The following is a 57,671-nucleotide window of genomic DNA, read 5'->3' as shown; positions in this document are numbered from 1 at the left end:
TATCTTCCAACCAGCCCGTTTTAATGCCAGAGTAAATGCCATTTCAAAATGTACCTGCGCTCCAGTACCGCGCATCCGTTCGTCAAAGCGCAGTTGCCCGATTGCCTCTTTACGAAAACTCATGTTTACGCCTTTGAGAATATCGACTTCGCGGGGTTCTCCCACTCCCAGGTGATGGTTGCCAATCACTCGCCCAAACCACTGCAACTGTCCCACTACTGGACGGGATTCGTCTTCTAATTTGCTGCCGTGGTGTATCCAATCACGCCCTCCCAAACCGCCGAGACGACTATCTGAGGTAAAGTAAGCGGCGATGCGCTCTAACCAATCTGGGTGAGGTGCGGCATCATCATCAGTGATGGAGACAATATCGCCCTCCACTGCTGCTAGTCCGGCATTGAGGGCTGCTACTACCCCCGGTTGTGTCACTTTCACAGTATGCAGTGGCAGATTGGGCGCGTTTAATTGCGCCAAAAATTGCCAAGTTTCTGCATCCGTATCGCGGACAACCACTATCACCTGACCGACGGGTTTAATTTGCTCCTGTAGCGCCAAAAGGCAGCGTGATAGGTCTTGTGGACGGCGATAAGTTGGTATCAGAACGGTGTTCCGCATTCTTGCTTAACTCCTCGAATAGATCCACATAAGTTTGTGCCATAGTACTCCAGCTATGTTGTTCTGCCACAGAACGAGCAGCTTTGCCCATTTGCTGTATGAGAGCGGGACTGCTCACCAAAGTCATCAACGCCACAGTCAAAGCATCAACATCATCTGAGTCGGATAAGACGATGCCACATTCTGGTGTCACCAACTCTCCGCCCCCGGTGGCTGTGGCAGTAATTACTGGCAGTGCTGAAGAAAGTGCTTCTAACAATACGAGGCTGCAAGCTTCGTATCGGGAAGGAAAAACAAATAAATCTACTCCTTGCATAATTTGGGGGATATCACGGCGAAATCCCACAAAATGCACCCGTTCATTTAACCCTAACGATGCTGCTAGCTGCGGAAAAGGGCTATTTTGGGTGTGTCCCACTACCACCAAATGTAAATCGGGAACTTTCACCAAGGCGTGCAGTACTGTATCTAAGTTCTTTCTGGGTGTGCGGATGTCTCCGGCGAACAATGCTAGGGTTACATTCTCCGGTAAACCCAACTTTTGGCGATCGCTTTCACCAGGGGCAAACTCTTCTAAGTCAACGCCATTGACGATTACGCGAATGCGAGAACGAGGTACACCAATGTTGACTAATTCATGAGCTACCTTTTCGGATACTGCTACGACAACCTGCGCCTTTTGGAAAGCCTGTTTTTCCCAACGCGCATTAAAAGCCGTAAATAGCCATTGGTAAAAACCATACAAATCTCGACGATTGCGGGAAATATGAACAGGCGATCGCAACCATGAACTGTGGACAAAATGTACAGCATTCACATCAGCCGCAGCCAGATTAATTGCGCCATTGACTTTAACTAAATCAATCTCAGAGCGATGTTTTTGCAACCAATCTGCACTTTTTTGAGCAAATATGAAATTCCGCACAAATTCTGTCGGATAGTCTTTGACTGGAATTGGAATCCAATTAACTTGACTATTATTTTCTAGTTCTGGTGCAACTTCACTAGCTATTAATGTCAGTTGATGACCACGACGAATTGCTTCATTAGCAACCTCATAGTTTACTCGTCCCTGTCCATCACCTTTCTTAATTTTATGAGTAACAATACAAAGTTTCATTCACTATCTTCCTTAAAGATAAACGTATTGCATAAATATTTTGTTTGCTCACACATAAAGAACTTCAAGAAATAAATTATCCATCTTGTGGGGTGGACATCCTGCCCGCCCTGAATATGGAACGGGTGTTAGCGTAGCGGCACGTAGTGCGGACACCCATCCCAAAATAAAATTTGGGATGTTTTTTATTCTCTCTGCGTCCTCTGTGTCTCTGCGGTTCTAGAAAAAAACAACTTATACGATTGCTCTATTATTTAGAAAATCCTATTAACTTATTTGCCAAAATTTTTGGAGTAAAACTAAGAGCGAGTGCGACTAGAGTTCGGGTATTAAACTTTTGCTTTCTCAATGCTTGCCAAAAATAAGGACGTGCTACCGCTATCTGTTCACTTCGTAGCAAACCAATTCCAAAAGTTGTATTAGCTTCTAACCATTTCTGTTGAAAATACGTCCTAAATTGCTGTAAACGAGCGTCTTCCATGAATACTTGATAACAGAACATTTCGCTTTTAGCCTTGCGGATTTTTGCCTGCACATCTCGACTACCACTGAGCATAGTATCAGTTTGCTCGTGGGCACGATATCGCGTCAATCTTTCTGGATAGTAGTAAGCGCCATAACCCGATATACAACAAAGGTAAGTTAAATATAAATCCCACATCCCGCCAACTTCTGGAGGAATACTATCCCAATCCACAAGATTATTGCGAATCAAACAAGATGCAGCAGTAGGTATACTCTTATCTACCAATCCAATTTTGTAGAAAGGTTGATGAATTCCTTTTGCTAATTTATCTCGCTTATAACCGCGTGTATTCTCTTCAGTTCCAATATCATTAATAATGCCATTTGCATCTATAATATATTGGTCGCAGAAAGCAATAATTAAGTCAGGATTTTCTTCTAGTGGTGGTACAAGCTTTGCTAAAAAGTCTTCATTCCACATATCATCATCATGAAGACTAGCAACATATTTACCTCGCGCCATCTTGAAGCCGTGTTGCTGATTAGCAAGCATACCGACATTTTGCTGATGTCGCCAAAATCGAATGCGTGAATCACCAAAAGATGCAACAATAGCTTGGGTATTTTCTTCACTACAATTATCTGAAACAATAATTTCGATATTTTGATAAGTCTGTTTAATAGCACTACCGATCGCTTGCTTGAGATAATCTGGTCGGTTATAGGTGGGGATAATAACGCTGACTAAAGGCTGTTGGCATTCTTGAGATAATGACATATTTTTTTCCTTTATATTTCATAGATAAAAGATGCACTAAACTTCATCTACCTTGAGAACCGTAGTTTTGTAGGTTGGGTGCAGCGATAGCGTAACCCAACATAAAATTTGGTGATAATGTTGGGTTGCGTTTCACTCCACCCAACCTACATAAATATATCTTTTAAAAAACTCTAGGTTTCAACATAGATGAGGTTTATTTGAGGTTTTAACCAAACTAAGTAAGTTAGTAGAAATAAAGCAAATTATGTTACGAAACGTAAACAGGCTTAAAGTCTTTACTAATGACCAATGACAACTTGCACTGAGCGGAGCCGAAGGGAGGACAAAGGACAGCCCTTACCAGTTAGCTTTAATTGCGCCAACCGACTTAAGCTTATTTCACTTGAGGAATGCTATATAATTTTTTGGTTCTCGAAGGAAATTCAGCTATTGTTTTTGCATAAATTGTTCGCAGATTATTTACATGAGCAGCCATTGTAAATTCCTTCATCAATAAAGCATGGCCTTGTTCGCCCATTTGTCGGCTTTTTTGGTGATCTCCATACAAATAATTAATAGCATCAACCAGCTTTTTGATATTATTACCTGGAACCAAAATACCTGTTTCTCCATCTCGTAAATGTTCTGGAATCCCTCCGACTGCACTACCAATTACAGGTCGATAATTAGAGTATGCTTCCAGAGTTACAAGACCGGCAGGTTCAGGCCAGATACTAGGGAAGATGACTGCAAAACACTGTTGATAAAGTTGATTTATCTTGTCAGCATCGCACCAACCATGCCAAGAGATCCGCTTACTTAATCCAAGGGTATTTGCTAACTTTTCTAACCGTGGTCGTTCCCAGCCTTCACCTGCAATATCAAGCTGAATTTGCGGGTTTGTATGTATTAAGCTTTTGAGCAGCCATTCCAAACCTTTATCAGAAACAATGCGACCAACAAACAAAATTCTATGATTTTGGTGGACTTCTAAACTTAAGGGTGCAGTTGTTATTTTTGGTATAGAGATACCACAGTGTAGCGTTACAGTTTGCTCAGGGGGTACACCGTTTTTAATCAACTCTTGACGCACGTATTCGCTATTAGCAACAAAAGTAATTTTTACTTTTTTTAAGGTATCTAATAACTGATGAGTAATTTGAAGTTCTTTAAGAGTTCTTAATGGTCTACGGCTACCACATTTATCTGCTAGTTTACCCCAAGTACAACCTAAGTAAGAAAAATTGCGATTGCAGATTGTGCGTTGCCCTGCTAAGTACTTTGTGCCACTAGGACAGTATAATGAGTGATTATGAACACTAAATACAGTAGGACATTCGCCCGTAAGCTGCAATAATAAATCTGGGCTGTGGATGTGCAGCAGCTTGAATTGACCTTGGTCAACATTCTTGAGCGATTTTATCACGCGATCGCTAACTTCAGGTGGTCGATGTTCAAACAGAGAAGCTAAATAAGTTTCAACACCTCCGCCCTCACCTACATTAAAATTGGAGCATTGATAAATCAGGTCTTCTTCAAAAATCCCTCTATGCAATTGTTTATTATCTTGTTTGGCATCATTAATTGAGTTAAGCATTCATCACCATTTATTTTTACCTTATTATTAATTAGATTCCTCATAGAATTAGAGGCTTATCTTTATCAACTTATATGCCAACATTAAACCAAAGCTTATGTCTAACATCACTCACATAATGTCTGAGAGCAATGTTTTTACTTGCAGATTTATCTGGATAGATGAACTGATCTTCTACATTGAGAACATATTTATTTGAGCATAGAGGCTGACCATGATTGTGGTGCATGGTCAAATGGACAATTGTTTGTTCAGTAAAATAAGTAGGAGATTCTTGAAGATTTGCTAACCGTTCGATGGCAAAACTCCAGTCGAATTCATGCCTAAATAATATAAATCCACCATTTACGGGATTTGACTTTTCAGACTCATCATAAATAATTCGCTCGTCAAGCGACATAGAACAATCAGGTAGATAAAGAGAATATTTTTCGTCCGACTTACTCAAATCAATTAAGTCAATCCCGCCAGGAAAAAATAAAATATCTGAATCAGTGTAAATCGTAGTACCATTAACAGGAATCGACATCAATGCCGACAACTTTCTACCCATTGGATGCAGTTGGGCATAATCAAGAACACATTGAGGTAAATCTGTTCTCAAGAAGTTTTGTAAAAGTATTACCTGAACGCAGGGATGAATACGGCGGAGTAAATTACAACTAGAATCAGTATAACTACCATCGGAAACGACAGTAAATGTCTCTGGAATGCCCACATGACGAATGAATGACCGAATACTTGCCACTTGTTCTGGTAAATCGCGTTCGCATGATAAGGCATAGATACTTACCGGAACTTGCCGAGTTTGTTTGATGGGAATACTGACAATCTGAGAAAGGGCTGCTTTATATAGAGAGCGATTAAATCTACCCTGAATTTTAGCAGTGTGGTAGCCTATATTTACCATTTATTTTTCCTCATTAAAATTATCAATAACTGAGTAGGGAAATGAATTCGTAATTTACGAATTACGAATTACGAATTACGAATTATAGTATTGCATCTGGTGATATTCCCAAAGTTTGCCTTGGCGTGCAAGTAATTCTTGATACTTACCCTGTTCTACTATTCGCCCCGCTTCCAAAACTACGACTTTATCTGCTTTAGAAATAGTAGAAAGACGGTGAGCGATCGCAATTACTGTTCTACCAACAGATAGCTTTTCTAATGAATCTTGAATTAAACGCTCGGATACCGAATCTAAAGCGCTAGTTGCTTCATCCAAAATCAAAATTTCGGGGTTTCGTAGTAGCGCCCGCGCGATCGCAATTCGCTGTCTTTGTCCTCCAGATAATCTAACACCCCGATCTCCCAATTGGGTATTAAAACCTTGGGGCATTTCTAAAACAAATTCCAGCGCATTCGCTAGTTTAGCGGCTTCTTGAATTTGCTCATTAGTGGCTTGTGGAGTGCCATAAGCAATATTTTGCCAAACATCAGTATTGAAGATAAACGTATCTTGACTGACAACAGCTATTTGACGACGTAGAGAGTTAATTTCAAACAGTCTTATATCAACTTCATCGATATAAACATTTCCCTCTGTAGCATTATAAAAGCGAGGGATTAAATCAGCCAGAGTTGTTTTACCAGCACCAGATGCTCCGACTAGTGCAGTCATTTTTCCCTTCTCAATGGTTAGGGTAATGTTATGTAGTACTATGTTTTGGTCATCGTAACCGAAATCTACAGATACTAAATTTATTGCCCTTTCTAAAGCTTTAAATTGCAATTTTCCATTTTGGAAATAATATTTATCATCACTTTTCAACAGGCTTTTAATATTGTCTGCTGAACCATGTAGGGTACTGAGAAATGCCCGCGTACCATTAATATCTTGAACAAACGGAATGAAGCGAAATAGTACAAAGAAGAATGTTAGTAAAGAAGCAACTTGTAGTGTTCCATTACTAACCAAGCTAGTGAATGCTAAAATAATCATTCCCACCAAGACGGTAGTAGCTACCCCTTCAGCAATTGGCTTGACAAGTGTCCAAGTGAATACAACTTTAGTTGTAGAGCTTACTACCTTATCGCTAGCTTTGTAATAACGCTGACGCTCAAATTCTTGAGTACCACAAGAATGAACAGTGCGAATACCATTAATAAATTCTATGGCTGTTGATGTAAAGTTAGCATTAGCAGTTGTCATACCAAAACTGGATTCTCTAACTCTGGCATTCAGATTAGATAACCCTACACCTAAAAGTGTAAATAGTAATGCTGAAATTATAGTCAGTTGCCATGATATCAAAAACATTGATATTAAGTAGACAAGAGTTGTTATTCCTCTACTTACTAAAAATGCTCCACCACTGAAACCCTGCCTGATTCTTTCGATTTCTGTGGTTATTGTGTTAATCAGTTCACCAGAACGAGTTTTAGCAAAGTAACTTAACGATAAGGATTGTAACTGTTCAAAAATTTGCTTGCGTAAGCGATCGCCAAAATGCAGTTGAGATAATTCTGTATAAACTAGTGCAAAATAATTAAAAGCAACACGTAACCAAGTACTTAATAATATCAGCGAAGATATGCGGTATAGACGGTTAATTGCTGATGACTTCGAGCCTAAGACTAAAGTATCAAACCATTCTATTCCTGTTTGGACAGGTTGAGCATTTGGACTAGTTAAGCTTTGCAAGAAGGAAAGTAAAAAACCAATACTTACTCCTTCAAAGGTTGCTGCTAAAATTGAGAATATTAGAGCTAAAATTACTATTTTGCGAAAGTGTTTAAATTCTCGCAATATCAAATAGTTATCTTGCCAAAAGCTGGAAGCTTTGAGCAGATTGCGGAATTTTTGAGGGAGTTGAGAATTCATTGATTTTAGAATAATAGTTTGGCAAGGTAGATAGACCGTTATAGATGCGATGTAAGCAATTTTTGCGTTAGTCTCAGTGCGGTAAATGAAATCATCAATTACCGCACAGATAAGTTACAGTGTTTGGCTATCTAGATGTAAGAGGTGAGACTGTGCCTCTACTTCCCAGGAAGCTTTAATGTCTGGTAGTTTATTTAGCTGTACTGCATCTTCTAAAGTCCAACAATGAGATCCGGTCAAACTCATGTCACCCCGCAGCACATTAAATAACTGAGGCAGATTGTCGAGATTGTATTTACTCATCCAACCTAGCGGTGTGATATTGTGTGTGCAAAATTTCATTGCTTGAAAGAGTTTACCTCGTTCTCCAACACGCCATTCATGGCAAAAGAGTGATCCTGGTGAGTAAACTTGCACTAGTACAATCAATACCAGCATGACTGGACTGAGTAATAGCAGCAATATTAAAGCAGCAATCCAATCAATTAGTCGCTGCAATTGTCTCCAGGGTTGATTAGAAGGTTTATTGCCGGCTGGTATGCTGAGGAATATTGGTTTTTGAGCTTCTTGACATGCATCTGCCCAAAACTTGAGCAAAGCCTCACCCAGCTTTGGATCTATGCTTACCAAACTTATAGGAGAATGTTGTAAGCATTTGACTAGCGATCGCTTACTATCTAATACAGGCAGATATGGTTGTTTCACTCGTCCAGGCTGCTTTACCAACAACTGACCCCGCCGCCACAGGAGTGTGCAGTACTCACCCTTATCTTGCTGTTCCTGGGTTATATCATATAAATTCTCTAGAGTTGGAATTATTGAAGTTGTCATAATGTCTTTGGGTTTATACAGGAGTGAATTACTGAGGCGCTATCAAAGGCTATTAATGCCAAAGACCCAAATCCGAATCTTGTTGTAAGTCCAAAAAGTTGGAGATAATTGAGGGCAAAAATATGTTATTGCTATTTGCCACTCAGCAAAGCACATATCGTCCAGGATTCTGCTGGTGTAGAGGTTTATAAATCAACGTTACTATCAATATTCATGGGCAATCGGTATTTTCCGGTAACTACTGAAAGTAGAAATATGTAGAGGGAAATTACCCATAAATCTATATCTACGTTTAATTGTACTGAGGTGTTTATTGTGTCGATAGATTTAACAAAACCAGTCCACCCTTGTCTTCTAGCCTTTATGAAGGTGCTTTAATCTCTAGAATATAAGACTATCTAGAAATAGCGATCGCTCAAATAAATTCTTTATTTACTCTTTAAAGAGCCAGTAATTTCTCTGAAAACCCATAAAGATCGCATAAATATACTAAAATTTTCCTGATAGCAATAAAATGAAATTTTGTTTATAAATACAAAAGACAAGATCCCCGACTTCTTTAAGAAGTCGGGGATCTATACATCTCGCGGTACTAGTACAGCGCGGCGTAAATAAACCACCCATTCCAAATCAATGAAACCCTTACGGTACAGCAATTACGAATTACGAATTACGAATTACGAATTACGCCCTGCGGTACTAGCTATTTTTCTACAGCTTGTCGCAAAGCCAATTGCTGTTGTTTTACATAAGGTACGTAATTACTGCTAGAGTTTGATACCCCATTAGCTACAACCCCAATCAGGTTTAACTTACTCAGCATTGCCGTAGCCTGAGTTAGCTGGCTTCGCGTCACAATACCAATGCTTGCCACCATGACCACGCTACGACAAGATGATGCGGTGAGCATGGCATCTACCAAACCGAGAACTGGGGGAGCATCTATGAGTACCAAATCATAATTTTCCTCAAAAGCTGCCATCAATTGCATCATCCGGGGGGAACTCAACAGATTAGCTGGGTCAGTAGGTTTGGGGCCAGCAGTCAAAATATCGATGTAGGAGGAACCTGAGTATTGAAGACTAATCTGGTTGGGTAGACTTGCATCACTCGCCAGTAGAGTTGAAAGCCCCTGTTCATTAGGAAGATTCAGTTGGTGGTGCAGGCTGGGATCGCGTAAATTGGCATCAATTAGTAACACCCTTTTGTGTAAACGGGCTGCACTCATCGCCAGACCCAACGCCAAAGCTGACTTACCCTCATCGGGTAAAGCTGAGGTAATCATCAAAGACTTCAAGTTAGCAACAGTATTTAAAAGTTCAATGTTCTTGTAAATCAGATCCAGCGATTCCCAACGCGGGGGAGATTGCAATACCTGAATTGTCCAAGGGGCGAGAACTTCTGGCTTGCCAAAGGGCAATTTGATCATTGATTCTCTGGGTTTGGCTGGCGGTAACTTGGGGGTTGTTCCCAACAATGGTAGAGCCATTTGTTTCTCTAACTCAGCAGTGGTGTGAACTGCATCATCAGCCGAATCTCGAATAAAGGCAGCAATTCCTCCTAACATCAACCCAACGACAGCACCTAACAGCAAGTTCTGTTGAAGATTGGGGCCTAATTGTGCGCCTTTTTGGGGATCTTCTACCACTTCCCAATTAAATCCACCCTTGGAAAGTTCTTGCCGTAATTGCTGTTCTGCTCTTAAAAGCTGCTCTAATCTTTCACGACTAAATTGCAACTGTGGTAACATCCGATTGTAATAAGCTAACAAAGGCGGAAAGCGTTTGATTTCCAAACGTAGCTCGTTTTCTTTCTGAGCTAAACTTTGATCGCGAGCAGTTAAAGCAACTATAGTTGTCTGGGTTTCTACTAACTGACCAGCGAGACTAAGATCAATTTGGCCAAGTTGTCCTTTTTCGAGAAGAGAGTCTCCAGAAGTGAATCCACCAGCAGACTTTCCGCCTAAAGTTCTTCCTACTTCTTGTTGTAATAATTCCTTCTGTCCCTGAAGCTGTTCTCTGAGCTTTTGCACATTTGGAGTCTGATCTGTAAAGCGTAAGCGTTCTTGTGCTAGTGCTAGTTCGCTTTTTTGGATTTCGTTTAGTAAGCCTTGATAGCGAGTAGACTGACTCAGACGAGAAGCAACTAAAGCATTTTGAGGAGAACGGTTCAGTTGTTCTTCCAAAGATTTTTGGCGTGCTAAGGCTTCGCCATACTGAGCGCGAGTTGTCTGTCTTTCTTGAGCAATATTATTTAAAGCTGTTTCAATGGCTTTGGCTTGTGACTCTGGATCGATTAAGTTCTGATTTCTGCGAAATCTTTGTAAATTAGTCTCAGATGCGTTTACTTCTTCACTGGCTTTACTTAACTGTTCTCTAATAATTTGCAGACCTTTTTGTAACCGCGAACTCTGTTGTTCTTTGTTATATTCCAGATAAACTTGTCGAATTGCACCCAAAACTTTTTGTGTCTTTTCTGGATCGCCGGCAGTGTATTCAACTTGAAAGATTTTTGTAGCGACATTATCTTCTTTGCTTCTCAATTGAGTTAAGACTAAAGAAGATTTAATTTCACCTGCACTGATGTCTGGATAATCAGACTGAAGTTTATCAACTGCTTTTTGAATGAGTCCTGAACTCTGCATCAAGTTAAGTTGGGTGGCAGTATCTATCACAACATTAGAGTCAGTAAACTGGCTGTCTACCCCTGCTCCTTCCTTCTTGCCTTGATAGTTAGGTTCTACTAGCAGTTGCATTGAACTTTTATAAGTTGGTTTAGTATTTAAAGTTACTATGCTGGCGATAGCAATAGAACTAATTAATACTGCTAAAAACCAAGGAAATCTTCGCACAAATACAGCAAACAATTGTCCGTAACTTGGTTCAGTTTCAGAGGCTGGAGTTATTTGAGGATTTAGACTATGAACCACTTTTGTTATCCTTGTCTTTGAGACTTACGCTAAGAGATATCCCGAAGAATGCCTATTTTTTTACGAACCGCCAAGTGCGCCAAGTACGCCAAGGATGAGAGAAAACAAATAGGTAATTTTATAGTGGGAAAAGATTAAGAAATAAGCAAGGCAAGAGGCATTATTCCTTGAAATACCACGCTTATAAAGAAGGTGGTTTAAATTAGTCTGATATCAGAAAGTTTTTTTGCTACTTTTAAGGTGAGGTTTGTACCAAAAAATAATAACTAATGACTAATGACCACTTTATCAAATGAATATTTGATGTCCGCCACAAACTTGGCTAATAATTTGCTCAACTTTTCCAAAGAAGGCATTTTCTGAAAAGTTTGTTACTGCATGATTACGGATGCGATCGTAATCCCAAGAGATGCTATTGGCTTCTTGTAATGCAATTTGTAGAGATTCGGGTGTTTGTCTTTTGAAAAAGACTCCTGTTTCACCTGGGATTTGAGTATCTAATACTCCACCTGCTCCATAAGCGATGACTGGTGTGCCGCTAGCGTTAGCTTCTACTGGAACTAATCCGTAATCTTCTAATGCTGCAACAATAATAGATTTTGCTTTGGAAAACAAGTCTTTGCGGGTTCTATCACTTACGTGTCCTAAGAAGACAATATTTTGTAATGCTTTGGATTTTAACCGTGCTAGTTCTGGCCCGTCACCTGATATTAATAAGTGCCATCCTAACCAGTTAAAAGCTTCGACTATTATATCAAGGCGTTTATAGCTAATCATCCGGGCTGAAGCCAGATAATATTCATCTTTTATATCGGAGAAAAGAAATTTACTCGTATCAATTGGATAGTTAACCATCATTGCCTTTTTGCCGTAAATATTTTCGATACGGCGGGCAACAACACTAGAATTAGCAATGTAAAGGTCAGGTTCCTGTGCATATTTCAGGTCTACCTTTCTCATTACTTGAAATACTTGTTCGATTAAAGGTGCAAAGTATCTATAGTCTCCGTATTCTCTTAAATAAGTTGCTGTATCCCATAAGAAACGGGTGACGTTATGGCAAAAGCAAATGTGACGAGCATTGGGGTTTTTTCGGACTGCTTTGGCGAAGCTGGTGCTACTGCTAATAATTAGATCGTAGTCTTGCAGATCCAAGGCGCGAAAGGCAGGAAAATATAGAGGAGCCATTGCCCTGAAATATTTTGCTGCACCAGGGATTTTTTGTAAGAAGGTTGTGTTGACTATGCGATCGCCTAGATCAATAGTTTTTTGGCGATCGTACAGAGATGTGAAAATGTCTGCTTCAGGATAACGCTTACAAAGCAGTTCAAATACACGCTCTGCCCCACCTCGCTGGGTTAAATAATCGTGGACTAGAGCAATTTTCATCAATTTGACCTAAAGTTTCGATCGGGTTTGTTTCAATACTCCCCAGCAAGCCCCGCAGTTAAATCGGCGGTTAGAAACCGCGTCTACACAGGCAAAACCCACCTCCGTGGGTTAAGAACCCTCAATTTTTCCTTAGTCCGCGCAGGCGGACTTCGTTTGTGTAGCCGCGTTTGCGTAGCGTGCCGGAGGCTCTATTCTATTCGCCCTGGCTCTACGCCCCGCCCCTACAGCCAATTCATTTGTTGCAAATGTTTTTGAAACCAATATTACCCAACTGCTACTAAGATTTTTTCTGGGGCGAAATAATTGTTTTGCTCAGTTCTTAGTTGGTCGCAGAGTCTGCCTTCAGGTAATTCTACATCCTCATAAGTGAGGACTTGATCCTTAGAAATATCTCGTTTGAGGCGACACCCTTCAGCTAAACCGATTGGTAGAAGATTTTGCTGTTGGACGATATCAGAATTCTCACATTGTCCGTAGGTCATGTAGTAACCGATGCCATCTAAGGTTTCTCCAGCTTTCAGGTCGATTTTGGCAGTGGTGACAACATCTACTAATGGGCCTGCTAGTGGAGACATGACGGCATCACCGAACAGGACAGCACGCGCTACAGACAAGGGAACTTCAAAATGACAGAGGTGATAAGGAGTATAGAAGCTGTAAAGTGGGCCTTCGCCTAATTTGTATAAGTTGAGATAGTGGCGTTGCTTGGGGTCGTCATGAGTGGCAAATACATATACGCCTGGGCCTGGTTTGGCTCCAACTACATAATCGACAATGCCGCCCAGTTCTTTGAGTTGTTCAACATCATATAAATGGGTCATTTCCTCGACATAACCGTTGAAGTCATATCCCAGCATTCCCCGTTTGGCGACTTTCATGCCTGTGGCATTGGCAACGATCGCTTGCTCAAAGGAAATTTTGGTTCCGTCAGCGAAGCTAGCCACCATGTGGGGCTTTTGACCCCAACGTTTAGCAAATCCTTCCTGGGTGGTGGGATTGCGATAGGGGTCTTGGAGTCCTTTAATGTTACCGCACAATAAGGGAGTTAAACCAATGCTTTTTACAAAGCGGTAAAGGTTCATTTGCACCCCTGGCTGATCGCCATCACAAGCGCTGAGAATCACGCCTGCTTTGTCGGCATAGACTTTCAGGATGGGGCCAATAGTGCCGTCGAGTTCGGCATTCATCATGATCACATGTTTGCAATGAGCGATCGCTTCCATTACGATGTGAGCGCCAAATTCCACTGCCCCTGTAACTTCGATTATGGCCTCGATGCCCTCAGCCCGACACAGTAATTTTGCGTCTTCTGTGACTGCATATTTACCGTTTGCGATCGCATCTTCTAATTCGCTGACAGTTGCAACAACTTGAATATCTTCAATTCCTGCTTCCGAATAAGCTTGTTTAGCTGCATCAATCTGGCGATTGGAGATAGCAACTAACTCCATTCCTGGCACTGAATTGACAATTTGGTTGGCAATTCCTCGACCCATAAAACCAGCACCAATCATTCCCACCTTGATAGGATTTCCTGCTGCTGCACGGGCTTGTAAGGCGCGATCGATAATAATCATGAACTAAACTCCTTTTTGGAACTGTTGGTTGTGATACAAATTCTCTATAAACTTGCACTTAATAATTTTTACAACTAAATATTAAGTACATTTTCATGGGAATTAAGATTAGCTTGCACCAAGCGACTAGAAGTCACAGCTACACAGGCAAAACCCTTAATTTTCATCAGTCCGCGCAGGCGGACTTGGTTTGTATAGCCGCGATTTATAATCGCCAGGGCTAAATACTAACTGGTTGTTTGCTATATACCATAGAACCAGTATGTTTTTTCTGGCTGTGATTTTCGATAATTTGCTCCACAACATTTCTATAAACTTGGGCAAACTTTTCTTTAGTATGATTTGCTCTTGCATATTCCCAAGCCTGACGAGACATCAGCTTTAAATCTTCTTCAGGTAAATTGGAAATACTTATAACTTTCGCCTTAATTTCTTCAAGGGAAAGATTATCGAAAATCACACCAAAATCGTGAACATCCACACCAGATTCGTAGCTTAAAATGGGAATTAGCCCAGCTTGTAAGCAACTTATTACCGCTCCTGACTGTCCTTCAGAAACAGAAGGATAAACCAGCCCCAAACAGTTATTTGTCACCTCTATAAAGTCAGGACTGCTAACATCAATCCACCCATAAGTGTGAATATTAGGTGTTTCGTACAGTTCTTTATAGAAAGCTTTTTCAAATTCTTTGTCATTACTTACCGGGCCACAAATTGTTAAATGGTATTCTGGCATTTGGGCAAAGGCATCTAAAACTAAATCTAACCCTTTAAGGACTAAAGCACTACCACCAAACCAGAGAAAACGCTTTCTTACCGCTTCAAAATCTTTCTTATCTGGATAGGGATAAACAACAGGCGAAGAAATTGGGATACGATACATTGGTTTATTAGCATACTTGAATGTATCAGTTGTGAAATCGTTACCCAACACAATGGCACAATCGGCATATTCAATTCCCAAATTAGGAACCTCAAATCGCTGTGGTTTTAAGGTTACACCTTTGCGCTGTTGTACTTCTAAAAGCCTGTTGCATTCAGCTGCATTGCGAAACACCATATTCGCAATGTCAACATGAAAAATTTTGATGCAATCCTTGTTCAGTTTTGGTGCCAGTGCTTCCATCCGATGACGGATATCAATGAAAAATGCGTAGTCCTTTTGCGGAACGAATTTATCATTGTGGAACTGGATAACATCAACGTTATAGCCCAAGTCTAAAAAAGTTTGGGCTATTTGCCAAACTTCCCAGTACCAAGTGTGGTCATTAGGCATTGGCTGACCAGGTTTTAAGAGGAATGGTTCAATCCGATAAGAAAGAAGTACATTCCCTTGAGAAAGTTGTTTTGGCTTTAGAGAAACAACCTTTAATGTTTTCGCATAATTAATACGAGCTTGTACTTTGTTGGAGACAAAAGAGATAGTATTAGCGACACGAGATAGAATACTATTTGACATTTATTTCTACCTAATTTCATTAACTTAAAATCTCAAACTTTAATTAGTAATTGATAGTTGCATATACATCAATTCTAATTTATCTTTCCTAACTTGGCGTTCTTGGCGTTCTTGGCGGTTCGTTTAAAAAATAATTCACAAACCATTGAATCCCCCTATATTTATCTAGAAGTACCGCCAACAGTCATCATTCTCAACAAAGGCCAACTTAAATCTTTCTCAGAGATTTCAGTCACATCTAGAGGCCAATCAATATTAAAAAATGGGTCATCATAGCGTAAACCCCTTTCATACCCTGGCGTGTAAAATTCGCCTACTTGATATACAACTTCAGTTTCATCCGTCAGTGCTTGATACCCGTGAGCAAACATTTCTGGAACATACAAAGCGCGGCGGTTTTCTGGTGTTAGTTCCACACCGATGTGTGACAAAAAGCTAGGAGATTCAGGACGCATATCAATAATTACGTCATAGATAGCGCCTTTAGTACAGCGAATTAACTTCGTTTCTGCGGCTGGTAGAATTTGATAGTGCATTCCCCGGATAGTGCCTTTTTTGTAGTTAAAAGACAGGTTGCATTGGGCAACAGTTGGCTTTAATCCGTGTGCTTCAAATTCTTGAGCGCAGAAAGACCGAGCAAAAAAACCACGGTGGTCTGGCTTTTCTTCTAAGTCAATAATGAATGCGTCTTTTAGTGCGGTTGCGGTGAAAATCATTATGATTCCTTTGAGATGAATGTTGAGTAAAGAAATTAAACGAACCGCAGAGGGCACAGAGAGATGAGAGTTTGAGAGATATTTTGTGTCAGTAATCTACAAATTTCATCGCGTGCAACTCTTTTCTTTCTCTTCCTCTGTGTTCTCTGCGCCTCTGCGGTTAATTAAATTAAATTTACGTTTTTAAGTCGAAACTTTAACTGTATTAGATGCAGAATGTAACTCGACTCTGGGATAAGTATCATCCCAGTATTGAGTGCAGAGGTCTGGTCTTTCAGGAGGGTTGGTGGTGTAACACAAGAATAGTGTTGACCGGTCTTCTGTACGAACTGTGCCGTGATGCAGAGTATTTTTCGTATCTACAAGAATGACAGTACCTGCTGGGCCTGGGCAGGATTTCCAAGCTGATTTAGGGATGACTGGTTTTACTTGTTCATCGTCGATACCCATATAGCTTGACTTCCAAAGTTTGTAGTAAAGTTGAAAATAATTCCAACTAAATAAGGGAGTTAAAGAGCGGGGGATGTATTGAAAAGGCCCAGTTTTTTCTTCTACATCATTCAAGTAAATAATGATTTTGATAATCCGACGGTCTTCTGCATCGCTATGCCATAGTAGTGTCCCAAACTGATGCCTATTATTAAAATCTTTGCGTAAATGTACACCATGAAAAGCAATAGGAAGACCAATATAATTTTCGATGATGTTGACTAGCCTTTTCTCTACCCCCCAGGCATAAAATTCTGGTAAACCTGTAACTGTATAAATTTGTGGCAACCTTTCATCTAGATGCTCATTGGTGGGATTTTCCATCTGAGACAATTGATGGTGAGCAGCTTTGAGCAGTTCGGAGCTAGAGTCGAACCCTAAATCTGCCAAGGTTGTGACGTAAACACCATCTTTTTTGAGAGCATTAAGGATGTTGCGATCGCGCCCTTCCAATGCTGGCAAATTTCTGCTATGCTTCCAACGAGCTAGGTAATATTCAAGGTCAGACGAGAGTGTAGCTATTTTGTGTCTAATAGCATTGAACATGACGTAAATCCCTCTCTTTTTGATATATATTTGTTAGTAATTTGGTAGTTTATGACTTATAGCTACGTACTTCTTCAGTAGATATCTCGCTTGATTCTGCTAAACTGAATTCTTTAGAAACCATCACGTCAAAAGCGCACAAGCTGACTAAAGCCAAAAATGGAACTATTGTTTTGATGGCGGACATCGGCCATCTTCTTAAAGCACCCAAGAAAACTTTCAAGTTAACTTCTTTACCGTTCTGCAAAAGCATCCGTCTACAAAACTGCTTAGAATATCCACTCTGCTCTAATTTCAAAATCACTTCAGGGATGTGTTTGTATTGCATTAATAGTGCTGATTTTGGTTCTTTCTGCCAATAACTCACACCAACAACACATTCTAAATAAGTCTCTTTAGTGACAATTACACTACCATTAGCAGCGCAATATCCGGCTAAATATGCTAAAGATATCCAGTTATTCTCAGCATCTTGCCAATTTTGGAGAGCGCGTTTTACTAAGTCAGTGCGATAGACTGTAGCAGTCAGAAAAATAACTGCACCGACACTTTTTGAAAAACAATGCTCAAATATAGATTTACCATCACCCTTGCCATCTTCACTATCAAGGTCAAACCAGCGATTACCAACGATTTTTGGTGGATGAACTGGTTCACCAGTAATTTGGTTACGACCGGAAAAGTTGAGGAACAATAATGATAAATCTTCGTGTTGTCTGAGCTTGCTAATCACATAAGCAACGGCTCTATCTTGAATTGGGTCATCATCACCGATTGTCCAAATATATTTTGTTGTTGTAGACTTTAGGCAATACATAATATTTTTGACTACGCCTAAATTCCGTGAGTTTTTATTTGATTTAAATGTAATATTGTTAAGAGTTGTTTGCCATTTTTGGATCACCTGCTGAGTATTATCTGTTGAACAATTATCAGATACTAAAATCTCACACTCATCTTCAAAACCTTTGACAGCTTGAGCCAACCATGTTAACTGTTTATCAAGTAAATCGGCACGATTATAAGTAGGTATGGCAATAGTCAGCAGTTTATTCATATTAAGCTTGAATCTATAGTTAAGAGGCTACTAACAACAGCTTATTTATTAAAAAGCTGCTTTCTAGTTTAATTTTTTGATATTTGACAACAAAAGCTTTCTGGAACTACGCCTTTTAATTACTTTTTACCTATTGTCTATGCTCATAATAACAACAGAGAAATAGTAACAAAAGGCGCTTTTTGGGTTATATTTAGTAATTACGATGCTATTAAAAGCCTATCCGGAATAGGAGAAGGATAAATTTTTACTTCAGGAATTGGCACAACAAACTGTCCACCCCATTCGCCAATAAATGCCATTTGTTCCATAATTTCTTCCTTGAGATTCCAAGGTAAAATTAGGACATAATCTGGTTTAGTTTCGCGGATTTTGTCTGGTTCAAAGATGGGAATATGAGTCCCAGGTAAATACAAGTCTTGTTTGTAAGGATTGCAATCGACTGTGTAATCGATAAAATCTTTCCCAATCCCACAGTAATTAAGCAATGTGTTGCCTTTGGCTGGTGCGCCATAACCAACAATTGATTTTCCTTCTGCTTTTGCACTCAGAAGAAAATTTAATAGCTTGTGCTTTGTTTGTCTGACTTTTTCGCAAAATGTAATATAAGTCTCTATCCGATGCAGTCCAGCAGCAATTTCTTTTGCTTTTAGATGTCTAACTCGGTCACTGATGCCAAGACTATCAGCATCTTCATGTTTGGCATAAATTCTTAGTGAACCGCCATGAGTTGATAATTCCTCCACATCAAAAAGTTGCAAATTGTGCGCCGCAAAAATCTTTTCGATAGCAAGAAGTGAAAAGTAAGAAAAATGCTCGTGATAAATAGTATCAAATTGATTTTGTTGAATCAATTGCAAAATGTGAGGAAACTCCATCGTCAAAATACCATTCGGTTTAAGGATGAGTTTCATTCCAGCTATGAAATCATTTAAATCTGGTACATGAGCTAAAACATTATTGCCTATCAAAAGATCGGCTAGTTTTCCTTGTATCACAAGTTCTTTGGCAGTTTCAACCCCAAAAAACTTGTTGATACTAGGAATACCTCTGTCTTGAGCTATCTTAGCTATATTTGTGGCTGGTTCTATTCCTAAAACTGGGATTCCCTTTTCTACAAAATATTGCAGTAGGTAGCCATCGTTGCTGGCAATTTCAATAACTTGATTATGATGATTCAAGCCAAATTTTTCTACCATCATATCGGTGTAAACTTCGACGTGTTTTAGCCAACTTACTGAGTAAGAAGAAAAGTAAGCATAGTCGCTAAAAATATGATCGGGAGTTTCAAATTGTTCTAATTGAACTAAAAGAGTGTCTTCGGAGACATAAGCATGGAGCGGATAAAATTTTTCGGCATGATTTAGCTGTTCTGCTGTCAGATAAGCATTGGCTAAAGGTGACATTCCTAAATCAATAAAGGTTTGGTGCAGAGGTTGACCACTGAAACGACATTTTGCGTTCGCCATAATTTTCAACTCACTGATTACAAATAGTTGGATGGATGAATTGAAGAAGAATTCAGAATTCAGAAGTCAGAATTCAGGAGTCAGAATCAATACTTCGGCTACGCTCAGTAGCCATCAGTCGGGGATTCAGACCCGCGACTATCTTGTTGACCACCAAATTTTCTTGTTTTGTGAGGGTGCAAAAACGCCGATTATTCATCCGCTTTTTCGGTCAGAATACCCAACTGAATTCTGACTCCCGACTCCTGAATTCTGTTCGATAAGTCCGAATCAACAATATTTGATTCGGAAACTTAGATTATTTCTTCTTTGCTGCTAGGCAACTCTATCTACTTTTTATTCCAGAAGAAATCTTTGTCAATTTGCTCGGTACGAATTAGATACTCTAGCTGTTTTAAGCGGGTAAATCCTCTAAATAAGAAAGTATCTTCAGCCATATCTATTTGACTGAATAAATCAAATAGCTGCTGGGCACCAAGTCGGGCATTCCAATCACACTTAAATCCGGGGAGAATTGTGTTGATTTTCTCGAAGGATACCCGATAGCTGCGGTTATCTGAGCCGTTGTCACCAAAGGACAATTTACAATCTGGGAAAATATCAGCAATAATTTCTGCGATTTCTTTAACGCGGTAGTTGTTTGCTGTGTCTCCCACATTGAAGATTTGATTATGTACAATGTCCCGTGGTGCTTCTAAGGTACAGACTATTGCTTTGCAAATATCCAGTGCGTGGACTAATGGCCGCCAAGGTGTACCATCACTGGTCATTTTGATTTGTTTGCTAGTCCATGCCAACCCTGCTAAGTTGTTTAAAACAATATCAAAGCGCATTCTGGGAGAAGCACCAAAGGCTGTGGCATTCCGCATAAAGGTGGGGGAGAAGTCATCGTCAGCGAGTGGTCTGACATCCCGTTCTACGAGAGTTTTGCACTCTGCATAAGCTGTTTGGGGATTAATCGGGGATTCTTCTGTGACATCACCTGCGGTAGCAACGCCGTAGACGCTGCACGAAGACATATATACGAAGCGACGCACACCCATAGCCTTAGCTAGGCTAGCGAGACGTACTGAACCTACATGATTAATTTCGTAGGTAATATTCGGTGCTAATTGTCCGGCTGGGTCGTTGGAGAGTTCCGCCATGTGAACTATTGCTTCAACGCCTTCCAAATCATCAGGGGTGATGTTGCGAATGTCTTTGTTAAGGGTTTTGGGTGTTACCCCATTAGCGTTGTATAGCCAACCGACTTTATAGAAACCGGTATCTAGACCGATAACTTCATGTCCACGTTCGATTAACAGAGGCGGTAATAATGAACCTAGATAGCCTTCTGTTCCAGTTACTAATATTTTCATTGTGGTTAACGCCTTTGTATTGATGAGTTAAATTCTTTGTTTAGTCGGGATGCACATATGTGCGCCTTACAGCGTGTTGCATCCAGAAGGGAACCGCTATATTTTTCGTTTGTATGGAATAACTTGACCTCACTTCCATTCCTGTCTCCTTTTAGGAGAGAGGCTTTGAATCTTGCTCCCCAACGCTACAAGGGTTGGGGTTGGGGGTTAGGTTATTGAACTCAACCCAGAAGCGCTATATATAATAAATAACTCTGCTAACAGTCATTACATAGTTTGCCGACTAACCCATTGGGTAGCAGCACTCTATAGCGGTTCTGAATTGATGCAGGACACTTTTTTGTTTGTTGTGGGATGGGTATCTTACCCGTCCCTTGTATTTCGAGGCAGGTAAAGATGCCCACTATACAAGATTCATCCCTTAATTCAGCAGTCCCGGAAATAATAACTATGATATCTATGCAGTTACTACATTATTTAGATGCGAGAGTTGGGGAATTTCTGCTACAAGCGCTTTGCCGATTTCTAGAGAAGATGTGGCAGCTGGAGAAGGAGCATTGCAAACATGGATGGAGTTTTGACCGGAAACAATCAAAAAGTCGTCTACAAGTTTGCCGTCGTTCATTAAGGCTTGAGCGCGGACTCCTGCGTGGGTGGGAACTAAGTCTTCTGCTTGGACTTCGGGGATTAGTTTTTGCAAACTTCTGGTGAAGGCTGCTTTACTAAAGGAACGAATGATTTCTTGGATGCCTTCAGGCGCGTGTTTGGCTGCCAATTTCCAGAAACCGGGATAGGTGATGACTTCAAGAAAATCCCGTAAGTCAAAGTCGGTTTTTTTGTAACCTTCGCGTTTGAGCGATAGAACCGCGTTTGGCCCTGCGTGAACGCTACCATCTATCATCCTGGTAAAGTGGACACCAAGGAAGGGAAAATCGGGATTGGGAACTGGGTAAATTAATGTCTTGACGAGATGGCGTTTTTCTCTTGTGAGTTCGTAGTATTCTCCCCGGAATGGGACGATTTTGGCTTGGGGTTCAACTTTACCTAATTTGGCGGTGCGATCGCTATGCAATCCTGTACAATTAATTACAAAGCGGGTTGCAAAGTTACCTTTGTTTGTTTCCAGTACCTGATTTTTACCGCTTGGGGAGATTTTCAGAACTTTTGTATTGAGATGCAATTCTCCACCCTGCTGTTGAATTAGCTGGGCATATTTCAAACAAACTTGCTTGTAATTAACAATACCAGTTGAGAATACCCGAAGCCCGCCTACACATTTTACGTGAGGTTCAATTTCCCTGACTTCTTCGGGGCTGATTCTCTTAACTTCTATGCCATTGTCTAAGCCGCGTTGGTAGAGATTTTCAAGACGTGGTAGTTCTTGTTCTTCGGTTGCAACAATCACTTTACCACAAACTTCATGTTCTATTCCATGCTCTTGGCAGAATTCTACCATAGAGCGAGAACCATCACGACAAAATTTAGCTTTGAAACTCCCTGGCTTGTAGTAAATGCCAGAATGAATTACCCCGCTATTATTGCCGGTTTGGTGAAATGCCCATTGACTCTCTTTTTCTAGTACTAAAATACGCGCATTGGGATAGCGTTTTCCTAAAGCCAACGCTGTAGAGAGTCCAACTATTCCCCCACCTATAATCGCAAAATCATACATTAGTATTATCGTACTTCAAATTACAGTAAATCTATAAAGTCATTGGGTATGGGGCATGGGGCATGGAAAAAAGGCAGAGGGGCGGGGGGCAGGGGGAAAACTCTTCTCCTTTGCTCCCTTGCTCCCTGCTCCCCATCTCCCGGTTGGTGAGCGAAGTCGAACCACATCTCCCTCATCCCCCACTCTCCTTACCATACCTTCCAAGGAGCCTGACTATTCTTCCATAGCCCCTCTAGATAGTTTTTATCGCGTAAAGTATCCATTGGTTGCCAAAAACCATCATGTTTAAAAGCAGATAGTTGTTCCATATCAGCTAACTTTTCTAATGGCTCTTGCTCCCAGACTGTAGAGTCATCAGCAATCAAATTGATTACTTCTGGTTCTAACACAAAATAACCGCCATTAATCCAAGCTCCATCACCTTCAGGTTTTTCTCGAAAGCTGGTAATTTTAGTTTGCTCATATCCCAGGGAAATGGCTCCAAAACGTCCGGCTGGTTGAACGGCTGTGAGTGTTCCTAATGTCTTTTGTTCTTTGTGAAACTTCACTAGCTCGGTGATATTAATATTACTTACACCATCACCATAAGTAAAGCAAAAAGTTTCATTACCAAGATGTTCGCTGATTCGCTTTAAGCGTCCGCCTGTCATGGTATTATCACCCGTATTTACTAAGGTAACACGCCAAGGTTCAGCATAACCAGAATGCACGTTCATCTGGTTAAATCGCATATCAAAGGTAACATCTGACATGTGTAAGAAGTAGTTAGCAAAATACTCCTTAATTATGTAACCTTTGTAACCGCAACAAATGATGAAGTCATTAATGCCGTGGGCGGAGTAAGTCTTCATTATGTGCCAGAGAATTGGCTTACCACCAATTTCAACCATCGGCTTGGGTCTGATACTAGTTTCTTCACTGAGGCGTGTACCAAGCCCTCCAGCCAAAATCACCGCTTTCATGCAATTACCTCGGAGATTTGTAGGGATATTATTTTTTGACTTTTCGACATGAAGAGGATGCACTTAGATTGAGAAAAATTGATTTCTGATTTGTTTTTCTCAGTCAATAATCTAACTGTAATTTTCCCCGAAATTATAAAGGAAAGATAAATTAACATCTTTTCTATGTAAAAGCTCTATGAATATCTATAAACATGAAAATTAAATTATTTAATTAAATAAAAATGTTACCAAATAAATAACTAGGGCTAGCTGATGCTAACCCTAGTTAGGCTTGATTTCTCCAATCAAAACCGATAATATGCAAGTCAAAAAACTTACTTGTTTTTAGTTAGTTTTTTCTAAATTAGTTGAGCTTTGAAATAAAGGATCGCATTTGCGTTCTACGACTACACATAAGTTACTAAGTGCTTGCTGATAATTATCCATATCATCTTGCTCAAGAAACATTTTGGCAGATACCTCTACATCTTCGATAGCTTTCGCCTGATTTTTGTTAGATTCACTACCACCATATTGTGCTAGTTCATAACGAACCATACCTCGTTTGAGATATACTTTTGCTAGTTTAGGGCTTAGGGTTAATGCATGGTTAAAGTCAGCGATCGCTAGATTATATTCTTGCTCATAATTGCTGCTATATTGAGCAATTTGATAATAGACAACACCTCGCTGAAAGTAAGCTTCTGCTTGGGATACATTACGTTTTATGGCTTGAGTAAAATCTGCGATCGCTTTTTTGTAAACTTGTTGAGATTCACCGCTATATTTAGCCATTTGGGTGCGGACAATCCCCCGTCTGATATAAGCTTCAATTTCGTGATCATCCAGACCGATGGCTCGATTATAGTCTGCGATCGCTAGGTTATACTCTGTATCAGGATCGTTGCTATATTCGGCAAGCATATAGCGGGCATTACCCCGATTCACAAGGGCTTTGGTTTGATTGGGATTGATTTTGAGAGCTTGGCTATAATCTGCGACTGCCCCTTCGTAGTCTTTGAGGTTATAGCGGGCATTGCCCCGATTTACAATTGCCATAGCGTGTGTCGGTTGTTGTTCAATTGCTCCGGTAAAGCTGGCAACTGCTTTTTCGTAGTCTCGGTCTTTGTAAGCAGCATCACCCTGCTGAAAGTAATCAGCGAAGCTGAGTTTATTAATTGTCTGGCGAGACTTTAATGTTTGTTGAGTGTAAGCATTTTGTGAAACCAACGGCTGAGTAAATTTAATCATTACGTCCGCATATCCCAATAAACCGAAACCCAGTAAGCAGCAAATAACTGGGTACAATTTTGACTTCTTGGAAGGTTTATAAGATGCACCGCTTGGGGTAATTATTGGCTGCCAATAATTAACTGAGTGCGGTGACATACTTCGTTGGGGAAAATGCGGTGTCTGGGTGTAGCGCTTTTTCGCTTTGATTCGCGGTTGGAGATGTTCTCTAGCTTCTATAGCCCGATGTGATGGGAAGGGGTCGCGTCCGCCTAATCGCACGGTACGTTCACACCACGGACAGCTACGTATGTGGTTGTTGTAGCGATGCTGGGGATTTGTGGTGCAGGTAATTAAGGAATCTTCGGCTTCAGCGATGGCTGAGAGCCAAGTCTGGGCATTGGGGCGCAACTCTGGGTTGTTATGACCCTCTTCAAAACAACGCACAAATAGTTCTTGGAGGCTGGGATGAAGAATTTCCCAAGGGGGTGCAATGGGGGTAGGTAGGTAGGGTACGTACCGCTTTTGGCTATAAGTGAAATGCCCCGATGCAATGCGAGCTTCATAAGGTGGTGGCTCAATAGAGCCTTGAAAAATCCCCGAAAATGGGTGAGTGCCTTCCATTAAGAGTTGGAATACCAGCACCGCTAACCCAAATAAATCGTGAGAAATTTCGCGATCGTGTTGGGCAAAAGTTTTATTCTGTAATTCTGGTGGCGTAAACTCTGGTTTTCCAACTGGGCAACGATAAACAACATTGCTGTTGGGGTCGAGTACTTGGAAAGAGTCTGTGTCTATCAAAGTCACCAGGGCGGTATCACTGACGAGGATATTGGACTCGTTCACATCACCAATACAATATCCACTAGCGTGCAAAGCAGCAATTGCTGCCGCCAAGTTACGAGCCGTGCGGAGCAGGTACTGATAGTTGAATAGGGGACAGTGTTGACGACGGGTTCTGGGGTTGTAAAAGTCGATGATTGGACGCATCCCCTGAATCCGTGGCATCAAAAAGCCTAAGATGCTATTTTTGCCATCTGGTGTCCGCAATAAATCCTCTGGCCAAGCGATAGAGATATGCCCCAAACTAGCTGTAGGGTTTTCTGGCGGGTTGGCAAGCATCGCCTCTAATTTATCAGCATGGGCTGTAGTTGGCTTGTGGTAAATCTTCGCCACCAAGTCGTTATCAGATGGCACTGCATAAACACAAGCTTCTCCGCCACGCCCCAAACTGACATTGAGGCTGAGGATTTCTTTTCTAGGGGAACAACGTAGTACCTGCATAATGAAATTACCGCTAACGGAAGTTATCTAAGATGTGAAACCTGTAAATTGATTGCTCATGAGTCGTTAAATGCAGCTATGATGAGTGTTAAATCATCATCAGTGCGTTGTGTAATTCGGTCTGATCGTAAAAACTTTACTAACTGCTCCTTCGCTTCTGTCTTATCTTCAGTATTAGCTACAAATTCAAACAGTGGAAAAAAGAATGGTTTGTGAGGTTCTCCAACAACCATATTCAAAGCCAGCATTTGTAGTCCGTCGGTGATGATACCAACATTAACTATGTCGGTGCGCCATAATCTCATCTGCGCTGTATCTAAGGCAGTAGGAGAAGTTAAAAAAGTGGTTTCGTTAATGTACTCGCCGCTATCAGGTATAGTCAGAGCGAGGAGATTGCCCATGCTATCTTTTGCCACTGCCAAACCATCACCTATTTGCACTACAGCTACAACTTCGGGTGTGGCAACCATCATAATTAAGGTAGTTGCTAAGTCTTGAGGCTGTTTGTCACAAGTAGCCGCTTCCGCCTCCACAGCTTTTTTGGCGGCTAGTATGGCATCATTTAAGAGCGATCGCACAAATGCATCATCACTCAAAATTTTTCGGGTGATTCCTTTGGTGGAAATGCTTTCTATTGCTGTTTCCACAGCAATCATCGCTCCCACTTTCCCAAGGGTAGCAGAACCCGCGCCATCTGCTGCGGCTGCCACCAAAACATTATCGGACAATATTTGCCAGTGATGAGCATCCTGACATAACTGCTTGTTTTTTAAGTGACTTGTACCACATACAGATGCAGCCACAATCCGCCATTGAGCAATCTGTTTTGATATTTTCATAGATTTTTTTTCAACAGCTCGCTGTGTAAACATCAAGCTGCGATTTTTAAATTAAACAGTCCCCCAACCAATCGGCGGTAGTGCTACCTGTTCATCCACCTGCGAATGAGAAACAGCTGACATACTAGTTGATAGCCAGACAAACATCTCAATGAAATTTAATCCTTTGAGTTTCAAAGGTGTACGCACAGTTATTTGATTCAAACGGGTCATATTCGCATTTTCGACACCTACTGTAAAAAATGCTACCCGTTTATTTGCTTCATCTCCCTGTAAACGCACGGATGCTTGCTCTACCACATTCTCTAACTCACCTTGGGGTTCTCCATCGGTAATCATGAATACCCAGGGACGATAGTAAGCAATCCCATTAGTCCGATACTGAGATTTCCGCTCTTGAATTATGTCCAAAGCTTTATGAATGCCTGCACCCATTGTAGTCAAGCCCTGTGCCGTTAAAATGGGCGGAGTGAATTGATCGGCAGTCACAAAGTCTTGTACTACATTGACATTACTATCAAAAGTTACGATCGCCACTTCCACCCGTCTGGCAGCTAAGGAATTTTTGACTAATTCATCCTTTAAACTGAGTAAACCCTGATTTAAAGCCTCAATCGGATCTCCTTGCATCGAGCCAGATGTATCTAGTAAAAGTACACAAGGACAACGTGGTTCTGGGTTCTCAGCAAATTCTACTACTTCATCAAGTCTTAATGTATCATGCATAACTTTTTGTGTTATGTTAAAGTTCAAAGCTTTATTTCCTTTTTGTCCGAGTATATAATTTCAGTCGTCGAGGCGACTATAGAATATAGTATCTAGTGGTAGATGCTCTAATATTTATTAAACAAATTATTTTCATGAAGTTCTCAATATATTTTTTAAGAAAAACTTGAGTACAGCTTAGTTTAGCAAAAAAGAGTTTATCAAAACCCAGTGTTACCTGTTGTAATGTATCTACCAAAAATTTATATCCATTAAACCTACAGTACAATAAATACGTAAACTTTCCTAGATAAGTTTTTAAAGATTGTATGTAGAAGAATCCTTCCTTTACAGAAAAATTATTAACCATAATCAAGATCGTTAACTTTAGAAGTATACCAGCGTAACTGTGTGAACTTTGAATCAAATTTGCCTGCTTTGTGTGAGTAGGCATAAACGCCATTGCTAAGGTCTTAAGGGAAGAGTTGTCGAGAGTGGCTATCCAGAGTTAACCAACATCTACTGAATAGTCTAGCTATAGGACTCATATTTGATTTCTGAAAAAACTCAGTACACCTCTAACTCCCTTCTTTTCTGTTCCCTGTTCCCTATTCCCTCCCTACACAAGTATGTTCATTAATCAAATCGGATTCCTATAGATCAATGTTTATCTTTATTCATACTTACTTCCTTGTGGTTTGAGATAAATTAAGTAAAAAGTACCAAATGTAACAAATGAGTTATAAAACTTATAATTTTTAAAATATGTATATATTTTAAAAGGAATAACTTGTACGTAGATAAATATTACCAAGAAGAAAATACTTCATAGTTGATATTTTCAATCTACAAATGTTCAGTTGTTGATTCCGCAAAAAACTTGAAAAATATGAATAACTCAGGTGCATTCATCAAACTACGTCCTCTAAGTTTGTTAAGACAGTTATCCAATTGCTTTGACAGTACTTGTTTACAAGCATTAAGTAACTCAGTTCGTTGGTCAATTTACTTAGAACAGGGCAAAATAACTTACGCTACCCATTCAGTGGAACCTTTTGACCGACTAGAACGCCATTTGCGCCGCCTCAGCCACCAAATTCCCCTGCTTACTAGCGAGGTTCGGGTTCAAGTCCGTCTGATGTTTGAACCTGACTCCCACATTCAGTTACTCGAATATGACAGCAATTGCAGAAGCCACCCTCCTGAATATCAGGCGATATCATGGCTTGTTAGTCAACAACATCTACATTCTACACAAGCAGCAGTGCTGATTCAAGAATTAGTTAAAGAGGTGATTGAATCATTTTTGCTCATTAAAGAAGGTACTTATGAATTAACAGAACCACTTGAGAAAATGCCAAGAATTTGTAGGCTAGATGTAGAAAAGATTCTAGAACGTTGCCAAGGAAGATTAGATAATTGGCAAGCTTTTGTTCCACAAATTTCTTCTCCATATCAACGTCCATATCTGTTGATTAATAGCAAAATTGAGGAAAAAGATTTACCAGAACTTCAGTCAGATTTAATTAATTGGATGAAGGGTTTCAGCTTGTGTCATCTGGCAACAATTTTGAATCAAGATGAAATCCAACTAGCTCGTAATTTATACCCTTACATACTTAATGGTGCGATTATCTTGCATGAACCCGATCCACCATTTGATAAGTTACCAAAGCTATTTGAAGAGCAATCGCTTTTCTCAAAACTAATTCCAGAGATAGATTATACCACAAAAGAGCTAAATAGCACCGTCAACTCTTTCCCCGATATTGCTGAAGAGAATATATCTCATGTTCAACGATTACCACAGATTTCTCCTCCTCCCCAAGAAAACTTTCAGGAACCAACAATATCAAATAACATAAATCCTGCTTCCCAAAAAGTAACAGCTGCTACTGTAACGGCACAAAAAGTTCACAAAATCGTTTCTGTAGATGATAGCCCGACAATTCTCAAAGAAATCAGCCGTTTCTTAGAAAATGAAAATTTTTCTGTGGTGACTATTAACGATCCAGTAAAAGCCGTTTTATCAATTATAAGGCACAAACCGGACTTAATTTTGTTGGATTTAAATATGCTAGGAATAGATGGTTATGAGTTGTGTCGGATTATACGAAATAATTCAATATTTCAAAAAACTCCCATCATTTTTGTGACTGGGAATAAAGGAATTGTCGATAAAGTAAAAGCTAAATTGGTTGGGGCATCTGGATATCTGACTAAACCGTTTACTCGCGCCGAATTACTGAAAATAGTCTTCATGCATTTGACTTAAATTAACCACGAAACCTTTGAAAATTCGTAATTCGTAATTATCAGAATCTGCACATGGCTACTAATTTAGAAATGGACGAAAACTTAATTAAGGAAGCTATCGAACTTGGTGGTCATCCAACTAAGGATGCCGTTGTTGAAGAGGCATTACGAGAGGATGTAGAGCGTCAAAAGCAATTGAAGATTATGGAGCTATTTGGCACGATTGAATACGACGATGATTATGACTACAAGCAACAGCGCCGGAGTGGATGAAAGTCATTGTTGATACTTCAGTCTGGTCTTTAGCTCTCAGAGGATGTTTTAAGCTAATCAGCATTCAAGTTGCATAATCAGGGCGCTCATGTTGCCCACCCCACAAGATATTGAGAAAATTTTAATATGCAAATTAGATGTGTTTTAGCTTAAAAGGCCTGGCGACTATAAGTCGCGCGCCAGGTGCTTCAAGTCGGGCATTGCCCGCCCAACGCACTGGCTTGGCTACACGAGACTTTACCCACCTCCGTGGGTTAAAAACCATTATTTTAATCTCAGGCGATGTCTACGACGGTCACTGAGCGAAGTCGAAGTGCGGGCTACGCCTACGCACCTAACAACCTAAGAGATAATAATGTCTGTAGTAAATAAAGGGTTTTGTTCATAATGCCAGTCTTTTCCTTAACTCAGCCTCCAACTGTTCACCCGTGCTAACTACAACCCTATTTGGCTTGGCTCTAACAATTCTCAGATAATGCTGAAAAGCTTCTTCATCCTGGGGATGATGCTTTACATATTCCCGTAATTCTGCTTCAGTTAATTGCTGATAATCTAAATTACTCATTGGATAATTTCCTCTCCGTTACTCAAAATTTCTACTTGAATTGTTTGACCGATTAGCACTACTATTCTTTGCGATCGCGTGTCATACCTGGTTAGCTCAATTGTTTGTAGTAGGTTACTTACTCGCACACATAAATCGTAGAAAGCCTTTAACTGTTCAATCGTGGGTTCCATTTGTATATAGAAGCTACTGAATCTCTCCTAGCAAACATCTCTCCCACATTGACATAACCCAAGACGACAAGAAAAGATTAGCATGAGAGATTGTTCTGCCAGTCTAACGTAGTAGGATTGTTCAAGTGAAAGGGTATGCTTTGCGGGATGAGTAGCCATCGATCGCTTTTTGCACCCTAAAATAAGAACAAAAGACGATTCCTAAAACAAGCACACTCCATGCGTATTTCTCTAAATTGGCTGCGCGAACTAGTAGAGATAAAACTTAGTCCAGAAGAATTAGCCGAAACCCTGACAATGGCAGGGTTTGAGGTTGAAGATATTGAAGATCGCCGCACTTGGGCAAATGGCGTGGTTGTAGGGAAAGTGCTTGAGCGTCAACCCCACCCCAACGCCGATAAATTAAGTGTTTGTCAAGTCGATATCGGTGCTGATGAGGCTTTAAATATTGTCTGTGGCGCTGCCAATGTGAAGGCAGATATCTATGTACCGATCGCAACTACGGGTACTTACTTACCCAATATCGATTTAAAAATTAAACCTGCAAAACTCCGTGGTGTCGCATCTCAGGGCATGATTTGTTCTTTAAAGGAACTCGGTTTGCCCACCGATGTAGACGGAATTCATATTTTTACCCAAGAAAATTTACCATTGGGTAGTGATGTGCGGCCGTTGTTGGGTTTAGATGATGTAATTTTAGACTTAACTGCAACTGCTAATCGCGCTGATGCTCTGAGTATGGTAGGCGTAGCACGGGAAGTAGCAGCTTTAACTGGTGGAAAGTTGAGCATTCCTGAACCTGGTGAAGTCTCTATTAGCAAAAATACTGGAAATTTAACTTTAAAAATTGCCGATACCCAAGCTTGTCCTGCATACATCGGTACGGTAATTGAACAGGTCAAAATTGCTCCATCTCCCGAATGGTTGCAACAGCGTTTGCGGGCGGCTGGGGTACGTCCTATAAGTAATGTGGTGGATATTACTAACTATGTTTTGTTGGAATGGGGACAACCACTGCACGCCTTTGATTGCGATCGCTTAAAATCAGTTGCAAGTAGCGAAAATTTAACCATCGGCGTTCGCTTCGCTAATAATGGAGAATCCCTCAAAACCCTGGATGGACAAATTCGCACCCTGGCAACCCAAAATTTGTTAATCACTGCTAACGACAAACCCGTTGCATTGGCGGGAGTTATGGGTGGAGAAGAAACAGAAGTGCATGAAGGGACTCAAAGCTTAGTTTTAGAAGCAGCTTTATTTGATTCCGTGGCAATTCGCCGTTCTTCTCGCAGTGTAGGCTTAAGAAGTGAAGCTTCTGGCAGATATGAACGGGGAGTTAACCGCGCTGAGTTAGAAATAGCTAATCGCCGCGCCTTATCCTTAATTAGCGAATTGGCTAGTGGAATTCTTGTCCAGCAGGAAATTGCCGACACTCGCCCCGATCCTTCTACCTGGAGTCATTTGATCGCACTGCGTTTAGACCGAGTTAATCAGATACTAGGGCCAATCGATTTGGGAGAGGACACAGGTGAACTCCAAGAACAAGATGTTGAGCGCATCCTGACTGCACTAGGATGTCAGTTGACTCCTTCAGGTGAAGATAGCAACCATCAACCTACATGGTCAGTTTCCGTCCCACCCTATCGTTACCGCGACTTAGAGCGAGAAATTGATTTAATTGAAGAAATCGCCCGTCTCTATGGTTACAACAGATTCTGTGATACTTTACCAGAAAAAGCTGAAGGTGGTTATCTGCCTTTAGACGAGGAACTGATTCGCAAGTTACGGGCTTTCCTCCGGGCTGAAGGATTGACAGAATTAATCCACTATTCTTTAGTTAAACCAGGAGAAGACAGACAGATAGTACTGTCAAACCCATTATTTGCCGAATATTCAGCGCTGCGAAACGATTTGATATCTGGGTTGATTGATGCCTTTCAATACAATTTAGAGCAAGGTAATGGTGCGCTGAACGGCTTTGAAATCGGGCAAATTTTCTGGCGAGAAGAAGACGGTTTGCAAGAGACAGAAGCCCTAGCTGGGATTATAGGAGGCGATCGCACCGTTGGCAAATGGTCAAAAAGTGGACGCGAAGAACCCATCACCTGGTTTGAAGCCAAAGGCATTTTAGAAAGTGTATTTCGGCAACTTGCCTTGCAGGTAGAATTTCAACCCGATTGCCGAGATCATCGTTTACATCCAGGACGCACCGCTTCTTTGTGGATTCGGGGTAACAGGCTAGGTATTTTTGGACAACTCCATCCCCAATTGCGACGAGAAAAAGGTTTACCAGATTCCGTTTATATTTTTCAGTTGGATTTAGATGTGCTTTTAGAATCTCTAGGACAAGATGAAGTCCTAGTTCCGGCATTTCAGCCCTATTCTACCTATCCAGCTAGCGATCGCGACATCGCCTTTTTCGCACCCGTAAAAATCTCAGTTACCGAAATTCAAAAAGTAATTACCAAAGCGGGTAAAGATTTGCTCGAATCTGTGGAATTATTTGATGAATATCGGGGCGAAAACGTCCCCGAAGGACAGAGGAGTTTAGCATTTCGTCTAATTTATCGGGCTAGCGATCGCACCCTTACTGAGGCAGAAGTCGAACCAGTACACAATAAAGTCCGCGAAGCCCTGGTGGAAAAATTCGGCGTAAACCTTAGAAGTTAGTCATTTGTCATTTGTCATTTGTTAGTTAGGAGTTAATAATTCCTCACTCCGCACTCACAATCCAAAATCCAAAACTTGTACTGAGCGACTTGTGCCGAGCGAAGTCGAGGTAAGTCGAAGTATCTAAAATCCAAAATTGGTAAAGTTATGCCTAAATATGTACTCTGGGGAACTTACTGCGAAGACGTTCTCGAAAAACGCACCCCCCACCGCCAAGCTCACTTAGACGGATTAGCAAAACAGAAAGAATCCGGTGTGCTGATTACCATCGGCCCCACCAAGGATGTCACAAAAGTTTTTGGGATTTACGAAGCCGAAGACGAAGCCACTGTGCGCCAGTTGATTGAAAATGATCCCTACTGGAAAAATGGCATCTGGACTGAATATTCTGTCAAAGAGTGGATTCAGGCTTTATAAATTGGTGTTGGGTATCGGGAGATGAGCATGAACGTTGAGCCTTTGAGCATAAACGTTGAACCTCTGAGCATGAACGTTGAGCCTTTGAGCATGAACGTTGAGCCTTTGAGCATGAACGTTGAGCCTCTGAGCATGAACGTTGAGCCTCTGAGCATGAACGTTGAGCCTCTGAACATGAACGTTGAGCCTCTGAACATGAACGTTGAGCCTCTGAACTTAAAACTTTCAGTTTTAACTCTCACCGATCTCTCGCATCCCCCCAATGCCCCATGCCCCATGCCCAATACTTCGACTTCGCTCAGTACAAGTGCCCAATGCCCCATGCCCACATAATATGAAAATTTGGCAAGTTGATTTTTATCGCCGTCCCTTGCAAGATGCATCTGGACAAATTTTATGGGAGTTGTTGATTTGTGACGCAAATCGCAGCTTTGAGTATGAAGCTACCTGTCTCCAGTCAGCAGCGAATTCGAGTTGGGTTGCAGATCAACTTGAGTTAGCTGCTGGTGAAAAATTGCCGGATGTGATTCAGGTATTTCGTCCTCAGTCTCTAAGCTTAATTGAGGCGGCGGGACGCAATTTAAGTATCAATGTCGAACCTACGCGCCACACTTTGGCGTTGAAGCAGTGGTTACAAGAAAAGCAATATCCCTCAGCGCTGGATAAACCACCTCCAGCACCATTAGCAGAGAACCTCTGGGGAGAACAATGGCGGTTTGCGACTCTAGCTGCTAGTGATGTAGAAACGAGATTTAGCGATCGCCCCATTCCCATTTTGCACATCCCAGAACATCTTAAACCCATCAACTTGGGTTTAGCATCAACAGTGCCCGTCCCTGGTGTAGTAATTTATGGTGGACGGCAATCGATGCGCCTAGCACGGTGGTTGCAGCAAGCCCGTCCTGTGGCGTTAAACTATATTTCTGGCGCACCAGACGGCTTAATATTAGAGGCTGGCTTAGTAGATAGGTGGATTGTTGCCACTTTTGAAGATCCAGAAGTTACAACAGCAGCCCAAACATATCAACAGCGAAAAAAGCATTGCCGAGGATTGCATTTTTTGTTAGTTCAACCAGATGATTCCGGCATGACTTATAGCGGCTTTTGGTTATTACGGGCAGAAGATTTATATTGAATTTTAGCGGCAGAAATGATTGCAGCCCTCAAGCAGGATGCTGAAGATCCAGAATATCAAGCTGAAATTGCTGCTTGGGATAGTGTTGTTGGAGATGGCATAAACGCCAGGGGTTAAAATGTAGTTCTAGGATTTGTGATTTAAGGATGTTACAGAACAAAGCGATTGCCCAGATTTCTCTATTCTTTCTTGAGTATGATTTAAGGCTTTCATAATCACTTCTTGAGCCACAGATTTGACTACATTAATACTCACAGAATTTCCTAGTTGATGGTAAGCCGTATCATCATTTGGATGAAGTGTAAAGCTATCAGGAAAACCTTGCAGCCTTGCAGCTTCTCGTGGAGTTAGTCGCCGCACTCTCTGATTATGATAAACTCCTAATCTATTAGCATCACTAGCAACCAACGTTACCGAAATCTTATTTGGATCTACAAACTTATAAACTTCAAATGAAAAGTTACCCGACAGAGGTTTATATTTATCATTAATAAGTTTTAGATATTTTTTTGTAACTAGTGAATTCAAAACTTCCCCTAAATTGGGATGCTCAAAAAAGCTAGCTATTTGCTCCTGAGTTAATAGTTTACCATCTTGTTCTTGTCCAAATTCTTTATTCCGTCTCTTTAATATGAAACGGTTCATTAGTTCAACTTCCTCGGCACTACACTCACCACGCAATCCTAAATCCCAGGAATGAATAGAGTTCCCCCCCCGATAATCAATCAGCCTTATTCCATGTAAGCGATTTAAATCATTATTAAATATTCGTTTCAACGCATTGACAAACTTTTCTGAGCAATTATACTTTTCATCTGGATTAGTCTCCAAAATGTCGGCAACAGCCACAGATTTTTTTGGTGGATAGAACAAAGATAACTGCTGAGGATTATATGAATGCGAGTCTTTAGGCCCCACATCAGAAATCAATTCAAAAGTGGGAGAAGCATCTAAAATTCCTACCAGATAAATGCGGACGCGATTTTGCGGTAAGCCAAAGTTTGCACTGTTGAGTAAAAAAGAATGAAAACTATAGCCTCTTTTTTGAATTTCATGCTTAATTGTTGCTAAGGTTCGCCCTTGATCGTGACTATAAAGCCCTCGGACATTTTCAAAAATAAAAGCCTGTGGTTTATAGGTATCGAGTAATCTTGTTATTTCAAAAAATAGTGTGCCTCGTGTATCGACAAATCCTTCTTTTTTGCCAGCATGAGAAAAAGACTGGCAAGGAAACCCAGCTAATAAAAATTCATGTTCTGGTAGTTGATCAATTAATCGAATATCACCTAATGCTTTTTGACCAAAGTTTTTTTCATAAACTAATTGAGCATCTGAATTGATTTCACTGCTGAAAACACATTCACTTTTTATATTTAAAGAATCAGCCGCCTGTTTAAAAGCTAATCTAATTCCTCCTATTCCTGAAAATAAATCTACAAACCGAATTTTACGCATAGATAAACTGATAACCGCTATATTGATAATCAATTGGACAAACCCACTACGATGGGGAGCATCCCAAATGTGCAAGTTTATTATTATACGGTGTTTGGACTTAGACCGAGAATGAAATGACGAACCGCCAAGGACGCCAAGAACGCAAAGGGAAGAGGTTTGTACAGGTTTTTTGCCCCAGTCCTGTGTCTTTTGGCAAAATTGGGATGCTCCCCTACGATGCAGAATGTGGGTTATGGGATAAACATTGGCAAAAAAATGTGGAATGGGTGCAATATTATTTGCAGCAATGCCCACCCTCAATACGGTTCGGATAAGGTTTTTTGATGAAAGTTATAGATCGCAAAGACGAGATAAATCGCCGTCTTTACAATAATTAGCCCTTTGTAGAGACGGCGATTTATCGCGTATCTTCCCTTAATTTTTTTGCTTTTACCACTGTCCTGAATTATCTTCCTGTTGCAAACCTATCAACTGTCGGCGCTTCCAAGCATAGTGAAGAATATTAATTCCAAGTTCCTGGGCTGTGCGAATCGTCAATCTGGGTAAATTCAAATCTCTATCCAATCCCCAAGCGGTTGCTAAATCACCAATTACTAAAATAATTCCGCCACCGATTAACATTTTAATCTGCTGTTGATTAACCATTGGCAAGGCAGCAAATAAGAAAGGTTTTGTCCTTAAAGGATGACTCCGTTGCAATTCTTCTAAAGGTCTTAAAGAACTTTCTAACTGTTGTGCTAATGCTTGAGTACTCTCAATTAGAGCATTAGCATTTGTTGGCGCATCAACGAGAAGCACACCACCTAAATTTAAGTAATTTTTAAGGGATTCAAATTCAAGACTATTTAAAGAAATGGCCTGTCCGCCTGTCAGATAAAGTAGGTCATAATCTTGAATATTTTCTCCTAAAGAAACCTGACCTGGTTCATCAGCCCCTCGCAAACTGGGATATAGGGGTTCTACTGCTTGTAACAAATAGGAAAGGCTGAAAAAATTACGCGCACATTCAGGATCGCTATGATTCGCCTCTGCCATACAGACAAGTGCTTGGGGACGCATTTGTGCTTGACGGCGATAACGCAAATCAATATTATTATATCCAGGAAAGAAAGCATCGGCGGGTTGGGTAATTTCAGTATGTGCTGGTTGCAGAAGTATCCGACATATTTCTATTTCTGAACTGACTGGTATAGAGTTTCTTTGGTCAATTCGATAAGTTTCTTGAACAATATCTCTTTGCTGTCCACGCCGCAATTCATCAGGGTCTACATAGCTAACTACTAAGTAGATCATGAGTGGTTCAGAACTTACTACTTCTATATCAATGGGAAAATCATAAGAAGTCGGTACAACAATTAGATTACCTGCTAAATCAATTGCAATACCAGGTTGAATTTGCACCCAACGCCCATCTCGATATCTAGCTTCTACTTGACTTGGGGCTGTCACATCTCGAACGCCTAAACCACAAACAATTCCTGGTTGGTTTAAACTTTGATATTGGGCATTTTGCCGATTGCGGTGATAATCATGGGCTGTACGCCAGCGTTCTGCATTGATTAGTAAGCCATCTGCGGCTTGCAGGCGTTCCAAGGATCTGATTGGTGGGGGTGGGAAAGGATGGGACATAGCAATTTTAGATTTTGGATTTTAGATTAGATGTAGGGTGCGTTAGCCTTTGGCATAATGCACCTTTAATTATTGATGGTACGTTACAGCGATAACACACCCTACTGGCGCGGCAAGGCTAAAATATTGCAAAAAAATTGTATGTTGGGGAGCCACTGCGTTGCGTGGGTTTCCCGCCTTGTAGCAATTGGCGTTGGAGGCTTTGCGTAACCCAACATTCTGATATATAGCAGTCCTAAATCATTTGTGAAAATTATATATCTCTTTTTTCTTTCTTCTCTTTGCGTCCTTGGCGTTCTTGGCGGTTCGTTTCCTTATCTATATTTTTCACGACTCATTTAGGATTGTTATATGTTGGGTTGCGCTCCGCTTCACCCAACCTACATCTAATGCACTATTTTAATCTTGCCATGCCACTACAATTTAATTTTACCTAATTACGAATTACCTAATTAGAGGGATTTTCTATAGATAATTCATAAGTGCAAAAAGCAGGTTTTTCTTGTTCTATGATTCTTTGTATAAGTTGCTCATTAATGATGCCACTAGAAATATTTGAACGCAAACGGACTATAAAATGATATGGTTGCCCACCTGCTAAAACTGCATTTCCTAATTGGGCATCTCCGATAATGAAACTTGGGCCAAAAGGTTCTGTGATACTGATATGTTTATCAGCTTCATTAGGTAAATCTTCATCGAGTGGTAAACCAGTATAAAGATGTAAATAGAGACGCAATCCTTTACGAGTTCCCCGCCAGCGATAAAGTTCTACAGCCCGACGAATTAAACGCCGTTGTTGGTGGAGATCCCAAACTGAATCTACTTGCCAAGCAACCCAATGAGCCATAAAAGGTAGTAATGCTTGTGGTGCTGTCAAAGGATCGAGGTTTGCCCACATGACATTGTAACTATCAACTATTGGTTGAAAAGCTTGCTCAAATATCTTCATGAAGCGACCAATAAAGTCCACTTCCCGATACAAAATTGGCAAGAACTCCATGTAGGCAGTGTAAGGACGGATATATAAATCGAAATACTCGCTTCTCTCGATTTTTTCGTTGTCAGTGCCTCTGTCTATATGTAGAGTGACTAGGCTGCGAAAATTGAGAGTTAGTTTGTCTTTTTTTTCAGGGGAAATTGCTTCTTGGTCTTCAAAAAATGTGTCGGGAATTGAGAAATAGAGAACAGCATCCATTTGTCCACGTGGCGGTATTTCACTGCCTTCTGTGCCAATTTGACACCATTGGGATGGAAAGTTTCCCTCAACGCTTAAGCTTACCCGCAAAGGACGTTGTTCTAAGTTTTGCACTTGTACAATCATCTCGCTGGGATGTCCAGGATGCAAAAGTAAAGTACGTCCACCTACATCCATATCCGCATTTGCAAATCCTAAACCCGCTACAGGTAAAGCTTCAGGTATTTGCATTGGTGTTAATTGAATGCTTACAGCCGGACTAGAGCGACTTTGAACCATAGGATTAGGGATTGGGAATTGGGAATTGCGGAATGAAGAACTAGTGACAAATTACGAATTACGAATTACGAATTACGAATTATTTGAATGTCGTGATTTGAACGTAGATTGGTATCAGCCCAAGAACATATCAAACCTTCTGATCCTGGATCAATTAATTGTTCTGGTGATGGTTGTCGTCGCCAATTTTCTCCTTGCTTGCGGATGGGAAATAGCAGGACTGGGCCTAAATGACGCACGCCTGGGGTTTGTTGCAGTAATGCGACAATATCTGATGTATAAACGGGTCGCCCAAATGGCCAACCTTTACCGTCCATTCCTCCAGTTAATGGATTTAAATATTTATACAGTAATACCCTTAAATTACGCCGAATTTCTTCTCTGGCAAAAGGATTCTCATAAGCAGGTTCTAAAGCAATTTCTGTCTGTACAGAAACACCTACGTAATTTGGTTCTTGTAATTCTATTTGTACCCCTAATAACCGTCTTTCATCTAAATAACTCAAAATTTGCTCTTGCAGTGCATTACTAAGGGCAAATTCTTCTGGTGTCATGCCATCACCTTGGGCGATCGCATCTGTATTTGCGAATGGAACTACTAGTAAACTAACTATACCAGCTTGTCTGCGAGAATTTGCTGGCAAACACCGGACACGCGCGATCGCACCAGCACCCGCTTGTTGAGTCAAAACTTCAAAATCTTCCGCAGTGACGGCGCGATCGCGTGTGCGGAGGATGCGGGGAGCCTTCATTACAGCCTGCTCCAGCGATTCGGCATCCGCACCATTGATTGCAGGTATACGATTGACTACACTAGCAATGTATGGATACGCAGACTTCAAAAACTGGATTGCCCCAGTTTGCACATTGCCTTCTCTACCGCCACCTGTACGATAAGCAACCATTTTAATCTCTGCACCACGGGCAGGAATCGCCCCATATTGATGTTCTGATTGGTTATTTTCCAGAACTTGTACAGATGTCTCATCTAGTGATGGTTGCTGAATGCGCGTTCGGACTTGGGTATGCTGTTTAAGTTGGCTAGGTTCCCGAATCAACGGCCCAAACTGGATTGTACCAGTGATCGAATCGATGGTGTAATGAAAGTTATGTGGCCCAGAATCAGCAAAATCTCTCACCTCAGTCCACTTCTGAGGCAAACCACCACTGGGAGTAACTAAAATATACTCATTTTCTCGGCGTTCTAAAATTGGCGCTGTTTGTAACTGGAAACTCTGACCGGGTGTACCGTCACTAATTCCTAATCGTTCATCGATAATCAGCATACTGTGGCTAGCTCTAACAGTACCGCCAATTGACTGCACTGCTAAACCAATAATTCTTGGTGGACGATTGTAACCAGATTCATTGCCTTCTGTGGAAATAAAACTACAGCGCAGCCAGCGACCCCGGTAAGAAGTAAAATTAGCCACAGGCCAAATCTGAGGTAAATGCAAACGTACCTCTGCACCTTGAGACGGATTTCCACCCTGTTGGGCGATTTCATAAAAACTGAAACCGCGAGTTTTATCATCCGACTCTTGTAATAAAACTGTTTGCCAATTTTCCCCATCCCAGGCTTCCCACTTGCGGGGAGGTTGATTGGGGTTAATCCCGGCCGGGGTAGCCGCAGCCCCTTGAAAAATAATTTCTAAAACATTAGCGTCTAGTGGCTCGTCAGAATTAATTGCTAAATAAAAGCAGTTACCAGGCTGGGGTTCCTCTTCAAAAATCGCTTGTTCATTACCTGTCCAGAAACCGTTAGATTGACGAGTCCATGAAGTTGTGACTCTTTCGCGCAGAGATTGGGGAATATCTTCGATAGTTTGGGCAGTTAAGAAGTGTTGGATGCGGGGTTTGCCGATAATTAGAGGAGAATCTGTACTAAAAGTAATCGCTTCTGTTGTTTCAGTGCGGATAGTTGAAGCTTCCAATCCGGCTGGAATAGTGTAGGCTTCGGGTAATGCAGCGCTTAAATAAAAAGTTAATTCCGTGCGGGCTGGGGCGGGAGGCTGAAGACGAATACCCAGTAATTCGAGGAAAGCGACATAATTTTTTCGAGGTACTTGGTTAAATCTGAGCAACATTTGGTCAGTTAACCAAGCAAATAATTCAATTAGCGTAATTCCTGGGTCGCTGAGGTTGTGGTCAGTCCATTCTGGACAGTAGCGAGGAATACGCATAATACATTCTTCCACCAAATCATCGAAGGCGCGATCGTCTAAGTTGGAAGAAGGTAATTTCGGTAAAAAATCAAAGTTCACGATTCCTCCCCAGCTGAAACCAAATAATAAGGATAAACAAAACTATAAATATCGGGACTATCTTTAAGTCGATAATTGATGATAATATCTACCCTGCCACGCACAGGGTCAGGATCGGCAACAACTTCATCGATAGTAATGCGTGGTTCCCAAACTTCTAAAGCTTCCAAGACATAAAGACGGATTCGCAGTAGGGTATCGGTATTCAAAGGTGCAAACGCCAGTTCTGACAAGCGCGAACCAAAGGTAGGTCGATAAACCCGCTCACCTACTCCCGTGCGGAGGATAATCCAAATAGATTCTTTGACTTTTTGATCTTCACGGCTAAGTTGTATCCCACCTTGCACACTTAAATGCAGTGGATAAGCCCAACCTGTTCCCAAATAGGCTCGTTCACGACCGTAAACCATATCTGGCACTTAGACAGTTTTACATGGATATCTTCAAAGATATAGGCACAGAAGGTTTAAGCCTATTCGCCAAAGGTCGAACCCTGCGGGTAATTTAAAATTCCCATAAATAATGCTGTTGGAGTATTAATGAGTAGTAAAAAACTGATTTTTTAAATTTGTCGCGTGGATGTTGTATAGCGTAAATCTGCTTTATTGTCTCAACAATTTGCTTAACTGTCTTAACTGTCCTTGTATTTTTAATACCGATTATAAGACAATACAAACATCAGTTTTCAATAAGTCCGTAATTAATTAATAGACCAATTGGAGGTAGAGTTTTATGACAAAGTTAATCAAGCAAATCATTTGTAGCTTTATAGCGATTGTAGCGGTCATAGGGTTGACAACGGGTAGTGCAAATGCCCAATCACTTTTAAATCTGAGTATTGTCAGTAGTGTCATTCAAGATACAAGTAGCAATAGAATTCCTAACTTTCCATGTACATCTTCTGATTTTGATAAACTCTACCCAAACCCTGAAGATCCTAATTCGTTCTATCAATGCGCGCCTTATGGCCTTGTACTAATGCCATGTCCGACTGGCTTAATATTTGATGTTGAAGCAGATCGCTGCGAGTATCCTACAGAGCGTGTTACAAAATCTGGTACAGAGGCGAATAGAACTAATAAAAGCGCAAATCCTTAAGATAGCTGGCTTTTAAGTGTAAAAGCATGTTTGAAAAGTCCTCTTATCTGTAGCAAAAAGTTCTAGATCCCCCTACTTCTCCAATCAGCCGCCAATCAAAACAGTAAACTCACCTTTGATAATTTTATTCGGTGGCCCTAATGCTTCTATAATTGTGTCGCCCATCCGAGAGGCTGGCAAATTGTTAATCAGCACAGTCTGACTACCGTCAATCACAACCCCAGGCCCGTGGGGAGGTAAGGGTAAGGGTGTAGCGCAATTATGAATATCAGCACCAGCAGCAGCAGCAGCGATCGCACTACCCATAGTAGCAGCAGATGTTGCCTTTGTAGTTTGTTCGGCGGCTAAAGCAGCAGGTGCGCCTGGTGTACCTGCTGCCGCTAGGGTAGCAGCCTCAGCTGCTTTGATAGCTATATCAGAAGATGTTTTGGCAGACTGCAAACCTGGTACTGCTGCTGCAAGCACACCTCGCCACGCAGGTAAAGACCCAATCAACACATTGGGACTACCCGGCCCTCCTGTTAAAACTGGGGGTAAGGGGTGCGCTACATTGTCGGTAATTCTTGCTGCTGGTTTACCCATCACAACCTCCTATTGTGTTTATTACGAATTACGTACAGCCCTTTGGACATGAAAACCGCGTAGCGTGCCGGAGGCTCTATTACGAATTACGAATTACGAATTACGAATTAATTAAGTCGAATCAATGCACCTTTAACTGTAATTGTGCCGTTAGCTGAAATGTCTATATTTCCGGCAGCATCTAATGACATATTACCTGTTGATTTGACTGAAACAGATTTACCCATGTCGTCCATTTTGATTTTATGACCGCCTTTGGTTTCAATCTCTATGCACCTTTGACTATCATTGAGATATATTTTATGACCGTCTTTAGTTTCTACACGAATACCAGTTTTACTACTGCCTTTATCCTCTTCAACAAACTGTAGAACATGACCAACGCGAGTCTTAATGGTGCGTAATCTTACACCACTTGTAACAGAATCACCCACCTTTTCTGGTGGCGCATCCTTCCCGTTCCATACCCCACCAATGACGTAAGGACGGTGAATATCCCCATGTTCAAAACCTACTAAGACTTCATCGTTTACCTCTGGTAAACAGTCGAAACCTCTGTTTTGGCCTGCTCCCACAGCTACAACTCTCGCCCAGTCACTTGTATGGTCTTCTGTGAGAGTGGGAAACTTGACTTTTACTCTGCCCATTTTCTCTGGGTCTTTGTTATCAGTTACAATTCCCACCAATAAAGTCTCAGATGGCTGTAGACGTTTTTCTGGGGATAAAGTTGTGAATAAGTTACCAGAACGGAGTCCCCGGACGCTAAAATCAGTTTCATAAACGCGCTGACTGAAGAAATGGCGAGTTTCTGTAACATAATACTTACCACTATAGCGATCGCCCATACCCTCAAGATTAATAACCCGTCCAGGACGAATCTCAGGATTCCCTTCTGCTTTGGCATCTGCGTAAACAAATTCTCCTCCTAGTTCATCACACAAAGCCTGAGCCATCGTCTCTGCTTGTTTTTTGCTGGCAACAGGTTTATCTACAACAATCATTTTGGGAGACTTCAGATTAGAAAATGCAGTACTGGTACTACTTCCTAGCCGATTACCCGTTTCGGTTATTTGCTTCTCTTTCTTGGCTGTTCCACTAATCAATTTTTTCTGGGTATAGTCCCAAGCGCGTACTTCCACAGAACTTATCTGTTCGGCACTGGTAACGCGGGTACTAAATTTATTAATATCAACTAGCCATTTTAGTGATAAAGCTCCTTGAGTTTTTGGCTTACAAAAATTTAATTTTTCCTCTGTAATAAATAACTCGAAACCAATGCGAGCAGCCCTTTCTCGCAAAAATTCCATATTAGTTTGATTTTCTTGGAAAACATACTTATGAACTTCACCCGTTGCCTCTATATTACCAGGTCTTATACCTACTTCTTGAATTATTTTCTTGACTATTCCGCTATCAGTTTCATTTAAAAAAGAACGATTATAACGACCTCTGTGTAGACGGTGCGAAATATCATAACCACGAACAATGATATCAGCTTCAGATTTTTCATTGAAGTGAACTTCCATTGCTGTAATTTCGCCTTCAATCAGGAATTCTTCTACTTCCTCTTGAAAATTATTATCTAGAGTAGTACTAGAAGTAAAACCTAACTTCACTTTTTTCCCAATTTTAAATAACTGCTCATGTCGCCAAGCCTTGTTTTCTGGTCGGTCAGATGTGGGAATATAGCTATTATGAATTACTAGCGTAAACATTGCTGGCAAATGAAGGCTTTCTTCTATTGTGATTTGCAACACATCCTTCATTAATTCAGGAGAAGCTTGTTTTCCATCTATCTGTATTTTAGGTTCGCTTAAATAAAGGCTTTTTTTAGGAGGCATGACTATTATTTGATAATTTATGAAATGTTTAGAGCAACCTTTAATAACAAAACAAATACTAATTTCTCGGGAGCATCCCAAATGTGTAAAGACATATTTTGTGATTGTGAGCGTAATGAAATGAAGCGTTCGCGGAGCGTCTCTTAGAGTTGCAATCGCAAAGTCTAGATGCTGCGATTGCTTCATTCCGCTTCGCTCCATTCGCAATGACTACCTGCTAACTTGGTAAATTTGCTTGCATTGGGATCATCCCAATTTCTCACTTTATTATTTCTGCTTATTCAGTTTTTGTCCCTTCTTATCTGAATTGCGAGAATCTCCTTTAGAAGCAGATTCCCGTCCTCCAGGAAGATTATTCTTATCTACTTCTTGCAAGGCTATATCTACTAGTGCCCTGACTGGTGTACCATCACTCAAAAACATATTTAAAGTGTAGGTTAAACTCGTGATCACACAATAAAAATATTCATTCCCCCATGTAAATATATAAACTGGTGGGCGTTTATCAGTTGCTTTACTGATAGTTTCTACACCTTTTTTAATATTATCTATATATTTTTTCATCACCGACTCTTTCGTTTCATAAGTATCATAAAGTAACTGTTTAAGTGTAAACTTATAAGGTTCAACACCAGAAAAGTTTACTTTCGGCAGGAGAGTAGTTCCTCTATTACCATCCTTGCTTTCCCATTTAACAGTCCGAGTAAAACTAATATCTGTAGGATTAAACATTAATTCAATATCTGGTGCTTCGTTGTTATAAGCTACAAGTTTTGCTTTTTCAAGTTGCGGTTGACGCTTCTGAATAACAATAATTGCTGGACTTGCCATTTTAATAGTTCTCCAAAAATTAGTTTTTAAATGAAAACTTACCAAGGTAATCGACCTGAGTAACCACCATGACGCTCTCGCTCAATTTCTATCCTTTGTCGTAATCTATTATAAATTTCACGGGCTAGAGCTTCCAGATTAGCCGTATCATCTTTATTATCTTCTGCAGAAGACAAAGACTTGTTATCTATTGTCTCAGTTACAGGTTGTATTTCTCTAGATATATCGGGTAGAGTGACTTCTCCACCATCAACAAAGCCTCTAGGTGAAGGAAGGTGTTTAGCAAAAACTTGTGGCGATTCTGAAACATGAGGAAATTCATAATTTTGACTGTTTGATTCTCCATCATTAAAATTAAAGCTAGTAAAATCATCATTATTTCCATTTAGTAAATCTTCCACACTTGACCATTGAGAAGGTGTATTTGACCATTGGGAAGATGTATTAGTTGTAGAATTTGCTTTTCGGAAAATCAGAGGAGGCGATGAGTATTGAGGCGAAGATTCACCTACATCTATTGTTTCATTTTGAAGAGTATGATGGGGAGAATTTAGAATCGAAAGTTTCTGTTTACTAATATTTAACCCCAAGGAAGAAGGAATTAAAGAATTGAATATCTGAGGTGAATCAGTCTCAATGCTTTTTAGCTGTAATGAAGTGTCTGAAAAAGAATCGACTTTAGTCGGAGTCTCTCGAGAAATTGTTTCTTCTGGCTCTGTAGGATTGGATGTCTGTAAACTTGGAAGAATAATATCCTGCGGTGTTCCACCAGTGTTGATGTGATGCAGTAGAGGTAAATTTTTCTGTGCATCCCTGGTATTAATCACAAACTCCCCAGGTGTAAGCATTGCAGGTACTATATCTGAAGGTGCTATCTGCTGGCGATTTTCAACCTGGGAGTCTGTCACATAACCACCAGTAGCATAACCTTTAGGTGCGATCGCATTTTGCTCAACTTTAGGTGCTGTGCTTACCTCATCTTGCAGAGAAGTTGGGTTTTCTAGAATATCTGGATTATCCCAGGTATCAGCAAAGGTTGATATTTCAGGATTTTCTGATTCTCCTGTTTGTTCTTTATCAATAATTTTCCTAAAGACACTTGTTTCTTCAACAATTTCAGGGGATATGGCGGTAATTGTTGGTGTCTCATCAATTTCAGGTGAACTGGCGCTAACTACCAATGCTTCAATAATTTCAGGGAATGTGGCAGTAATTGTTGGTGTTTCAACAATTTCAGGGGATATGGCGGTAATTGTTGGTGTCTCATCAATTTCAGGTGAACTGGCGCTAACTACCAATGCTTCACTAATTTCAGGGGATGTGGCGGTAATTGTTGGTATTTCATCAATTTCAATTGAACTGGCGCTAACTACCGATGTTTCAGCAATTTCAGGCGATATGGCGGTAATTGTTGGTATTTCATCAATTTCAGGCGATATGGCGGTAATTGTTGGTGTTTCAGCAATTTCAGGCGATGTAGTGCTAACTACCAGTGCTTCACTAATTTCAGGCGATGTGGCGGTAATGATTGGTGTTTCAGTAATTTCAGGCGCTGCTAAGATGGAATGACTTTCTGTAAACTCGCTGGTAGTATTCTCAAAATTGCTATCACGTTGCACTGAACTTACATTTGCTGAGATATCTAAAACATTAACCCCCATAGCAGCCTGTGACTCTAAAGTGACTAATTGTTCATCGCTATCAGAGTTGCTGAATAAACTAGGTGTGTTTTCAATATTGGCTAAGGTAGGTGTTAACTGAACAAGCGTACTGTCTGGAGACTCACTCGTAAAACCAGAATCAATTTCCTGATTTTTCATGGGATCTAGAAAGCCTTGTTCCTGAAAGAACAGAGGCTTTAAACTCTCCCCATTCTCTGGTAATAAAGGGGACTTAGGGGTTAGATTTTTGGTTGGTTTTTCCACATAGTGTGAAAGGTCAGAATCAATTTCTTGTTCTACTGGAATAGGATTTTTTGTAACTGAAGACCCAGAATTAGATGTAGTAATATACGGCCCTATGATATTGTCTTCAGTGTCTAAAGGATGGAGTAGTTTAGGTGTATCATCAACATCAGTTAAAGTTAAAGAATTATCAGCAACCGCATTATTTGTGACAAAATCATTTGCTGTACTTTCTAATATTAAGTCTGATTTAATGACTGGAATTGCATCGAAGTTACTATTAGCATTTGGCAATTCATCTTCCGGTGATGGAGAATTTAAGATTGGCGAAACCTCTTTCGCTTGGATTAAATTAATTTGGTTTGTGCTGCTTTTATCATCAAATTCCTTCTGTATTTGATGTTTTTTAATATCCTGTTTTTTTGAAGTTTTTTTGACTGGAACATCTGAAATATTAGCTAATTCTGATGTTTCAGTAATTATCTCTTGTTGATTATTAGCAAAGTTACTAGATGGATAAAATGTTTCTGCAACATTATTATCCGAAGAAAATTCTACAGGTGAATCTTCAACCAATTCACTTACATTACTGTCTATTTCAATCTTCTCTTGTGATGGCATAATTCTTTCTGTTGTAGACAAATCTGTACTATAATCGCTAGATGGTAACTCAGAATTAAATTGCAGATTATTGGTAGCAATATTTCTGACAACAGTCGATTTATCTTCAACAGTAGGCGAAGTTGATGCCGCTATGCTAGGTGTTATATTACTAACATAATCAGACTGGTTTGTAGTATTATCTGAACTAATATCCAGTTGTAATCTGGGAGTTTCAGAATTAGCGTCAATAGACAGAGGCTCGTCTGATTCTAAGAAGCTATTTTCATTCAGGTTAACAGTAATATTGTTTTCTTCAACAAATTGCTCAATATTCTTCGCCACAGATGATGTGAGAAGCTTTTTAGTTCTAGATTTTGATTTTTTTACTGGTGGCTTTTGAGATTTATTTGTTTTTTTTGATTTAGACTTACCCTTAATTTTCTGTACTTTTGAAGTACCATTAATCGGATTGGTTTCAATAGAACTTGGTAATATTTTTGAAAGACTATCTTTTCCTGATTCAGTAATATTACTATTTTCGGATAAAGTTATTGAATTATAAACATCAGACTCAAGCAATGGAAATTCACTATTTATGTCCTGAGTATCCCAACTATCCCAACCTATTAATGGTTGAATTGATTGTTCATACTGACGAGACAATAAAAATTTAGAGGATTTAACTAATGGTGGTTTAGTTTGTATTGCACTGATAAAATTACTTCGTGAATGCAAAGAATGAGATTCTTTTTTTGATATTTTTCTCTGAAAATTAGATAAAGATGATATTACCCCAAGGGGATGAATATTGTTTCCTAGTGGAGATTGAATAATTTGCATAGTTATAGTTTAAGAGTAGCCAATTAACTAGAAACGAAATAGCCTGATTTTTGATTTCGTTGTACAGAAGTCCCTCCTCCTGTAGACCTTGCAACTTGTAAACCTTCATAAGCTAAAGTTAATTCTTCAATCGCAACGGCTTTCCCATCTGCTTGAAATGCAGGTGTTTTCCAGGTTATAGGAATAGCACCAATCAAAGTCCAACTCATCATCGTTTCACCAGCTTGATTGAAAATCAGAATATTGACATTACGCCGAGATGTTTTCTTTTGTTCATCAAAAACTGCATTCATCCAGTTCCAAAAACCTGGATGATCGGTAACTCCACGTTTAAGAGTTACGTCTGCAAATTCTGTATGACCTAAATAAATTCTTTGCTGATCGTTGACACCGCCTTCCTGAAAAACATTTTTCTTAATTTGAACACTTAATCCTGAACATTCAGCGAAAGATGCAGCAATAGAACTGTCTATCTCTACGTAGAACCGATTAGTAGTGACATAATTTAATTCGTGAGTAATGTTGCCATTGTTAGCGCCTGTAGCCATCACAACCACCTCTGGGAATCATAATTACCTACCCTTTCACGCTGCGATCGCAAGTCTTCTAGCAAAAGTTTATATACGTGTTCTGTAAGCTGGTTTATCAGCCGTGAGTCGTTGAGATATTTACTTGCCGTTTTAGCCGCCTTGCTAGCATTAGATGTCGCCGAAATCCCGGCGTATCCAGCAGTACCGCCAACATCTCCATCGAAGGTGAAAAAACTTTGTTGCTGTTTTGAGTCCATAAATAAAAAAACTCTCCTAGAATCCAGGCTAAAGGTACTGCATCAGAATCAAAAGTAGCCAAAAGTCGAACTTAGTTTTTGCATTGATTCAAGACTTTTGATAAATTGTGTAATAAATGCGATCGCAGTATCCTAGATGTTAATAACAGCAAAATATTCATCTAGCTACTGCTTGGGCAACAGGAGAAGAAAATGAGAGAACACGTCAGCCAGAATAAAAAAACTACTACAGGCTTCTCAATTCCATCCCTGAAACACGCGACACCCAGCTTTGGTTTGGAGTCGTCGGCAATTTCACGCCAAGCGGTTTCTGAAATACAACCACTCCATCAACCAGTTACTCACGATATCAGTCGCATACCACTGCGTTCTCAAGCAAAACTCTCAATTAGTCAGCCTGGAGACATTTACGAACAGGAAGCTGATAGCGTAGCACAGCAGGTAATGCAAAGAATGGCGCAACCTGTAAATCACCAGTCTATCCAACGAGAAGCATTGCCAGAGGAAGAAGAAGAATTACAGATGAAACCTCTGGCAAATTCCATCACGCCTTTAGTGCAACGAGAAGCATTGCCAGAGGAAGAAGAAGAATTGCAGATGAAGCCGATGGTGCATCAGGCTGAGGCTGGAATGGCTGCTGCGCCTGACCTGGAAGCGTCCATTAACCAAGCTAAGGGTGGTGGACAGGCGATCGCAGACAACATCCGCGAACCGATGGAACAGGCATTTGGGGCTGATTTTAGTGGGGTGAAGGTTCACACAGATGGTCAATCTGACCAGTTGAATCGCTCAATTCAGGCGCGGGCTTTCACTACGGGACAGGATGTGTTCTTTCGGCAGGGGGAATATAACCCTGGGAGTCGAGGGGGGCAAGAGTTGATTGCTCACGAGCTTACTCACGTCGTTCAGCAGAACGACAATCACTTGTCAAGAAGCTCTCTCCCACATACATTCCATATATCCTCTGTATCTCTGCCTAGATTACAATGTGTTTTCGCCAGCTCTGGGTCATTATCTAGCCACTTCACCAAGCATGTTAGCGTACAAAACGATGCTGGTGCCGCATACGCTAATGAAGCAGACTACGAAGCGGCAGCCGATGCTATCGTAAGCGATCCAACCTCCTTGCAGAAAACTGGGGGAACGGGCAAGACATACTACCTCAATCAAACTACTGGCCAGTTCGTCGCAACAAATAGTGCTGGTAAAATTTTAACAATGTTTGTTCCTGGCAACCCATTGGCATATTACACTAAGCAGATATAGGCAGAGTTAAACAATCTGTCTGCGGTAAAGGGAAAACAAGCCAAATTGTGTAAAAGCCTAACTGTGGAACCATTGCCAGACAGTGTGAACAATAATATGCTCTAGTAGTAAGCACTGAGTCAATATTCAATGAGTTAAAAATTAACGATGTATAGATGCCCAGTATGTGGTTATAACGGACTAGAAGAACCTCCCTTCGATGTTGCTGGCTCACCCTCGTTTGAAATATGTCCCTCTTGTGGAACAGAGTTTGGTTATGATGATGCAGAAACGGATCATGCCACTTTGCGTCACAATTGGATTCAATCTGGTGCTAAGTGGTGGAGTTCATCTACCTCTCCTCCTCCTGATTGGAATCCTTATGAACAGTTAAGAGAAGCAGAATTACCTAGCAACTGAACTTTACTCACCGAATTTTAGATTTTAAATTTTGGATAATGGAATTGAAGATTCAAAATCCCAAATTTAAAAAGGTCTGAACGCGAATTTATGTTGAGCGGAGTCGAAACACAGCGTCTCCAAGAGTTGCCCCCGAATTGAAACGCGAGAATAAATCTAAAATCCAAAATCGTTCGACTGAGCGTAGTCGAAGTCTAAAATCTACGACGAAAAGCGCAAAGAAATTTATCAAGATTGGGAATGTCTGAAATAATTATCCTAGATACTCATATCTGGATTTGGTATATTAATCGAGAATTAGATCAATTTCCAATTTCAAGACAACTCTGTTACCTTTAAGAGCGATCGCCATGATCACAACCCCATTACCACTAACCTTTAAGCAATTCCTTGATTTTGACGATGGTAATGAACTTAATGAGTATGAGTTGGTTGCTGGGAGGCTGATGTTAATGCCAGAACCCAGCGAACTACATGAAGAAATTCTTGAATTCCTATCCTTCATGTTTGAACTTGCCTACCGCAAGCGTCAACTGAAATACTCAGTGCGGAAGCGAAACGCGCTACAGATTAACGAGACACAAAGCCGACGACCTGATATTGCCATTATCCAACGCCCCCAGTTTTACCCCGACGATCGACCAAGGATGGGCATCCAAACTCAGCCATTCATGATTGTCGAGATCGCCTCATTTAACTGGTCAACTGACCTCATAGACAAGCAAGAAGAATATCTTGCCTTGGGAGTACCGGAATATTGGATTATCGACTACAGAGGTCAAATTCCTGCTAAGTATTGTCTGCGTGGAAAAGGAAAAAAGGCGATCGTCATGACCTTAGAAAATGGTGAGTATCAACGCTCTGAGTACCTTGAAGGAGAAACAATTCCATGTCTTACTTTTCCCAACTTAACCTTAACCCTTGACCAAGTATTAGCAGCTGATGCCGAGGATGTAGTTTAGGGCGATCGCCCTCTCCATTCTGACTCAAAATGCGATCGCTCAAATAGGAGGGTTGATCAAGTGTGATTTTCTTATCTTCCAATTTTATTTCATAAAAATACTGTAAGTAGGTCGGCGCAATTAAATAATTCGTAATTCGTAATTCGTAATTCGTAATTAAGTTTTGTGACGGGGATTTAGACCCCGACCCAAAACGCGCTGTCTGTAGAGACAGGGGACTTAAACCCCCAAAGTTCGTTAAAGCTAACTGGCAAAGGCTGTCTTTTGTCACTTGTACTGAGTGACTTGTGCCGAGCCTGTCCTGAGCGTAGCCGAAGGGCGAAGTCGAGGTAAGTCGAAGTATTGGTCATTAGTAAGCGCTTTTAGTCTATTTACGTTTCGTAATATACTTGGGTCTTTTCGCGCCAACTTACTTAAGCTAGAAATACCCAACCGATTGCTTCCCAAACCTTTACGATCATGATTCAAGAGATTTCAATTCCTGATTCCCTCTACGAACAAGCTTCTAATCTGGCGCAGGAAATGCAAATTTCCCCCTCTGATTTATTTTCGTTAGCACTTGAGGAGTATCTACATCGTCACCATAGTCAAAAGCTGCTTCAGAGCATCAATGATGCCTATGCCGATGGATTGGATGACAGCGAACAGGCAATGCTAGAAGGAATGCGGCGACACCAAAGACAACTGAGGGTAGTTGATCGATCAACTACCCCGTAAAATTTGACAGCTTTTTGCAACTCTAGCCCATTAGCCAAGAGCTTTACTACACAATATACACCGTAAAATTAACTAGATTATCCTGACCAAATCGCAAAGAATCACCATTAAGCAGCCGATATTGCATACCAGGAGTGAGAGGATTGTTGTTTAAATAAATACCATTTGTACTCATATCAACAATCATGTATGCATTTTGCGACCAGTCCCAATCGACTCGCGCATGACGACGAGAGACTATTCCCTCACTGGGAATACCAGTCAAATCAATTTCTGGCGGCGCTATTCCTGGACTCTGACTGCGGCGACCAATATAACCTCCTTCCCCAACGAGGTGAAATTCTCTGCCAGTAGTATGAATCAGCTTTAAAGCTGGCGCTCTTTGAGGCGGAGGGGTATAAACAGGCGGTGTTGGTTGATAAGAGACTCGTTGCTGATAGACTGTTGAATAATCAACGGGAGCTTGTTGGGGAGGTTGGTAATTAGGTTGCTCTGTAGGCGGCCGTTGATACTGAGCAGGTGGTGGTTGACTAGGTTGTTGCTGAATAGGCGGCGGTTGACTAGGCGGTTGTTGTGGTGTCGGGGAAACTACATTACCCACAGGAGTGGAACACCAGGGACAAACCTTAGCATTGTTAGGCAGGGCGCGGTTGAAATATTCGCAACTAGGATTGGGGCACCGATTTGCAGGCATAGGAATTTATATCATCAGGCATAGGTTGTAAAGCTACAAGACCTACTTTACTAAGTAAACACTGACCCTGACGAGTGGTTAGCATCTGGGCAAATGTAGAACCACCAGGCAGGCGACTGGTGTCTTTAGGGTACACTACAAAAATAGGATATCCCAAGGGGTAGCTTTGGAATGTTGTGACATCAACATAATAATCATCATGTTGACACAAGTCATCTGAGGGATTAATTGAGCGGCGCGAGCGCCGTTGAAACAGAGGTTGAATCGCTGATTTTTTGCCATCTGCGATCGCAAGCGGATAACCAGTACACTGACTCGAAGTTTTACTGATAATGCCAAAACTTATAATACCAGTGGTTCGCCCCTCTAAAGTCTCGCTGCGTATCTGATTTTGGGTTTTTGTTGTATCCAGTTTAGTAACATTTGCAGCAAATAAAGCTTCGTCTTGAGGGACGTTTTTGAGAACTATTTCTTGAAATTTACTGATTGCTTCCGGTTCTGTTGGGGCAAAAGGTTTCACAGGTAGATTTGGAAGTTTGGGACTAATTTGTTGCCAATTGGTAATTTTACCTGTGTAAATTTGACGCAATTGCTCAAGACTTATTTGCCCTCCAAGAGCATTAGCAAGATTAGAGTCTCTCTTATTAAATGCTACAAAAACAATTAATCCATCATAAGCAACTTGTTTTTTAGAAAGTTTATCTGTAATGTTCTCTACCAAACTAGTAATTGCAAAATCTTTTCTGTTTGTTTGGACTTCTTCGATACTTTTAATCGGATTCTTTACGTTTGATGACAAAACAGGTTCATAATTAAATGTTGCTGTCGCATCTGGCTTTGGTCTGGTCAATAACTCTCCTAAACGACTGTTGTCCACTGGTTGCGTTAAAACATAACTCCATGTACTATCCTTTTCTCCTGTGTAAGTAAATTGTCCCGCAGGAACATTGGGGACTTCGGAGAAATTTTGCACAAGTCTAGACCATAGTATATATTGATTAGGGTTATCTGTTTTCTTGCCCAAAAGCCAATACAAAATTCCTCCGCCGAGCAATAATAAAGCCAGAATTCCTATCAGGATTAAAGGCATTGGCAAACGCTTTTCTATTACTTGAGAGCCTGGCGAACGCACTGAACTTTTGCGACGCTCTTCTTTGGGAAGTTGTAGTAGTGCTTGACGAGCAGTTTCCGCATTCTCGAAAGGAGTTTCTAGACCAATGAGGCGATAAATAAACTGTTTTAAATGGCTATCAGTATCTGGCCATTGTTGATTATCTCTAAAATCGAGAGGCTGGTGGGATGAAAAATTAGTTGTCCGTCCTACCCATAGATAAAAGGCTAGCAATCCTAATGATTCTAAATCTTGTTCAGGTCTGGCGGGCGCGGGTTGAGGAATAATCGGTGGAATAAATAAGTTTTCCCAGGTAGCTAAATCGCAAAAGTATATAGAGAATTTTTGATTATTTTCTACTTTAATTAAAGTACTATCTAAACTAATATTGCCGTGAGTTATCCCCAGTTGTACTTGATTTGAGGGAAAACGCAGCTTTTGGGTGTGGAGAAACTGGAGAGTTTGTAAACCTTGATTTAGTACCTCGCGCACATCAGGAGATGTCATTGCGCCCTTTTCTATGAGATACTTACCTAAAGTTTGGGATGACTCTATTCCTTGAGTGATAAGATAACAGCGTTGTCCTTTTTCATCTGCGATCGCTTCTTTCGTTTCTACAAGCCGGAAGTTTTGAATTCGACTATCGGCTAAACTTACACCACCCACCCGTTTGAAAGTCTCTTTGCGCTTCAGAGTCTCGCTTTCATTAAAACAACGACTGGGTAGCAGGTATTCTTTGATGATGACAGGTTGTTTGTCCTTGAGTTGAATACCTGAGTATAAGCGGCCTAAACCCCGTACACCGATAAAACTAGCTATTTGATAAGTTCCCTGACTTCCTTTAATCTCAGCCTCCTGTGGTAAAGTTGCCGGAAAACCACATTCCAAGCAAAACTTAGCCCCCTTGATTTGCTGCGCCGTTTGGAAAGGGCGATCGCAACTTAAGGGAGAATTATATGAGCAGGGGTATTCTTGATAAAAAGATTCAAATGAAGGCATATAACCAATTCAAAATTCAAAATTCAAAGAGCTATCAAGCGTGAACTAATCCTAACTTGAGGGCAGCCACAATCGCTTGAGTCCGACTAGTAACCTTCAATTTTTCAAAAATACTGGTGAGATGCGCCTTAACAGTAGCAACTGTTACATATAAATGTTTAGCAATTTCTTCATTAGAAGCACCTTGAGTTAACCAGTATAAAACCTCTTGCTCTCTTTCGGTTAAATGCACCTCATGACATGCTTTCAGACAAGAATCTGAATAAGCCTGAAAAAACCGGAAAAACCGACTAGCAACTTCTGAAGGTAGATAAATTTCCGCTCTTGTAACAGTCTCAATCGCCTCACACAATTGTGTTGCCACACGATTTTTAAACACATAACCTGCGGCTCCCGCCTGCATTGCTCTAAAAATCCAGTCGTCTTCTTGATGAGCCGACAACACTAAAACCTTTCCAGTGTAACCAGTTTCCTTAAGACGTGCCAGAACTGTAATCCCGTCACATCCCTTCAATTGCATATCCAGCAAAATTAAATCTGGACACTTCTGGGCTGTAAACTTTAAAACCTGCTCCACAGAATCCGCATCACCCATAACTTCTACAGGTAACGCAGAATTAATACTATAAAAATTCAAGAGAGTACGTAACCCTTGACGAAACCGTTCTTCGTCATCTACCAGCAAAACCGAAAGTTTCTTACTATCATTAGCCATCTTTTTAATTACGAATTGCGTGAAGCCTGCGGCATAGCTTCGCTTAACGCGGAGCGTGCCGGAGGCTCTATTACGAATTACGAATTACGAATTACGAATTACGAATTACGAATTACGAATTACG

The 57,671-nt window shown here is 40.7% G+C and carries 47 protein-coding genes (1 of these 47 running past the window's edge); 10 read left to right on the top strand and 37 right to left on the bottom strand.

The features are described from left to right. From HWQ36_RS10950 to HWQ36_RS10850, 21 genes are all read right to left on the bottom strand, one after another. A protein-coding gene (locus HWQ36_RS10950) for a glycosyltransferase (RefSeq protein WP_292701906.1) crosses the window boundary here: on the bottom strand, window positions 1-615 show its 5' portion. The gene continues 315 nt to the left of window position 1, outside the view; 615 of the gene's 930 nt are visible here — the first part of the coding sequence; the start codon lies at window positions 613-615; the stop codon falls past the left edge of the window. After that, window positions 533-1,735 carry a glycosyltransferase family 4 protein gene (locus HWQ36_RS10945; RefSeq protein ID WP_292701903.1) on the bottom strand — a complete coding sequence of 401 codons (1,203 nt, stop codon included), beginning with the start codon at window positions 1,733-1,735 and terminating at the stop codon, window positions 533-535. The genes HWQ36_RS10950 and HWQ36_RS10945 overlap by 83 nt, the downstream gene beginning before the upstream one ends. Window positions 1,736-1,985: 250 nt before the next feature. Beyond that, on the bottom strand, window positions 1,986-2,978 hold the full coding sequence (locus HWQ36_RS10940) for a glycosyltransferase family 2 protein (RefSeq protein ID WP_292701900.1): 993 nt from the start codon (window positions 2,976-2,978) through the stop codon (window positions 1,986-1,988). Between the two features lie 376 nt (window positions 2,979-3,354). Continuing rightward, window positions 3,355-4,557, bottom strand: a complete 1,203-nt coding sequence (locus HWQ36_RS10935; RefSeq protein ID WP_292701897.1) for a glycosyltransferase family 4 protein — start codon at window positions 4,555-4,557, stop codon at window positions 3,355-3,357. A 70-nt stretch (window positions 4,558-4,627) separates the two neighbouring features. After that, on the bottom strand, window positions 4,628-5,467 hold the full coding sequence (locus tag HWQ36_RS10930) for a hypothetical protein (protein ID WP_292701894.1): 840 nt from the start codon (window positions 5,465-5,467) through the stop codon (window positions 4,628-4,630). Between the two features lie 75 nt (window positions 5,468-5,542). Then, the gene (gene hepA / locus HWQ36_RS10925; protein ID WP_292701892.1) at window positions 5,543-7,384 is read right to left on the bottom strand and encodes a heterocyst formation ABC transporter subunit HepA; all 1,842 of its coding nucleotides are present in this window, start codon (window positions 7,382-7,384) and stop codon (window positions 5,543-5,545) included. A gap of 114 nt (window positions 7,385-7,498) precedes the next feature. Beyond that, window positions 7,499-8,215, bottom strand: a complete 717-nt coding sequence (gene hepC, locus HWQ36_RS10920) for a heterocyst development glycosyltransferase HepC (protein WP_292701890.1) — start codon at window positions 8,213-8,215, stop codon at window positions 7,499-7,501. Window positions 8,216-8,918: 703 nt separating this feature from the next. Beyond that, a complete protein-coding gene (locus HWQ36_RS10915; RefSeq protein ID WP_292701888.1) occupies window positions 8,919-11,144 on the bottom strand; it encodes a polysaccharide biosynthesis tyrosine autokinase in 2,226 nt (741 codons plus the stop codon). A gap of 288 nt (window positions 11,145-11,432) precedes the next feature. Then, window positions 11,433-12,533 carry a glycosyltransferase gene (locus tag HWQ36_RS10910; RefSeq protein WP_292701886.1) on the bottom strand — a complete coding sequence of 367 codons (1,101 nt, stop codon included), beginning with the start codon at window positions 12,531-12,533 and terminating at the stop codon, window positions 11,433-11,435. 266 nt (window positions 12,534-12,799) lie between these two features. Continuing rightward, entirely contained in the window at window positions 12,800-14,113 is a 1,314-nt protein-coding gene (locus HWQ36_RS10905) for a Gfo/Idh/MocA family oxidoreductase (protein ID WP_292701883.1), read from the bottom strand. Window positions 14,114-14,333: 220 nt separating this feature from the next. Then, the gene (locus HWQ36_RS10900) at window positions 14,334-15,572 is read right to left on the bottom strand and encodes a glycosyltransferase (protein WP_292701881.1); all 1,239 of its coding nucleotides are present in this window, start codon (window positions 15,570-15,572) and stop codon (window positions 14,334-14,336) included. A 161-nt stretch (window positions 15,573-15,733) separates the two neighbouring features. Beyond that, window positions 15,734-16,288 (bottom strand): dTDP-4-dehydrorhamnose 3,5-epimerase, encoded by a 555-nt coding sequence (gene rfbC, locus HWQ36_RS10895; RefSeq protein WP_292701878.1) that lies wholly within the window; start codon window positions 16,286-16,288, stop codon window positions 15,734-15,736. 183 nt (window positions 16,289-16,471) lie between these two features. After that, a complete protein-coding gene (locus HWQ36_RS10890; protein ID WP_292701876.1) occupies window positions 16,472-17,323 on the bottom strand; it encodes a phytanoyl-CoA dioxygenase in 852 nt (283 codons plus the stop codon). Window positions 17,324-17,372: 49 nt separating this feature from the next. Beyond that, window positions 17,373-18,380, bottom strand: a complete 1,008-nt coding sequence (locus HWQ36_RS10885; protein WP_292701873.1) for a glycosyltransferase family 2 protein — start codon at window positions 18,378-18,380, stop codon at window positions 17,373-17,375. Between the two features lie 200 nt (window positions 18,381-18,580). Next, a complete protein-coding gene (locus HWQ36_RS10880) occupies window positions 18,581-19,849 on the bottom strand; it encodes a class I SAM-dependent methyltransferase (RefSeq protein WP_292701870.1) in 1,269 nt (422 codons plus the stop codon). A gap of 329 nt (window positions 19,850-20,178) precedes the next feature. Next, a complete protein-coding gene (locus HWQ36_RS10875; protein WP_292701868.1) occupies window positions 20,179-21,207 on the bottom strand; it encodes an NAD(P)-dependent oxidoreductase in 1,029 nt (342 codons plus the stop codon). A 457-nt stretch (window positions 21,208-21,664) separates the two neighbouring features. Beyond that, window positions 21,665-22,879, bottom strand: coding sequence for an L-2-hydroxyglutarate oxidase (gene lhgO, locus HWQ36_RS10870; RefSeq protein ID WP_292701867.1), 1,215 nt, complete (start codon window positions 22,877-22,879; stop codon window positions 21,665-21,667). Window positions 22,880-23,067: 188 nt separating this feature from the next. After that, window positions 23,068-23,841 carry a glucose-1-phosphate cytidylyltransferase gene (rfbF, locus tag HWQ36_RS10865; RefSeq protein WP_292701865.1) on the bottom strand — a complete coding sequence of 258 codons (774 nt, stop codon included), beginning with the start codon at window positions 23,839-23,841 and terminating at the stop codon, window positions 23,068-23,070. 327 nt (window positions 23,842-24,168) lie between these two features. Beyond that, window positions 24,169-26,337: a tetratricopeptide repeat protein gene (locus HWQ36_RS10860; RefSeq protein ID WP_292701862.1), complete on the bottom strand. Its 2,169-nt coding sequence runs from the start codon at window positions 26,335-26,337 to the stop codon at window positions 24,169-24,171. 56 nt (window positions 26,338-26,393) lie between these two features. Then, window positions 26,394-27,176, bottom strand: a complete 783-nt coding sequence (locus HWQ36_RS10855; protein WP_292701860.1) for a PP2C family serine/threonine-protein phosphatase — start codon at window positions 27,174-27,176, stop codon at window positions 26,394-26,396. Between the two features lie 51 nt (window positions 27,177-27,227). Next, window positions 27,228-27,902 (bottom strand): VWA domain-containing protein, encoded by a 675-nt coding sequence (locus tag HWQ36_RS10850; RefSeq protein WP_292701857.1) that lies wholly within the window; start codon window positions 27,900-27,902, stop codon window positions 27,228-27,230. 868 nt (window positions 27,903-28,770) lie between these two features. Between HWQ36_RS10850 and HWQ36_RS10845 the strand changes: the two genes are divergently transcribed. Together HWQ36_RS10845 and HWQ36_RS10840 are read left to right on the top strand one after the other, a co-directional pair. Continuing rightward, a complete protein-coding gene (locus HWQ36_RS10845; protein ID WP_292701854.1) occupies window positions 28,771-30,156 on the top strand; it encodes a response regulator in 1,386 nt (461 codons plus the stop codon). 53 nt (window positions 30,157-30,209) lie between these two features. Next, window positions 30,210-30,410: a type II toxin-antitoxin system VapB family antitoxin gene (locus HWQ36_RS10840; protein WP_292701851.1), complete on the top strand. Its 201-nt coding sequence runs from the start codon at window positions 30,210-30,212 to the stop codon at window positions 30,408-30,410. A gap of 382 nt (window positions 30,411-30,792) precedes the next feature. Here the strand turns inward: HWQ36_RS10840 and HWQ36_RS10835 are convergent, their stop codons facing one another. Both HWQ36_RS10835 and HWQ36_RS10830 read right to left on the bottom strand, forming a co-directional pair. Then, the gene (locus HWQ36_RS10835) at window positions 30,793-30,975 is read right to left on the bottom strand and encodes a hypothetical protein (RefSeq protein ID WP_292701849.1); all 183 of its coding nucleotides are present in this window, start codon (window positions 30,973-30,975) and stop codon (window positions 30,793-30,795) included. After that, the gene (locus tag HWQ36_RS10830) at window positions 30,972-31,148 is read right to left on the bottom strand and encodes a hypothetical protein (RefSeq protein ID WP_292701847.1); all 177 of its coding nucleotides are present in this window, start codon (window positions 31,146-31,148) and stop codon (window positions 30,972-30,974) included. The genes HWQ36_RS10835 and HWQ36_RS10830 overlap by 4 nt, the downstream gene beginning before the upstream one ends. A gap of 219 nt (window positions 31,149-31,367) precedes the next feature. Here HWQ36_RS10830 and pheT point away from each other — a divergent pair, with 219 nt between their 5' ends. The 3 genes from pheT to HWQ36_RS10815 all read left to right on the top strand — a co-directional run bounded on the left by pheT (window position 31,368) and on the right by HWQ36_RS10815 (window position 35,370). Further along, window positions 31,368-33,818, top strand: coding sequence for a phenylalanine--tRNA ligase subunit beta (gene pheT / locus HWQ36_RS10825; protein WP_292701845.1), 2,451 nt, complete (start codon window positions 31,368-31,370; stop codon window positions 33,816-33,818). Window positions 33,819-33,965: 147 nt separating this feature from the next. Further along, window positions 33,966-34,235 (top strand): YciI family protein, encoded by a 270-nt coding sequence (locus tag HWQ36_RS10820; RefSeq protein ID WP_094329210.1) that lies wholly within the window; start codon window positions 33,966-33,968, stop codon window positions 34,233-34,235. A gap of 334 nt (window positions 34,236-34,569) precedes the next feature. Next, window positions 34,570-35,370 carry a Tab2/Atab2 family RNA-binding protein gene (locus HWQ36_RS10815; protein WP_292701840.1) on the top strand — a complete coding sequence of 267 codons (801 nt, stop codon included), beginning with the start codon at window positions 34,570-34,572 and terminating at the stop codon, window positions 35,368-35,370. 126 nt (window positions 35,371-35,496) lie between these two features. Here the strand turns inward: HWQ36_RS10815 and dcm are convergent, their stop codons facing one another. From dcm to HWQ36_RS10790, 5 genes are all read right to left on the bottom strand, one after another. Continuing rightward, complete coding sequence (gene dcm, locus HWQ36_RS10810; RefSeq protein ID WP_292701837.1) at window positions 35,497-36,858, bottom strand: DNA (cytosine-5-)-methyltransferase; 1,362 nt, start codon at window positions 36,856-36,858, stop codon at window positions 35,497-35,499. Window positions 36,859-37,257: 399 nt separating this feature from the next. Further along, complete coding sequence (locus HWQ36_RS10805) at window positions 37,258-38,457, bottom strand: DUF4159 domain-containing protein (RefSeq protein WP_292701834.1); 1,200 nt, start codon at window positions 38,455-38,457, stop codon at window positions 37,258-37,260. A gap of 448 nt (window positions 38,458-38,905) precedes the next feature. Beyond that, window positions 38,906-39,934: a phage tail protein gene (locus tag HWQ36_RS10800; protein WP_292701831.1), complete on the bottom strand. Its 1,029-nt coding sequence runs from the start codon at window positions 39,932-39,934 to the stop codon at window positions 38,906-38,908. A gap of 65 nt (window positions 39,935-39,999) precedes the next feature. Next, a complete protein-coding gene (locus HWQ36_RS10795; RefSeq protein ID WP_292701828.1) occupies window positions 40,000-42,198 on the bottom strand; it encodes a putative baseplate assembly protein in 2,199 nt (732 codons plus the stop codon). Then, entirely contained in the window at window positions 42,195-42,608 is a 414-nt protein-coding gene (locus tag HWQ36_RS10790) for a GPW/gp25 family protein (RefSeq protein ID WP_292701826.1), read from the bottom strand. Before HWQ36_RS10790 ends, HWQ36_RS10795 begins: the two co-directional genes overlap by 4 nt. Window positions 42,609-42,930: 322 nt before the next feature. On the opposite strand from HWQ36_RS10790, the gene HWQ36_RS10785 reads away from it, so the two are divergent. Next, window positions 42,931-43,296, top strand: a complete 366-nt coding sequence (locus tag HWQ36_RS10785) for a carbohydrate-binding module family 14 protein (RefSeq protein WP_292701824.1) — start codon at window positions 42,931-42,933, stop codon at window positions 43,294-43,296. 84 nt (window positions 43,297-43,380) lie between these two features. Here the strand turns inward: HWQ36_RS10785 and HWQ36_RS10780 are convergent, their stop codons facing one another. The 6 genes from HWQ36_RS10780 to HWQ36_RS10755 form a co-directional block, all read right to left on the bottom strand. Further along, entirely contained in the window at window positions 43,381-43,878 is a 498-nt protein-coding gene (locus tag HWQ36_RS10780) for a PAAR domain-containing protein (protein WP_292701821.1), read from the bottom strand. Between the two features lie 107 nt (window positions 43,879-43,985). Further along, window positions 43,986-45,719 (bottom strand): VgrG-related protein, encoded by a 1,734-nt coding sequence (locus HWQ36_RS10775; RefSeq protein WP_292701819.1) that lies wholly within the window; start codon window positions 45,717-45,719, stop codon window positions 43,986-43,988. A 267-nt stretch (window positions 45,720-45,986) separates the two neighbouring features. Further along, on the bottom strand, window positions 45,987-46,550 hold the full coding sequence (locus HWQ36_RS10770; protein WP_292701816.1) for a hypothetical protein: 564 nt from the start codon (window positions 46,548-46,550) through the stop codon (window positions 45,987-45,989). Window positions 46,551-46,588: 38 nt separating this feature from the next. Beyond that, window positions 46,589-49,897: a hypothetical protein gene (locus tag HWQ36_RS10765; protein ID WP_292701814.1), complete on the bottom strand. Its 3,309-nt coding sequence runs from the start codon at window positions 49,895-49,897 to the stop codon at window positions 46,589-46,591. Between the two features lie 23 nt (window positions 49,898-49,920). Beyond that, a complete protein-coding gene (locus tag HWQ36_RS10760; RefSeq protein ID WP_292701811.1) occupies window positions 49,921-50,445 on the bottom strand; it encodes a phage tail protein in 525 nt (174 codons plus the stop codon). After that, complete coding sequence (locus tag HWQ36_RS10755) at window positions 50,445-50,684, bottom strand: hypothetical protein (RefSeq protein WP_292701808.1); 240 nt, start codon at window positions 50,682-50,684, stop codon at window positions 50,445-50,447. Before HWQ36_RS10755 ends, HWQ36_RS10760 begins: the two co-directional genes overlap by 1 nt. A 192-nt stretch (window positions 50,685-50,876) precedes the next feature. Between HWQ36_RS10755 and HWQ36_RS10750 the strand changes: the two genes are divergently transcribed. The 4 genes from HWQ36_RS10750 (at window position 50,877) to HWQ36_RS10735 (ending at window position 54,028) form a co-directional block, all read left to right on the top strand. After that, the gene (locus tag HWQ36_RS10750; protein WP_292701805.1) at window positions 50,877-51,950 is read left to right on the top strand and encodes a DUF4157 domain-containing protein; all 1,074 of its coding nucleotides are present in this window, start codon (window positions 50,877-50,879) and stop codon (window positions 51,948-51,950) included. A gap of 147 nt (window positions 51,951-52,097) precedes the next feature. Continuing rightward, window positions 52,098-52,349: a hypothetical protein gene (locus tag HWQ36_RS10745; RefSeq protein WP_292701802.1), complete on the top strand. Its 252-nt coding sequence runs from the start codon at window positions 52,098-52,100 to the stop codon at window positions 52,347-52,349. Between the two features lie 350 nt (window positions 52,350-52,699). Then, window positions 52,700-53,311, top strand: a complete 612-nt coding sequence (locus HWQ36_RS10740) for a Uma2 family endonuclease (protein ID WP_292701799.1) — start codon at window positions 52,700-52,702, stop codon at window positions 53,309-53,311. Window positions 53,312-53,770: 459 nt separating this feature from the next. Next, entirely contained in the window at window positions 53,771-54,028 is a 258-nt protein-coding gene (locus HWQ36_RS10735; protein WP_292701796.1) for a hypothetical protein, read from the top strand. A gap of 46 nt (window positions 54,029-54,074) precedes the next feature. Here HWQ36_RS10735 and HWQ36_RS10730 read toward each other — a convergent pair whose 3' ends face one another. Genes HWQ36_RS10730 through HWQ36_RS10720 form a run of 3 tightly spaced genes read right to left on the bottom strand, consistent with a single transcriptional unit; the run spans window position 54,075 to window position 57,547 of the window. After that, window positions 54,075-54,722: an FHA domain-containing protein gene (locus HWQ36_RS10730; protein WP_292701794.1), complete on the bottom strand. Its 648-nt coding sequence runs from the start codon at window positions 54,720-54,722 to the stop codon at window positions 54,075-54,077. Next, entirely contained in the window at window positions 54,694-56,832 is a 2,139-nt protein-coding gene (locus tag HWQ36_RS10725; RefSeq protein WP_292701792.1) for a substrate-binding domain-containing protein, read from the bottom strand. Before HWQ36_RS10725 ends, HWQ36_RS10730 begins: the two co-directional genes overlap by 29 nt. Window positions 56,833-56,866: 34 nt before the next feature. Next, window positions 56,867-57,547, bottom strand: coding sequence for a response regulator transcription factor (locus HWQ36_RS10720; RefSeq protein WP_292701789.1), 681 nt, complete (start codon window positions 57,545-57,547; stop codon window positions 56,867-56,869). Window positions 57,548-57,671 lie beyond the last annotated feature (124 nt).

Source organism: Nostoc sp. NMS2 (assembly GCF_017115105.1).
Taxonomy (GTDB): Bacteria; Cyanobacteriota; Cyanobacteriia; order Cyanobacteriales; family Nostocaceae; genus Nostoc.
The sequence above is the reverse complement of the archived record's forward strand: the minus strand, read 5'-3'. Positions and strand labels throughout refer to the sequence as shown.

What these genes read in the sequence shown, in the direction of transcription:
- HWQ36_RS10880 (WP_292701870.1), bottom strand. Translation starts at nt 19,849, where the DNA reads ATGGCGAACGCAAAATGTCGTTTCAGTGGTCAACCTCTGCACCAAACC.
- HWQ36_RS10780 (WP_292701821.1), bottom strand. Translation starts at nt 43,878, where the DNA reads ATGGGTAAACCAGCAGCAAGAATTACCGACAATGTAGCGCACCCCTTA.
- HWQ36_RS10875 (WP_292701868.1), bottom strand. Translation starts at nt 21,207, where the DNA reads ATGAAAATATTAGTAACTGGAACAGAAGGCTATCTAGGTTCATTATTA.
- HWQ36_RS10745 (WP_292701802.1), top strand. Translation starts at nt 52,098, where the DNA reads ATGTATAGATGCCCAGTATGTGGTTATAACGGACTAGAAGAACCTCCC.
- HWQ36_RS10720 (WP_292701789.1), bottom strand. Translation starts at nt 57,547, where the DNA reads ATGGCTAATGATAGTAAGAAACTTTCGGTTTTGCTGGTAGATGACGAA.
- hepC (WP_292701890.1), bottom strand. Translation starts at nt 8,215, where the DNA reads ATGACAACTTCAATAATTCCAACTCTAGAGAATTTATATGATATAACC.
- HWQ36_RS10775 (WP_292701819.1), bottom strand. Translation starts at nt 45,719, where the DNA reads ATGCCTCCTAAAAAAAGCCTTTATTTAAGCGAACCTAAAATACAGATA.
- HWQ36_RS10935 (WP_292701897.1), bottom strand. Translation starts at nt 4,557, where the DNA reads ATGCTTAACTCAATTAATGATGCCAAACAAGATAATAAACAATTGCAT.
- rfbC (WP_292701878.1), bottom strand. Translation starts at nt 16,288, where the DNA reads ATGATTTTCACCGCAACCGCACTAAAAGACGCATTCATTATTGACTTA.
- HWQ36_RS10845 (WP_292701854.1), top strand. Translation starts at nt 28,771, where the DNA reads ATGAATAACTCAGGTGCATTCATCAAACTACGTCCTCTAAGTTTGTTA.
- HWQ36_RS10770 (WP_292701816.1), bottom strand. Translation starts at nt 46,550, where the DNA reads ATGGCAAGTCCAGCAATTATTGTTATTCAGAAGCGTCAACCGCAACTT.
- HWQ36_RS10805 (WP_292701834.1), bottom strand. Translation starts at nt 38,457, where the DNA reads ATGTCCCATCCTTTCCCACCCCCACCAATCAGATCCTTGGAACGCCTG.
- HWQ36_RS10755 (WP_292701808.1), bottom strand. Translation starts at nt 50,684, where the DNA reads ATGGACTCAAAACAGCAACAAAGTTTTTTCACCTTCGATGGAGATGTT.
- HWQ36_RS10800 (WP_292701831.1), bottom strand. Translation starts at nt 39,934, where the DNA reads ATGGTTCAAAGTCGCTCTAGTCCGGCTGTAAGCATTCAATTAACACCA.
- HWQ36_RS10730 (WP_292701794.1), bottom strand. Translation starts at nt 54,722, where the DNA reads ATGCCTGCAAATCGGTGCCCCAATCCTAGTTGCGAATATTTCAACCGC.
- HWQ36_RS10735 (WP_292701796.1), top strand. Translation starts at nt 53,771, where the DNA reads ATGATTCAAGAGATTTCAATTCCTGATTCCCTCTACGAACAAGCTTCT.
- HWQ36_RS10860 (WP_292701862.1), bottom strand. Translation starts at nt 26,337, where the DNA reads ATGCAGGTACTACGTTGTTCCCCTAGAAAAGAAATCCTCAGCCTCAAT.
- HWQ36_RS10835 (WP_292701849.1), bottom strand. Translation starts at nt 30,975, where the DNA reads ATGAGTAATTTAGATTATCAGCAATTAACTGAAGCAGAATTACGGGAA.
- HWQ36_RS10760 (WP_292701811.1), bottom strand. Translation starts at nt 50,445, where the DNA reads ATGGCTACAGGCGCTAACAATGGCAACATTACTCACGAATTAAATTAT.
- HWQ36_RS10940 (WP_292701900.1), bottom strand. Translation starts at nt 2,978, where the DNA reads ATGTCATTATCTCAAGAATGCCAACAGCCTTTAGTCAGCGTTATTATC.
- HWQ36_RS10885 (WP_292701873.1), bottom strand. Translation starts at nt 18,380, where the DNA reads ATGAATAAACTGCTGACTATTGCCATACCTACTTATAATCGTGCCGAT.
- HWQ36_RS10905 (WP_292701883.1), bottom strand. Translation starts at nt 14,113, where the DNA reads ATGATTATTATCGATCGCGCCTTACAAGCCCGTGCAGCAGCAGGAAAT.
- HWQ36_RS10740 (WP_292701799.1), top strand. Translation starts at nt 52,700, where the DNA reads ATGATCACAACCCCATTACCACTAACCTTTAAGCAATTCCTTGATTTT.
- HWQ36_RS10930 (WP_292701894.1), bottom strand. Translation starts at nt 5,467, where the DNA reads ATGGTAAATATAGGCTACCACACTGCTAAAATTCAGGGTAGATTTAAT.
- HWQ36_RS10750 (WP_292701805.1), top strand. Translation starts at nt 50,877, where the DNA reads ATGAGAGAACACGTCAGCCAGAATAAAAAAACTACTACAGGCTTCTCA.
- HWQ36_RS10855 (WP_292701860.1), bottom strand. Translation starts at nt 27,176, where the DNA reads ATGAAAATATCAAAACAGATTGCTCAATGGCGGATTGTGGCTGCATCT.
- HWQ36_RS10840 (WP_292701851.1), top strand. Translation starts at nt 30,210, where the DNA reads ATGGCTACTAATTTAGAAATGGACGAAAACTTAATTAAGGAAGCTATC.
- HWQ36_RS10725 (WP_292701792.1), bottom strand. Translation starts at nt 56,832, where the DNA reads ATGCCTTCATTTGAATCTTTTTATCAAGAATACCCCTGCTCATATAAT.
- HWQ36_RS10790 (WP_292701826.1), bottom strand. Translation starts at nt 42,608, where the DNA reads ATGGTTTACGGTCGTGAACGAGCCTATTTGGGAACAGGTTGGGCTTAT.
- rfbF (WP_292701865.1), bottom strand. Translation starts at nt 23,841, where the DNA reads ATGAAAGCGGTGATTTTGGCTGGAGGGCTTGGTACACGCCTCAGTGAA.
- HWQ36_RS10785 (WP_292701824.1), top strand. Translation starts at nt 42,931, where the DNA reads ATGACAAAGTTAATCAAGCAAATCATTTGTAGCTTTATAGCGATTGTA.
- HWQ36_RS10815 (WP_292701840.1), top strand. Translation starts at nt 34,570, where the DNA reads ATGAAAATTTGGCAAGTTGATTTTTATCGCCGTCCCTTGCAAGATGCA.
- hepA (WP_292701892.1), bottom strand. Translation starts at nt 7,384, where the DNA reads ATGAATTCTCAACTCCCTCAAAAATTCCGCAATCTGCTCAAAGCTTCC.
- lhgO (WP_292701867.1), bottom strand. Translation starts at nt 22,879, where the DNA reads ATGTATGATTTTGCGATTATAGGTGGGGGAATAGTTGGACTCTCTACA.
- HWQ36_RS10900 (WP_292701881.1), bottom strand. Translation starts at nt 15,572, where the DNA reads ATGTCAAATAGTATTCTATCTCGTGTCGCTAATACTATCTCTTTTGTC.
- HWQ36_RS10890 (WP_292701876.1), bottom strand. Translation starts at nt 17,323, where the DNA reads ATGTTCAATGCTATTAGACACAAAATAGCTACACTCTCGTCTGACCTT.
- HWQ36_RS10765 (WP_292701814.1), bottom strand. Translation starts at nt 49,897, where the DNA reads ATGCAAATTATTCAATCTCCACTAGGAAACAATATTCATCCCCTTGGG.
- HWQ36_RS10850 (WP_292701857.1), bottom strand. Translation starts at nt 27,902, where the DNA reads ATGCATGATACATTAAGACTTGATGAAGTAGTAGAATTTGCTGAGAAC.
- HWQ36_RS10820 (WP_094329210.1), top strand. Translation starts at nt 33,966, where the DNA reads ATGCCTAAATATGTACTCTGGGGAACTTACTGCGAAGACGTTCTCGAA.
- HWQ36_RS10830 (WP_292701847.1), bottom strand. Translation starts at nt 31,148, where the DNA reads ATGGAACCCACGATTGAACAGTTAAAGGCTTTCTACGATTTATGTGTG.
- HWQ36_RS10910 (WP_292701886.1), bottom strand. Translation starts at nt 12,533, where the DNA reads ATGAAAATTGCTCTAGTCCACGATTATTTAACCCAGCGAGGTGGGGCA.
- pheT (WP_292701845.1), top strand. Translation starts at nt 31,368, where the DNA reads ATGCGTATTTCTCTAAATTGGCTGCGCGAACTAGTAGAGATAAAACTT.
- HWQ36_RS10945 (WP_292701903.1), bottom strand. Translation starts at nt 1,735, where the DNA reads ATGAAACTTTGTATTGTTACTCATAAAATTAAGAAAGGTGATGGACAG.